Genomic DNA, 52,842 nt, shown 5'->3' on the forward strand with positions numbered 1-52,842 from the left:
GTTTCGGCGTCCATGAACACCAGCATGCCGTCGCTCTCATAGAGGAACTGCTGGTCTTTCTGCTCCAGACGCACCTTCTCGACCTTATCGGCGGAGCGGAACCGCTCGTTCAGTTTGGAGCCGTTGCGCAGGTTGCGCATCTCGACCTGGGCAAAGGCGCCGCCCTTGCCGGGTTTGACGTGATCGACCTTCACCGCTGCCCAAAGGCCGCCATTATGTTCCAGGACGTTGCCGGGGCGGATTTCATTGCCGTTGATCTTGGGCATGGAAAAATGCCTTTCAGATGGTTGATGAATTCTTACCAGCCCCTATATCTGGCGGGCTTGGCGCTGGCAAGACAAGGATGTGGTGTGGAATCGGTGAAAAAGGTATGCGCAATTTGCATGAAAGCTATGCATCTGCGCCCTATCCGAATCGTCACAATTCCGCCATAAGCAGCGCTACGCCGAAAATTGCAATAGCAAGAACAACAAGGGATACGAGATGCGAGATTTCGTAGACGGCACCGCTTATAACAACGAGCAAGGCAACCGCGCCCGCAAACTGTTTGCTGCCGTGGTCCTGGCCGCATTGGATGATGCCATCGCCGACGACAAGAAATACGGCAATGGCCCGGAACAAATCGCCCGCTGGGCGCGCTCGCGCGATGGCCGCGAAGTGCTGTCCTGCGCCGGTATCGACCCCAACGAACGGGTGGTCGAAGGCCTGATGGACTTCGTCGGCCGCGGGGTACGGACCTCGGTCGCGCTGTCGCGCGAGGAAAGCGAGCGCCGCAATGCCGCACAGGCTGAAGCCGCCTAAAGGCTGCTGCCAGCATTGCTGAAAAGCGCGCCCTTCGGGGCGCGTTTTTCTTTTGCCTGCGCGAATTTCCCCAACGTCAACCGGTCGCCCCGGGGCAGCGTGCCGACGGTTCCGGCGCAGCCGTTATGGACGGCAGCGTCTAACCTGCTATGCAGGCCCGTGAAATGCGGGGCGCAGGCAGGGAGATGGCAGCGGGATGACACGGGCGCGTTCGATCATGATCCAGGGCACCGGCAGCAATGTCGGCAAGTCTTTGCTGGTGGCGGGGCTGGCGCGCGCCTATGTGCGGCGCGGGCTGAGGGTGGCGCCGTTCAAGCCGCAGAACATGTCCAACAACGCCGCCGTCACGCCCGAGGGCGGCGAGATCGGCCGTGCGCAGGCGCTGCAGGCGCGGGCCGCCATGCGTCCGCCGCATACCGACATGAACCCGGTGCTGTTGAAGCCCGAGACCGATACCGGCGCCCAGCTGATCGTGCAGGGCAAGCGCCGCGGCAGCCAAGGCGCGGGCTCGTTCCTGCGCGATAAATCGGGCCTCTTGGAGGCGGCGCTGGAGAGCTACCGGCGGCTGGCGGCGGACGCGGATCTGGTGCTGATCGAGGGCGCGGGCTCGCCGGCCGAGACCAACCTGCGCAAGAACGACATTGCCAACATGGGCTTTGCCTGCGCGGCTGAGGTGCCGGTGGTGATCGCCGGCGACATCCACCGCGGCGGGGTGATCGCGCAGATCGTCGGCACCCATGCGGTGCTTGAACGCCAGGACCTGGAGCGGGTCGTGGGCTTCCTGGTGAACCGGTTCCGCGGCGACCTCAGCCTGTTTGACGGCGGGCGGGACGATATTGCCGCGCGCACCGGCTGGCCCAGCTTGGGCGTGGTGCCGTGGTTCTGGGATGCTTGGAAACTGCCGGCCGAGGACATGATGGACATCGCCTCGCACAAGGGCGGTGCCTGCAAGGTGGTGGTGCCGCAACTGGAGCGGATGGCGAATTTTGACGACCTGGACCCGCTGGCAGCGGAGCCTGCGGTGACGGTGGAGATCGTGCCGCCGGGCCGCGCCCTGCCCGGCGATGCGGATCTGGTGATCCTGCCCGGCAGCAAGTCGACCATCGGCGATCTCGCCTATCTCCGCCGCCAAGGCTGGGACATCGACATCCTGGCGCACCACCGCCGCGGCGGCCATGTGCTGGGCTTGTGCGGCGGCTACCAGATGCTCGGGCAGACCATTGACGACCCCGAGGGCGTCGACGGGCGGCCCGGCAGGGTCGAGGGGCTGGGCCTGTTGGACGTGCACACGGTGATGGCAGGCGAAAAGCGGGTGACGCTGACCGAGGCAGTGACCCGCGACGGCAACCTGGCGGTAAGCGGTTATGAGATCCACATGGGCCGCACCACTGGCGCCGACTGCGCCCGCGCCTGGCTGAGCATCGGCGGGCGCCCCGAAGGCGCGGCCTCTGCCGACGGGCGCGTCAAAGGCTCCTACCTGCACGGGCTGTTTTCCTCGGACCCCTTCCGCGCCAGCGTGCTCGGGGCCTTGGGGCATGAGAGCCAGGCGGGCTATGAGGACTGCGTCGAGGAGACGCTGGACGCGCTGGCCGGTCATCTGGAGCGCTACATGGATCTGGACCAGCTGCTGGCGCTGGCGCAGCCCGTCACGCTCTGACCCCGCCGGTTGCGGCGGCGCTCCCGCCCCCGCAGGCCTGCCCTGGCTGGCGCCAGAACCGTCCGCGGCCTTGGGCGTGGCGCCGCGCATAGCGCGGCGCCACGCCCAACGGGCAAGCGGCTTTTTCCAAAAGCCGCGCGCCGGGCGGGAGCCCCTTATTGAAAGGCGGCAGTTCAAGGCTGTGGTGACGGTCTGCGTTGCAAGGCTGCGGCGGCCGGTCCGCCTCTCCCTGTTTCTCCGGGCTGGCCAAACAGAAAAGGCACGCCCTCGGCGTGCCTTGCTGGACCCTGTTTCAAACAGCGGTTTGCCGCCTGCGGTCAGGCCTTAGAGCAGGTCATGCGCGGCCAGGGCGCGGTGGATTTCGCGCCGGACCAGCTTGCGCACATTGCGGGTGATGCGCTCGCCCAGGGGGCCCTGAAGCTCTTCACGCACAATGCTGGCGACCAGATCGCGCAGGGCGTCTTCGTCGAGATAGCTGTCGCCGGACTCCGCCAGCGCATCCATGGCCGCGCCGGTGAAGGCGGCCTCGATGACCGGTTCCGCCGCGCTGTCAGCGTCCGCGGTTTCCGCTGGTTCGCCGGCGGCCTCCAGGATCTCCTCCGCAGGGCTGGAATCAGCACCGAAGTCCGCCTGAGCGCTGCTGCGGACAGGCGCCGGTTCGTCGCGCCATTCGATGGTATCGACCAAGGTGGCGGCAAAGGGGGCTTCGGTCTTGCTGTCAGGCTCCCACTGCTGCTGCGCCTGATCCCGCGCGCCAGAGCTGCGGGCCTCCAGTTCGGCGATCTTGCGGACCACCGAGGCGGCGCGGGCGCCGGCTGTGCCGCCCGCCAGATCCTCCGCCAGACCCCCAGCCGGGGTATCCTGCGGCGCGGTGCCGGATGCGGCCGAAAACAGCGTGGCATCGGGGTCGGCCCAGGGCGCCTGGGCCGCCGCGCCGCCGGGCTGCGCAGGCTCTGCAACGGACTCCGGTTCGCTTTTCTGCGCGGGGCGCAAGACAACAGGACCGGACTCGGAAACCGGGCCGGAAGTGGAGTCGAAACGGGTGTCGCGGTGGCGGAAGGAAACAGAGGAGTCCGCTGCGGTTCCGTCTGCCGCTTCTTCCGTGCGGCCAGCGTCCTGCGCAGGCTCAGCGTCCTGCGCGGGCGCCTCATCCGGCTGCGGTGTGCCGCCCGGGGTGTCCGGGCGATCCGCCGTTTCCGGGCTGCGGGTTTGCGGATCCTTCACCCGCAGCGCAGGCGTCAGCACCAGACGGGCCGCCGGTTCCGGCGCCGCGGGCTGGCCGCGGCTGTCTTCGCTCACCAGGCGGCGGATCGAGGACAATACATCTTCAATCTCAGCATGGGTAACTGGGTCGGACATTTTATAAACCACTCTTGCCTCTTGCTGGAAAGTGTAGCCGCCTTCCCGCCACCGCACAACAGATAGGATGAATTATCAGTTACGCCCCAAGGCCTTGAGCACCCGGTCCAGATCCTTGCCGCGCTTGCTGCGGTGGGCGGGCGCGTCCTTGACCAGATTGTAATAAAGCGTCGGGTCGTAAATCTCCACCGCGAGGCCCAGGTGCTCGGCGGTCAGCAGGCCCTGCGCCTGCAGCAGCTGATAGGCCGCAATCGCCTGGTTGGCGCGGGCGTTCACCTGCTCGGTCTGGGCGTCGAGGTATTCCTGCTCTGCCTGCAGCACGTCGAGCGTGGTGCGGGCGCCCAGGGTGGCTTCCTCGCGGATGCCGTCAAAGGCGACCTTGGAGGCACGCACCCGCTCCCCGGAGGAGACCAGGCTGGCGCGCGCGGTTTCGACGTTGAAGTAGGCTTCGCTCACCGCCTGCCGGACGGCGCGCTGGGTGTTGATCAGCACGCCGCGCTCTGCGTCGGCGTTGGCAATGGCCCGGCGGCGGACGGCGGCATTGCGGCCGCCGGCGTAAAGATCCTGAGACATGGTGATGCCGATGCTGGAAGAATTCGCGGCCCCCAGCCCGTCCTGCACGTCCTCGCTCACCCCGGCGTTTGCCCGCAGGCTCACGGTCGGCCCCAGGCCCGCAGTTGCAGACGCGACCTGATGCTCCCGCGCCTTGACCACGTGCTGCTGCGACAGCAGATCCGGCTGGTTCCGGAGCGCGACGTTATGCGCGCCGTCAAGCGACACCTGCTGGCGGGGCAAGGCCGGCTGGCCGGCAATGGCGCCCGGCGCCCGGCCCACAATCTGTTGGTAGGTCGCCCTGGCGGTCAGCAAAGTGCCCTCGGCATCCGTCAGGTTCGCCCGCGCCGCCGCGACGCGGCTTTCGGCCAGCGCCACATCCGTGCGGGTGACTTCGCCCACTTCAAAGCGGTCCTGGGCGGCCTTCAGCTCCTCCTGCAGCAGACGCAGGTTGTTGCGGCGCAGAGACACGTTTTCCTGCGACTGGAGGACGCCGACATAGGCCTGCACCGCCTGGAACAGCACCGTCTGCTCTACGCTCAGCAGGGCCTGCCGGGTGGCCAGCACGATTTCCTGAGCCGCCAGCCGGTCCAGGCGGGTGGCGCCGCCATCATACAGCAGCTGGGTCAGTTCCAGCTGGGTGGAGAGGGTGTTGCGGGTCTGATTGAAGTTGACCTCGTTATAGGAGTTGGCCGCGTTCACCGTCCACTGGACCAGCGGGCGCAGCCGGGACAGGGCAATCGCGACGTCTTCGTCCGCGGCCCGCAGCAGCGCCCGGTTCTGCTCCAGCAGACCGCTGGTCTTATAGGCGCCGATCATGGCGTCGGACAGGTTGTCCGCAGCCGCCTGAAGCGGCATCAGCGCCGTGGCGGCCACGCCGCCGGCAAACACAAAAGCCTTAAACACACTCGCCGGGAATTTCATTCGCATTGCCTGCCTTTGTTCTGCCGCGCCGCCAGCCGCGGTGAGTTGTCCGTGTCCAGGCGCCAGCGTCACCGGCGTCCGGCCTCTCCCCTGTGGCGGCGGCCCCGCCCCGTCAGCCGCCGTGCCCGACCGGTGCGGTCAGAGCGCAAATTCGTGCGCAGCAGCAAAGCCCGGCAGCACCGGCGCGGCGGCGTTGAAGTCGAACCGCCAGGAAATCCCGCCGCCGCTCTTGTAGCCGATCTTCACCTCGCCCAGCGCGCCGGTCATCATCAGCGCCGCAATCCGGCCGCCGTCCTTGAGCTGCGCCAGCAGCGGCGCCGGCAGCTCCTCTGCCCCGCCCTGCACCAGGATCACGTCATACGGCCCGTGTTCGGCCGCGCCCTCCGCCAGCGGGCCGGTGTGCACGATCGCATTGTCGGCGCCGGTCTCGGACAGCAGCGTCTGGGCGTCCTCCGCCAAATCCTCGTCTTCCTCGACGCCGATCACCATCTGCGCCACCCGCGCCGCAACGGCAGTGGAATAGCCCAGCCCGCAGGCCACATCGAGCACCAGTTCGTCCTTCTGGATGTCCAGCGCATCCAGCATCTTGGCCAGGGTGCGCGGCTCCAGCAGCACGCGGCTGCCGCCGAGGCTCACGTTCTGGTCGGCATAGGCCGCTTCGCGCTGCGCGGCGGGCACGAACTGCTCGCGCGGGACCGCCAGCATGGCTTCGATAATCGGGTATTTGGTGACATCCGACGGGCGGATCTGGGTGTCCACCATCATACGGCGGCGTTCGGCGAAATCAGGCATTTGCTAAACTCATGTGTTCAGTCTGTTGCATCAGGTTGTGGCACATCCCGGCAGGCACGGCAACGGGGCCTTTGGCGCGAAAGCCGCGACTGGTGCAGCGCTGCCGCGGCGCGCCGCCGCCGCCCCCGCCGCAAACGGCAGCAGCCAGCGGGACGGGCGGCCGCTGGCTGTGAGAAGCTTATGGTTTCCGGCAGATGCGGGCGCGCGGCCCGTGCGGCTGCGCCCTGCCCCGGCTAGGCAGCGCAGCTTTTGCAGAACGGCGAGGCCGGGCGCTGGTCCAGCCAGTCGTCGGCGATATCGTCGCCGCAGATCTGGCAGAAGCCGTATGACCCCTCGCGCAGGCGGGCCAGCGCCGCGTCGATGCGGCGCAGCTCGTCCAGGCTGGCCTTGGCCGGCACCCCGGCGGCCGGTGCCCGCTGCAGACGGGACGCGGCATAGGCCGCGGCCGCCTCCGCCGCGAGTCCGGTCTGCGACAGAATCCCCGCCAGCTCCATCCGGCGCACCTCAAGCGTTTGTTTTCTGGTGGAAAAGTTCACAGTCCATACCCTCCAGCTCAATTTTCGCGCAACGTGCCGCAAGGTCAAAGCCACAGCCTTGATCCAGATCAATATGCCCGCGATTTCGAAGGATTGCACTACCTTATAAGTTGCAAATTTTTGGTAAACCCCAGCGGCCCCCGCAGGGGCCGCGGGCGCGGGCTCAGCCCGCTTCCTCCGCGGCGCAGGTCTTGCACAGCGGCGCGGCGGGCAGCAGGTCCAGGCGCGCGTCCGAAATCATCTCGCCGCAGGACGCGCAGATGCCGTAGGTGCCCGCCTTGATCCGGGCCAGCGCCGCATCGATCCGGCGCAATTCGTCCAGTTCCGCCTTACCGAGGCTTTCCAGCACCTCATCGCCCTGCCGCTCGGAGGCGCGGTCCTCCCAGTCCTTGGGCATCGGCGCGTCCAGCGTGTGCTCAACCTCGCTCAGATGGCCGGTCAGCTCAGTGCGGCGCGCCTCCAGCGCCTGTTTGCGGGTGGAAAGATCCATAATGTCTGCCTCCTGTAATGTCCTGCGCAGAGTAGCCCGGCCCCGGAGCCCCGGCCTTGACCTGGCTCAAGCTCCTTGCCTGCCCCGCAAATCCGCCGGCCTGGAAATCCGCTGGCCTGCGCCGGGGCGGCTTGCTAGACATTTGCCGACGGGTTTGAGCAGAGATGAGGAGCCTTCGACGATGATCCGGATTTTCACATGTGCGCTGATGCTGCTGGGCCTGGCGGCCTGCGAGACCACCAAGGGCGCGGGGCGCGACATTTCCAAGGCCGGCCAGGCGATCAGCGGCGCCGCGCAGGACGTGCAGGACGCGCTGTAAACCGACCGGACTAGCAGCTTGGGAACGCCCGGTTTGCCGCCGGGCGTTTTCTGTTGCGGGTTATTCGATGCCCAGCAGCGTCTTGGCTTCGGCCAGGGTCTGAACCGAGGCGTCATGATCGCCGCTGTCATGCAGGGCCTGGCCCTCGTCGCGCAGTTCCTGAACCGTTGCCAGATCAGCCTCCGACAGTTCGGTTCCGGCCGCCAGTGCGGCGTCGATGGCGGCAATGTCGGCGGGGCATTGCCCGGCCAGCACTGGAGACGCCAAGAGCGCGATCGCGGCGGCCAAAGTCAGATGTTTCATGGTGTTATCCTCCCCAGATGAACGGAGGTGAGGATAACACGGAATGGGTGCGTTTACAGTCGGAGAGTTGCGGGGCGGCGGCGGATGGGCGGAGAGTGGCGCATGGGCGCGGTGGATGGTGGGCAAGATTGCCCACCCTACGGACAGCAGGTAGCCGCCTGTTGGAATGCAGCGTCTTGGCAGCTCGGATTTTGCAAAATTCGATCAGCACGCGGAGGGCAGCGCCCGGCCCGGCGGGGCGGGAAGCGAAGTGCCCGCTTCGTGCTGAAAGCACGCCTCCGGCATGACGGGGGGGCGGGGCGGGCGCTACTTTCTCTGAAAAAACAGTGGCATACTTCCACAACAAAATCGTCGACACTAACAGATTATGTTTAGTGCTTGGATAGGGACTGCAGCCCACATTCCGCTTGGTTTTTTAAGCGACTCCACCTATATCTTAAGTATGATCTGAAACCCGGCACAACCGGTTAGTAGGATCGTACCGGCGAGCGGGAGACCGCTCGCCCTTACTATTTCAGAGCATCACAATCCCCTGTGGGTTCACCGACGATGCGTTCTTATTCAGTACTGGATCAAGTCTATTGAAGTAATTTTTGGCAGACTTCTTCTTGATGTATGCATTTGGGTCCAGTTTCTGATGAAGAAAGTAGGCGCAGACATCACAGGACTGAATACCCAGGGAAGTTTGCGAGTCTCTTTCGCTTGGGTCTTCTATAACTCTATGAATTGGTATGTTACGATACCCGCCACCAAACCTATTTGGCACCGGATTATAGACGCTCTTCTTTCGAACAAGCTGAGTTAACTTTTTTCCTGACGTTGCGTCCGTATAAACCTTTCCGAAGGATCGCTTGTAGCCACCAGGAAAGTTTCCATGTGTTAGTGTGTTCTCGAACCGCTGGAACAAAGTACGCCAAGCAGAAGAAAACACATCGTATCCAGAGGGTTTCCCCTGCTTATCAACAACAATGTTCGTAACAGAAATTGTATTCATCTTGGCAAGCTCATCGAGGTAATTTCTTAAAATCGCCAATCGGTCATGTTTCGCGATGCCAAACTTGTTTTTCCTAATCATCTCTACTGCATGCAACTCACTGCGGAGAGGCAACCCATAAACACCGCGCATAGTTCTTCTAAAAGACACCAACCCATCAATGAACTGCCGCCACTCACTCTCGTGAACTACGATGGCACTCAGGCAAAAGTACCTAGTTTGCAAAACATTGTTGCCGGGATCACCACTTTCATCAACATACATAAGATACATGCCAGCCTCGAAAATTTTGACTCAGACTAGCGGAAATTCACTCACCCACAAGGTGTGAAATTTGTTGCGCCACTCCCGCAAAGAATTCGCAGCCAACCATCATGGCAACCTTGGAAAATTACCGCAGGGCCGCGCCCGCCCGTGAGGGCGGATCGGGCGCTGCCCGGCCTCTCGGCCGGGCGGGACAGTGGATAGGACGGCAACAAACAACGGGGCCGAAGCCCCGTGTTGCAACCGTTTGAAAAGGTCTCGTTTCCGCCGCAGAACACTCCTGTGCAGGCCCGCAATTGGCTGCGCCAACCGCTTTCGCCCGCCGTCCCTTAAAATGGACAGCTTCAGCTGTCCATTTTAAGGGCTGAAATAAACGCTTCCTGCGGGATGTCCACCTTGCCGAACTGGCGCATCTTCTTCTTGCCCGCTTTCTGCTTGTCCAAAAGCTTGCGCTTCCGGGTGGCGTCGCCGCCGTAGCATTTGGCGGTCACGTCCTTGCGCAGCGCCGAGAGGGTCTCGCGGGCGATCACCTTGCCGCCGATGGCGGCCTGGATCGGGATCTTGAACATGTGGCGCGGGATCAGCTCCTTGAGCTTCTCGCACATCGCCCGGCCGCGCATCTCGGCCCGGTCGCGGTGGACCATGGTGGAGAGCGCATCCACCGGCTCGTCATTCACCAGCACCGACATTTTCACCAGGTTGTCCTGACGGTAGCCGATCATCTGGTAGTCGAAGGAGGCATAGCCCTTGGTCACCGATTTCAGGCGGTCGTAGAAGTCGAAGACCACCTCGTTCAGCGGCAGGTCATAGACCACCATGGCGCGGGAGCCGGCGTAGGAGAGATCCATCTGGATGCCGCGGCGGTCCTGGCAGAGCTTCAGCACGTCGCCCAGGTATTCGTCCGGCACCAGGATGGTCGCCTTGATGCGCGGCTCCTGGATGTGGTCGACCTTGGAGGGGTCGGGCATGTCGGCGGGGTTGTGCAGCTCGATCATCTCGCCGGGCTCGTTGTCCTTGCCCTTCATGTAGACGTGGTAGATCACGGAGGGCGCGGTGGTGATCAGCTCGATATCGTATTCGCGCTCGATCCGGTCGCGGATGACCTCGAGGTGCAGAAGGCCGAGGAAGCCGCAGCGGAAGCCGAAGCCGAGGGCGGCGGAGGTTTCCATCTCGAAGGAGAAGGACGCGTCGTTCAGCGCCAGCTTGTCGATGGCGTCGCGCAGGTCCTCGAATTCGGCGGAGTCGACCGGGAACAGGCCGCAGAACACCACCGGCTGAGCGGGTTTGAAGCCCGGCAGCGCCTTTTCGGTGCCGTTGCGGTCGTTGGTGATGGTGTCGCCGACGCGGGTGTCGCGCACCTGCTTGATCGAGGCGGTGAGGAAGCCGATCTCGCCCGGCCCCAGCTCGTCCACCGCCTGCATGGCGGGGCGGAAGACGCCGATGCGGTCGACGTGGTGCAGGGTGTTGTTCGACATGAACTTGACCCGCATGCCTTTTTTGAGGACGCCGTCCATGATGCGGACCAGAACGATCACCCCGAGGTAGCTGTCGTACCAGCTGTCGACCAGCATCGCCTTGAGCGGCGCGTCGCGGGTGCCCTTGGGTGCCGGCAGGTGCTGGACGATCGCCTCCAGCGTTTCGCGGATGCCCTGGCCGGTCTTGGCCGACACCTGAATGGCGCCGGACGCGTCGATGCCGATCACATCCTCGATCTGCTCCGCCACCCGGTCGCAGTCCGATGCGGGAAGGTCGATCTTGTTCAGCACCGGCACGATCTCATGATCGGCGTCGATGGCCTGATAGACGTTGGCGAGCGTCTGCGCCTCCACCCCTTGCGTCGAGTCAACGACCAGCAGCGAGCCCTCGACCGCGCGCATGGAGCGGGAGACCTCATAGGCAAAGTCGACGTGGCCGGGGGTGTCGATCAGGTTCAGGACATAGGTCTCGCCGTTCTGCGCGGTGTAGTCGATGCGCACGGTGTTGGCCTTGATGGTGATCCCGCGCTCGCGCTCGATGTCCATGGCGTCGAGCAACTGTTCCTTCATGTCGCGGTCCTTCACCGTCCCGGTCTCCTGGATGAGCCGGTCAGCGAGGGTGGATTTGCCATGGTCGATATGGGCGACGATGGAGAAATTGCGGATGTGAGCGAGGTCAGTCATGCTGAGGCATATGATTTGGATTCGGGGTTTGGTCAAGCGTGGTTGACACGACTACCTGTTAAAGCGGCAGTAAATTTGAGGCGAAAATCATGAGCAGCAACGGGCAACAGCCGGGATCAGCCACTGGCAACTTGCCGACTGGTCACATTTTCGCTGTTCTTGGATTGATCATAGCCATCATTGCCCTGCCAATCGGCGTCGCTCAGAGTATCTGGCTGGCAGGATTAGCTGCGATTTTCCTGGGAACAGCGGTTTTTGCACTTCTCAAGATTCACAGCATAAACCATACAGTTCACATCAAGACAGCGCTGTCAGAACCCCGTTACCGCACGCTTTATGACACGGTTCTGACGGCGAACCTGCCGTATCTGCAGCGTTTTTTTCAGACCGCGGAGCCTGACCCCAAAGCCGGTTTTTTGCAATTGCTGCGCAGCACATTCACCTTCGGGCTGCTGTTACGGTCGTTGCTGTTCGCCGTGATCTATCCGGTTGCGCTGCTACTGCTGCACTGGGGGTTAAGCGGCGGCTCTGGACGGCTGGGCGAAATTGTACTGATCCCGGCCGCCGACCCAGCCTGGAAAGGCTATGCGACGATTGGCTTGATGGCCCTTTTCGTTTCAATTGTTTCTTTATCAAAATGGGCGTCAGCCAGCCCGGAACGGTTTGTAAGAAGTGTTCCGGGCTGGCTGACTCTCGTAGGCCTAGCGTTGTTATTGTCAATACTGTTATTACTTAACCTGCCGATAGCCGCAGCCGCATTCGCAGGCGCACTCGCAATCGCAATAGCACTCGCAGCCACACTCGCAACCGCACTCGCAGCCGCAATCGCAATCACATTCGCAACCGCAGCCGCACTCGCATACGCAACCGCATTCACACTCGCAACCGCAGCCGCAGCTGCATTCGCAACTGCATTCGCAACTGCATTCGCAGCCACAATCGCAATCGCATTCGCGCTCGCAACCTTAAAGCTCAAAAAGAACGACCGAGGGAAAGCTGCCGCGATCCTTGCAGTTGCGGCTCCGGCAGCAGCCATTTGCGCAAGCGTTTTCTGGCTCCCGTGGGAAACCTTGGGAGACAAAGCAGGTCGAACAACCAGCATATTCATGTTTCTCGGCGTGCTTCCGCTGATCAACGCGCTGTTTGACGCAATTAGCTATGGGGTAACGCTGGTATTAACACAGCGCGGGTTGCACGGCTGGCCGGTTTTATACGCCGTTTTGGACGCACTGCTTGCGCTGACGTTGTTTCTGGGGCTGGGTGCCACGTTGGTTTATGTCGTGGCAATAATTGAGAGCATAACCGGCATCGGCTGGGTTGACTTGAACGGGCTGCTGCGCAATGCCGGCAATGTCCAGCAGTACTGGTGGCTTTATGCGATGCTGTTTTCCACGGCGCTGCCGACCTTTTATCATTTGGGACTCGCGGCGGTCAGCCTGCAATGCTTTGTGCCGCTGCGCTGGCGGCGCGGGCTGGCCGCCGCAATTGATGCCGCCCATACCGGTTCAGTGCCGGGTGGAGTAGCCGCAGTGCTGGGGCTGGCTGCGCTGTGGTCTGCCACATGGGCAGCAGCAGTTCTGGCGCTTTTGGGTTTGGCATGGGTGTCTTTGAAATTTGGCGTCGGGCATCTGCTGCTTCTGTACCGGGACATCCTCGAACAATTGGCCATTCGGTTGGGTGGTATCTGAGCCCCCGCCCGGCGGCACCGCCGGGCAGCGCCAGATCCGCCCCGTCAAACCAAAGGTTTGCCTCCGGCAAAACGGGCGGGCGCTGCCCTCTGATTTGCTGCACGGTCTTTGGTCCCTGCCCTCCCCGCACCTCCCGAACCCCTCAAATTCTCCCGGCTCCCTGCACGCCCGGCCAAAATGCGCTATACTCCATGCCTACCGCGAGACGCGCGCCCCGCTGACGGGTGATGACCACAGCAAAGGAGGACGACCCGCATGGATGCAATCAAAGCCGCTGAGTATGCCCGCGCGCTCTACAGCGCGCATGGCGACAAGGCCGAGGCCGAAGCCGCGCAGAAAATGCGTGAATGCGAAGAAGCCGGCAAGGACGCCGAAGCCGCAGACTGGAAAGCCGTGCGCCAGGCCGTGCGCGCCATGCGCGGGCCGAACCAGACCTGAGCGCCAGACCGCTGGAGCGCTGCAAGCCGCAGCGCTCCGGCGGCTTTGAAACACCCCGTTCACCACGATTGAAACGCGCCCCGGCTTGCGCCATACTGCGGGCCATTCCCGCGGGCATCAGACCCGCTTGCCAAGAACCGGGGCATGAGCAGATGAAACCTTTCCTGACAGCCGCGCTTTGCGCAGGATTTCTCGCAGCACTGGCGCCCGCAGGCGTCTCGGCCGGCGCCATTGAGCGCGCCTGCCGCCAGTCGGACCGCACCGCCGCGACGCCGTCCTTGTGCAGCTGCATCCAGAATGTCGCCAACCGCAGCCTGACACGCTCGGAGCGCAAGACCGTCTCCAAGTGGTTTGCCGACCCGCACAAGGCCCAGGTCGTGCGCCAGTCCAGCAACCGCAATGACGAGCGGCTGTGGCAGCGCTACAAGGCCTTTGGCGACCACGCGGCGCGCAGCTGCAGCTGAGCCGCGCCGCCTGCCCAAAGAGTGCCAAGGCGTCCCCCGGGGGCGCCTTTTTGCCGTTTTGATACATTCGCGCTGCGGCATTTTCGCAGCGGGCCGGAGCCTCGGCCCCGCCCCTCTTGACCGCACTGCCCCAAACCGGAAAGAACGGCGCAAGGTATTGGAGCAGTTCATATGTTGATCAAAGGTGTTACCCTGCGCGGGCTGGAAGTGTTCGAGGCTTTGGCCAAGACCGGCTCGGTGGCGCAGGCGGCTGAGCTGACCGGCCTGAGCCAGCCCGCCGTCAGCCAGCAGATGCGCAACCTGGAAAAGGCGCTGGACAGCGAGCTGATCGACCATGGCCGCCGACCGATGGTGCTGACGGCGGCGGGGCGCAGCTTCCTGTCGCGGACCGAGGCGGTGCTGGGCGAGCTGCGGCTGGCGCAGAGCGAGCTGACGGTGATGGACCTGTCCCACCTGCAGGCGCTGTCGATCGGGCTGATCGACGACTTCGACAATGACCTCACGCCGCGGCTGGCCACCATCCTGGCCGACAGCCTGACCCAGTGCCGGTTCAAGATGATCACCGCCTCCAGCCATGACATCATCCGCGCGCTGGAGGCGCGCGAGCTGCATATCGCCGTCGCCGCCACTGCCGGGGGCTTGCACGAGGGGCTGGTGGAATACCCGCTGGTGCGCGATCCCTTCATCCTGGTGGCGCCGCGCGGTGCGGTCTCGGACGCGGCGCAGGCTGCGGAGCAGCTGCAAGGCCTGCCGTTCCTGCGCTATGCCCGCGAGCAGCTGATCTCGCAGCAGATCGAGGCGCTGCTGAGCCGCCAGAAGCTGGAGGTCGAGGACCGGTTCGAGGTCGGCTCGCATCTGGCGCTGATGGCGATGGTGGCACGGCGGATCGGCTGGGCGATCACCACGCCGCTGGGCTTTATGCGCGCGGGGCGCTTCCACGACCAGATCGACGCCTTCCCGCTGCCCTTTGGCGAGATGTCGCGGACGATCTCGCTGTTCACTGCCGCCGACTGGGCCGACCGGGTGCCGCGCGATGTGGCCGAAACCGTGCGCCGCCTGGTGCAAAGCAAGATGATCGACCCGGCGGTGCAGCAGCTGCCGTTCCTGGCAGGCGGCTTCCGGGTGATTGCGGAGTAATCAGAGCGCCGCCTTGAGCCCCTTTGCGGCCTGTTCGATCAGGTCCAGGCAGCCGTCGAAATCACGTGTGAAATAGGGATCCGGCACATGGTCTGCGCCGGTTTCGGGCGCGTAATCGGTGAACAGGCGCACCGGGGTCTCGCTGCCTGCCGGGCGCAGGGCCTCGATGTTCTCCAGATTGCTGGCATCCATCGCGACGATCAGATCGAAGCTGCCGAAATCAGCGCGCCGGAACTGCCGCGCGCGCAGGTCCGAGAGATCCAGCCCCCGCGCCCGCGCCGCCGCCTGCATCGGGCCGTAGGGCGGCTCTCCCACGTGGTAGGACGCCGTGCCGGCGCTGTCGGTCTCAGCTTCCGGGCAGAGCGCGCGGAACACGCCCTCCGCCGCCGGGGAGCGGCAGATGTTTCCTAGGCAGACAAACAGAATACGGGTAGGCATTGGCAAACGGCTCCTTTGGACGGGAGCAGTGATAGGGGGTTTCAGGGCAATGGAAAAGAGCGCGAAGACAGTGATACTGACCGGCGCCGGGATTTCCGCCGAAAGCGGGCTGGGCACGTTCCGCGACGAGGGCGGCCTCTGGGCGCAGCACCGGATCGAGGATGTCGCAACGCCCGAAGGCTTCGCGCGCAACCCGGATCTGGTGCATGGCTTCTATAACGCCCGCCGGGCGCAGGCGGCAAAGGCGCAGCCCAACCCGGCGCATCAGGCGCTGGCGCAGCTTCAGGCGGACCATCCGGGCGAGGTGGTGATCGTCACCCAGAATGTCGACGCCCTGCATGAGGCGGGCGGGGCCGCGCAGGTGCTGCATATGCACGGCACGCTGGCAGGCGCGCTCTGCGCGGTTTGCGGCCACCGCTGGCCTGCGCCGCTGGAGATGCAGACCGGCCAGCCCTGCCCCGCCTGCGCGGCGCCTGCGGGGCGGCCCGATGTGGTCTGGTTCGGCGAGATGCCGTATTTCATGGAGGAGATCTATGCCCATCTGGCGGAGGCGGATCTGTTTGCCGCCATCGGCACCTCCGGCGAAGTCTACCCCGCCGCAGCCTTTGTCGATGAGGCGCATCTGGCGGGCGCGCTTACGGTGGAGCTGAACCTGGAACCCTCCGCCGCCGCCTCCCGCTTTGGCGAGCGCCGCTTTGGCCCGGCCAGCGAAACCGTGCCCGCCTGGGTGGCGGAGCTGCTCCGCTAGCCCCAAACACCAAAAAAGCCCGCCGCAAGGGCGGGCTTTGGGCGCGAAGGAGGGCTGCGGCGCAGCCTGACGCCGCGCCCGCCCTGCCCTGCGGGCCCTAGTTGGTGCGGGTGGAGTGATCCATGCTTCCATGGCCCCCGTCCTGGCGCTCCAGATCGACCGGCACCTCGATCTCGACCTCGCCGGCCTTCTCGAACACCAGCGTGACCTTCACCACATCGCCGTGGTTCAGCGGCTGCTTCAGGCCCATGAACATGATGTGGTCGCCGCCGCGCTGCAGCATATGGGTGGCGCCTGCGGGCACGGCAAAGCCTTCCTCCACATGCATCATCTTCATGACGCCGTCGCCGCCTTCCTTGTGGGTGTGCAGCTGCACCTTGGCCGCCACGTCGGAGCGCACGCCGATCAGCTGATCATCGGCTTCGCCCTTGTTGATGATCTCCATGAAGGCGGCACCGGCCTTGGCAGCCGGCGAGGACACCCGCGCGTACTGGCCGTGCACCATGATCATGGCATCGCCCGCAAAGGCAGAGGTGGCAAAGGCAGCAGCAGCCGCGGCTGCAAAGACAACAGACTTCAGGGACATATCCTGTCTCCTCCTGGTAGGTATTCGGTATTGAAATTGGTGGTGTGCTTGGCCGGTCAGGCGATGGCCGGCGGCGCGCGGGCGGTGGCACGCAGGATCTGCTGCACCGCGGGCAGCGCAGCTGTCCGCACGGCAGCTACTTTGCTGGAAACCGCAACCGGCAGCACCAGCCCCGCAGGCTGCATCACCGCGTCCAGAACATGCATCACGCAGTCCGGGCAATGGTGCGGCGGCTTAACCGGCTGGCCCTCGCTGTCGACATAGATGGTGACCGGGCCGGTGCCGGTGCAGATCACCATCTGGCCTGCGGCATCGCGCTCCCCCTGCCGGGCGGCGGCGCTGTGGGCGGTCAGGGTGACCGTCAGGGCCAGGAACAGGCCAAGGGATATGCGCAAGGCACGGATCATCACCGCAAGATATGCCCCCGCGGCGCGGCCCCTGCAAGGCGCAACCCTGCGGCAGATTGCGCAAACGCAAACACCGCGCAAGGGGGCCCCTGCGCGGTGTGCGTAATCCGATCCGGTGAAGGGATCAGGCCAGGAAATTAAGCCTGAGCGGCTTGTGCTTTGGCGATCTCTTTCTTCACTTTCAGCGCGTTTGCCGACAGCTCTTCGTCCTTGGCTTTGGCCAGGAACGCGTCCAGGCCGCCGCGGTGGTCGACCGAGCGCAGGGCAGCTGCGGAGATGCGCAGCTTGACGCCGCGGCCCAGAACTTCGGACTGCAGGGTCACGTCGTTCAGGTTGGGCAGAAAGCGGCGCTTGGTTTTGTTGTTGGCGTGGCTGACATTGTTGCCAGTCATCGGGCCTTTTCCGGTCAGTTCGCAACGGCGCGACATATCTTCATCCTTCGTTTCTGGAGGCGCTGGCAGTCCGGCGCCAAATCACAAGGGGCGCGGCCATTGGCTGCGCCCGAAAACTGGTCCGCTGCTCTTACGCTCAACCGGCAACAGCGTCAAGTGATTCAACTCAGCTTTCTTGCCGGGCTTACTGCACCCGTTTCCGGCCGGCTGCAAGCCCCTGCAGCCGCCCTTTTTGCCCCCGTCAGGCGGCGTCAGGCGGCGCCCAGCGCCTGCAGCATGATCTGCGCCGCCTCGCCCGGGCTTTTGCCGCCGCTCGCAACTGTGCCTGCCAGCTCTGCCATCTGCGCCTTGGCGTCCGGTGTTTCCAGCCGCGCCAAAAGCGCCTGGCGCACCTCCTGATCGAACCAGTAGCAAGCCTGATCGGCGCGGCGGCGCTCCCAGTGGCCGTTCTCCCGGCGCCAGGCGGCCAGCGCCTGCATCTCCTCCCAAGCCCTGTCCAGCCCGTGTTCTTCCACCGCGGACACCATCAGCGCCTTGGGGAAGCCCTCCGGGTCCTGCGGGCGCTTGCGCAAGAGGCGCAGGGCGCCTGCGTAATCGGCGCAGGTGCGGGTCGCGACGGGTTTCAGCGGCCCGTCGGCCTTGTTCACCAGGATGAGGTCGGCCATTTCCATGATGCCGCGCTTCACGCCCTGCAGCTCATCGCCGCCCGCGGGCGCCAGCAAGAGCAGGAACAGATCCGACATCTCCGCCACCACGGTTTCCGACTGGCCGACGCCGACGGTTTCGATCAGCACCACGTCGAACCCAGCAGCTTCGCACAGCGCCACCGCCTCGCGGGAGCGGCGGGCGACGCCGCCCAGGGGGCTCTGACTGGGGGGCGGGCGGATGAAGGCGTTCTTGTCCCGGCTGGGCCGTTCCATCCGGGTCTTGTCGCCCAGAATGGACCCGCCGGAGCGCGCCGAACTGGGATCGACCGCCAGCACCGCCACCCGCAGGCCAAGCCCGGTCAGCATCATGCCGAAGCTTTCGATGAAGGTGGATTTGCCAACGCCGGGCGTGCCGGACAGGCCGATGCGCAGCGACTGGCGCTTGTGTTTTGCCAGCTCCGACAACAGCTCGCCCGCCTTGGCGCGGTGATCCTTGCGGCCGCTTTCCACCAGGGTGATGGCACGGGCCAGCGCCCGGCGGTCGCCATCGAGGATTTTCTGCGTCAGCTGTTCGGTATCCATGCGTGCCTTCCTGTCGTGATGGCCGGACCTTGGCGCAAGCGGCGCCGCAAAGTCCAGCCCCTGCCGTCTGGCGCGCACCCTACATCAGACGCCGCCGCAGGGAAGGCGGCAAATCCGCCGCGGCTGGTGCGGTTTGCGCAGTGGGAGGAAGCGCAATGGGGCGCATTGGTTGCGATGTCTGTACCGCCCGGCTGAAAGCCGGGCTGGAAGGCCCGCCCCCATGGGGCGGCGCATTCGCGCCACCCCGCGGGCCTCTGCAGCCCTATGCCTTAAATCAACAGCCTTCTGTTCAGGACACACCGCTAGACCTCCCGCCCCCCTTTGGCGATAAGGCGGACATGACCAGATTGCCGATCGAAGACGCCCTCACCGAATTGCTGGACGCCCTGCGCGCCCGCGGCCGTGCGGTGCTGCAGGCGCCGCCCGGCGCGGGCAAGACCACGCGGGTGCCGCTGGCGATGCTGGAGGCCGGGCTGACGCCGGGCCGCATCGTGATGCTGGAACCGCGCCGCCTCGCCGCCCGCGCCGCTGCCGAGCGGATGGCGGAGACGCTGGGGGAGAAACCGGGGCAGACCGTCGGCTACAGGGTGCGGGGCGATGCGAAGGTTTCGAAATCGACCCGCATCGAGGTGGTGACCGAGGGCATCCTGACCCGGATGCTGCAATCGGACCCGGACCTGCCCGGCGTCGGCGCGGTGATCTTTGATGAATTCCACGAACGCTCGCTGAACGCCGATCTGGGGCTGGCCCTGTGCCTGGAGGTGGCGGGCGCGCTGCGCGAGGACCTGATGCTGCTGGCGATGTCGGCGACGCTGGACGCCGAGCCGGTGGCGGCGCTGATGGACGCGCCGATGGTGACGTCTGAGGGGCGCAGCTATCCGGTGGAGACCCGCTGGCTGGAGCGCCCCCTGCCCGCCCAGGCCCGCCGCGTGGACGCCTTGGCGGATCTGGTTGTGCAGGCCGAAAGGGACACGAAGGCTGCCGGCGGCGGTATCCTGGTGTTCCTGCCCGGCGAGGGTGAGATCCGCCGCGCCGCCGGCGCGCTGGAGAAGCGCCTGCCCGGTCACTGCCATATCCGGCCCCTGTTCGGCGCCCTGCCCTTTGCCGAGCAGCGCGCGGCGATCCAGCCCGAGGCACAGGGCCGCAAGGTGGTGCTGGCGACCTCCATCGCCGAGACCTCGCTGACCATTCAGGACATAAGGGTGGTGGTGGATATGGGCCAGGCGCGGCGCGCGCGGTTCGATCCCGGCTCCGGCATGTCGCGGCTGGTGACGGAGAAAGTGACCCGCGCCGAGGCGACCCAGCGCCAGGGCCGCGCGGGGCGGGTGGCGGAGGGCATCTGCTACCGGCTGTGGACCAAGGGCGAGGAAGGCGCGCTGATGGCCTTCCCGCCCGCCGAGATCGAAAGCGCCGATCTCACTGCGCTGGCACTGGAGCTGGCGCTGTGGGGCGCCACGCCTCAGGATCTGTCCTTCCTGACCCAGCCGCCCGCAGGCGCTCTGGCAGAGGCGCAGGCGCTTTTGCACATGCTGGGGGCGCTGAACGCGCAGGGGCGGATCACCGAACACGGCAAGGCGCTGGCCGCCCTGCCCCTGCATCCGCGGCTTGGCCATATGCTGCTGCAGGCGGGTCCTGCGGCGGCGCCTTTGGCAGCGCTTTTGGGCGAGCGCGATCCGCTGCGCGGCGCGCCTGCGGATCTGTCGCTGCGGCTGAAGGCGTTGAGGGACCCCAAGGGGTTTGCGCGCAGCCACCCCTATCAGCTGAACCGCCCGGTGGCGGAGCGCATCAAGAGCGAGGCGCGGCGGCTGGAGAAACAGGCTGGCCGCCGGGATGCGGGCCTGTCCGCCGCCATGATGGCGGCACTGGCCTATCCCGACCGTGCGGGCCAGCGCCGCAAGGGCGGCACCCCGCGCTTTGTGCTGTCGGGCGGCAAGGGCGCCATCCTCGACGGCGGCGACACGCTGGCAGGCGCGCCGTTCATCGTGGCGCTCGATACCGACGGCAATCCGCGCGAGGCGAAGATCCGGATGGCGGCGCAGATTTCGCTGGCGGAAATCCGCGAACTGTTTGCCGATCAGATCGTCTGGACGGATGTCTGTGCCTGGTCCAAGCGCGACCGCCGGGTGGTGGCGCGCCAGCAGGAACGGTTCGGTGCCGTGGTGCTGGACGACCGCATCTGGAAGGATGTGCCGCCGGACGCCGTGGCACGGGCGATGCTGGACGGGGTGCGCGACCTCGGCCTGCGGCTGACCGGTGCTGCGGCGCGGCTGGCCGCACGGGTGGAGCTGGTGCGGGCGGAAGGCTTTGACCTGCCCGATTTCTCGCAGCCCGGCCTGACGGACACGCTGGAGGACTGGCTGCTGCCAATGCTCGGCGGGGTGAAATCGGCGGAGGACTGGAAACGTTTCGACCTGCTGCCCGCGCTCAAGGCCGCGCTCAGCTGGGAGCAGACGCAAGTGCTGGACCGCGAGGCGCCGGGCAGTTTCATCACCCCGCTGGGGCGCAAGATCCCGATCAGCTATGACGGCGAGATCCCCGAAATCTCCGTCCGCCTGCAGGAGATGTTCGGCGTCACCCGCCACCCGTCCGCAGGCGGCGTGCCGCTGAAGGTGTCGCTCCTGTCGCCCGCCCAGCGCCCGATCCAGATCACCCGCGACCTGCCCGGCTTCTGGGCAGGTTCTTATGCCGATGTGAGGAAGGACATGCGGGCCCAGTACCCCAAGCACCCCTGGCCGGAGGATCCGACGCAGGAAGACCCGACGCTGCGCGCGAAACGGCGCAAATGAGCGCCCGCAGCGCGCCGCAGGCGCGGTGCCCGGCCCAACCGCTGGCAGCGCATCCCTGATGCGCGGACCAGCGGGCGGGAGCGCCGCCGCAGCGCTGGAGCCTGTCTGGTAAGTGCTTTTTTCACCCTTGCCGGCTATACTGCGCGGGATGCCGCAAGCGGGCCGTAAAACCGCAGCCGTAAAACCGCGCGGGACGGCCCCGTTCAGGCGGCAGCCTTGATATTCCGGGCAAGTCCGCATACTTTCCCACAACTTCACACAAGAACACGGGGCCAACCCAACACCAAAGGCTGAGCAGCGATGACCCGCACCCTGACGCGCGCCTGGGAGGAAATCCTCAGGCCGATGCTGAAACGACCGAACCGCCTGCAAGTTGCCGCCCTGTGCTACCGCACCGGCGCGCACGGCAAGGAAGTGCTGATGATCACCAGCCGCGGCACCGGCCGCTGGATCATCCCCAAGGGCTGGCCGGTCGAGGGCAAGGACGGGCCGGCCTCGGCGCTGCAGGAAGCCTGGGAAGAGGCCGGCGTGCGCTCCGCCCGCATTTCCAAACAGCCAGTAGGCGAGTTCAATTACCTCAAGCGCCGCGGCCACGGCGCCGATGAGCCGGTGACCACGCTGATATTTGCCGCGGAAGTCGAGGCGCTTGCGGATGATTACCCCGAGTCCCACCAGCGCACGCGCCGGTGGATGCGCCCGGAGGAGGCCGCGGAACTGGTTCAGGAGCCGCAGCTGCAGGAGCTGCTGCGCCAATTGTAAAAGTTATGTGACATTTTCATGTCAAACGCTTGAACCGCTCCCGCAGCGGCGTTAGGCGCGTCCGCAGACCTCAGAATCAGGAATACGACTATGAGCGATGCACCCCAGCGCACGCAATGGACCACGCTGGACAAGGACCTGAACCGGATCTCCCAGCTCGAACTCGCCACCGCCTATGTCTCCCGCCCGCTGGTGGCGCCGGGCATTGCGCTGGCCTTCATCGTGCTGGCAGGCCTCGGCGCCGGCGTCTTCTTCGGCGGCTCCGCCATGAGCATGGTGGTGATCGCCGCCGCGGCCTTTGGCGCTTACATGGCGATCAACATCGGCGCCAATGACGTGGCCAACAACATGGGTCCGGCGGTGGGCGCCAACGCGCTGACCATGGGCGGCGCCATCGTGATTGCCGCCGTTGCCGAAAGCGCCGGCGCGCTGCTGGCGGGCGGCGATGTGGTCTCGACCATCTCCAAGGGCATCATCGACCCCACCGCGGTGTCCAGCAGCAATGTCTTCATCTGGGCGATGATGGCGGCGCTGATCTCCTCGGCGCTGTGGGTGAACCTGGCCACCTGGGTCGGCGCGCCCGTGTCCACCACCCACTCGGTCGTGGGCGGCGTGCTGGGCGCAGGCGTGGCCGCCGCAGGCACCGCCGCGGTGAACTGGCCCACCATGGGCAAGATCGCTGCCAGCTGGGTGATTTCGCCGGTGCTGGGCGGGGTGATTGCTGCCCTGTTCCTGGCCTTCATCAAGGCCAAGATCATCTATCAGGACGACAAGATCGCCGCTGCCCGCCGCTGGGTGCCGGTGCTGGTCGCGATCATGGCAGGCGCCTTTGCCTCTTATCTGGCCCTCAAAGGGCTGAAGAAGATCGTCAAGATCGACCTGGAAACCGCGCTGCTGATCGGCGCCGGCATTGGCGCCCTGTCCTATGTGATCACCGCGCCGCTGATCAAGCGCCAGTCTGAAGGCATGGAGAACCGCAACAAGTCGCTGAAGGCGCTGTTCGGCCTGCCGCTGGTGATTTCCGCCGCGCTCCTGTCCTTCGCCCATGGCGCCAACGACGTGGCCAATGCGGTCGGCCCGCTGGCCGCCATCGTGCACGCGACCGAGTTCGGCGACTTTGCCACCAAGGTGACGATCCCGACCTGGGTGATGGTGATCGGCGCCTTCGGCATCTCCTTCGGCCTGTTCCTGTTCGGCCCCAAGCTGATCCGCATGGTCGGCAGCCAGATCACCAAGCTGAACCCGATGCGCGCTTACTGCGTGTCGCTGTCCGCCGCCATCACCGTGATTGTGGCCAGCTGGCTGGGCCTGCCGGTCTCCTCCACCCATATCGCGGTGGGCGCGGTGTTCGGCGTCGGCTTCTTCCGCGAATGGCACATGGAGCGCCGCCTGAAGAAGACCGCCGCAGGCCGCCCGGCAGAAAAGCGCATCGCGCCGGAGGAACGCCGCCGCCGCAAGCTGGTGCGCCGCAGCCACTTCATGACCATCGTGGCCGCCTGGGTGATCACTGTTCCGGCCGCCGCCCTTCTGTCAGCGGTGATCTACCTGCTGCTCAACACCTTCGTCGGCTGAGCCGCACCGCAGGAGCCGCAAAAACCCCCGCGCCTTTTGGCTGCGGGGGTTTTTCTTTGGCTTGCGCTGCTGCCTAGAACCGCTCCACCCAGGGCCGCAGCACCAGTTCGTCGCTCCAGGCGGAGCGGTGCTGATGGATCAGGTTCATATACTCTCCGGCGATGGCATCCGGGTCCAGCATGCTGTCGGGGTTGTCTGCGCCCTCTGTCCGTTCGGGGCGCGACGCATTGCGGATGCCGCCATCGATATTGATCCAGGCGACATGGATGCCCTTGGGGTGCAGCTCCCGCGCCATCGACTGCGCCAGGCCGCGCTGTGCGAATTTGCCCATGGCAAAGGGCGCCGACTGGGCAAAGCCCTTCACCCCGGCGGAGGCGCCGGTGAACAGGATGGTGCCGCGCCGCCCGTCTTCTGGCTGCTGCGTGAGCATCCGTTTCGCCGCCGCCTGGCCCAGCACAAAGGCGCCAAAGGCGGTGACCTCCACCGCCTCGCGCACCTGTTCCGGGTCCAGCTCCGCAACCGGGCCGCGGACACGGGCCGACGGGTTATAGCAGGCCACCCGCAACGCCCCCTGGAGGCCCGCAACCAGTTGCCGGACCTTTTCCGCATCGGTGCCATCCAGCGCATGCAACTGCGCTCCGGTCTCTGCCGCCAGCCTTTGCAGCTTGTCCGTGCTGCGCGCCGCCAGATGCAGCGCATAGCCCTCCCGGGACAGCGCCCGGGCAAGGGAGGCGGACAGGCCCGCCCCTGCGCCCACGATCAGTGCAAGCGGTTTTGATGATGTGTCTGCCATCGCGGAACCTCCCCCTATCCGGCAGCAGGATGGTGGCGGCAATGCGCCCCCTGCACAAGGGGTTCGGGGGCTTACGCGCATCCGCTGCAGTCCGGTCACCGCGCCGGGCCTGCGGCCCGGCGCCACGCCCAACTGGCACGTCCCCTTCCAGGGAAGGGGGCGCGGCAGGCGGGAGAGCCCCGCCCTGCCGCGCCCTTAGGCCTCAAGCTTGGCTATACATGGCACCGGCCTCAGCTGCCGGCGCACCAGCGCATGATGGCCTTCTGCGCGTGCAGCCGGTTTTCGGCCTCGTCGAAGATCACCGAGTTCGGCCCGTCCATCACCTGGCTGGTCGCCTCCTCCTCGCGGTGGGCCGGCAGGCAATGCATGAACAGCGCATCCGGCTTGGCGTGGGACATCAGCTCCGCATTGACCTGATAGGGGCGCAGCATGTTGTGGCGGCGCTCCTTGGAGGACTGGCTGTCATGCATCGACACCCAGGTGTCGGTGACCACCAGATCCGCGCCTTCGACCGCCTTGGCCGCGTCGCGCTCGATCACCACCTTGGAGCCCGCCTTGCGCGCCAGGCCGACAAATTCCTCCTCCGGGTCCAGCTGCGCCGGGCCTGCGAAGGTGAGGTCGAAGCCGAACTGGCCGGCCGCATGCAGGAAGGACGCGCAGACGTTGTTGCCGTCGCCGCACCAGACCACCTTCTTGCCCTGGATCGGGCCGCGGTGCTCTTCGTAGGTGAGCACGTCGGCCATGATCTGGCAGGGGTGGGTGCGGTCGGTCAGGCCGTTGATCACCGGCACGTCCGAGTATTCCGCCATCTCGGTCAGCACGGTCTCGTCAAAGGTCCGGATCATGATCATGTCGACATAGCGGCTGAGGACGCGCGCGGTGTCGGCAATGGTTTCGCCATGGCCCAGCTGCATGTCCTTGCCCGACAGCACCATGGTCTGGCCGCCCATCTGGCGCACGCCCACGTCAAAGGACACACGGGTCCGGGTCGAGGGTTTCTCAAAAATCAGCGCCACCATCTTGTCTTTCAGCGGCAGCTCATCATCCAGCGCCGCCTTGGGGCGTCCCAGGCGCGCCTGCTTGGTGGCCTTGGCCTGATCGATGATCGCGCGCAGGTCTGCGGGGCCGGTTTTGTGGATGTCGAGGAAATGCTTCATAGTCCTATCGCTTCTGGCTGGCGAAGGCCGGGGGCTGCCTGCCCCCGGACCCCCGGGAGTATTTTTGAAAAGGTGAAAATCAGGCGGCGGCGACCTGGGCGGCGGTTTTGTCCAGGCGGCGGACGGCCTCGGCGATGTCCTCATCGGTCAGGGTCAGCGGCGGCAGCAGGCGGATCACGTTGTCCGCTGCCGGCACGGTGATCAGCTCGTTGCCATAGCCCGCCTGGACCACATCGGCGTTCACCGCCTTGCATTTGAGGCCCAGCATCAGGCCGGCGCCGCGCACCTCCTCGAACACCTCGGGATGATCGGCCACCAGACCTTCGAGCTTTTGCCGCATGAGGCCCGCCTTGCGGTTCACCTCGGCCAGGAAGGCCTCATCGGCGATGTGATCCATCACCGCGCAGCCCACCGCGCAGCCCAGCGGGTTGCCGCCGTAGGTGGAGCCGTGGGTGCCCGCGGTCATGCCGCTGGCCGCGTCCTCGGTCGCCAGCACCGCGCCCAGCGGGAAGCCGCCGCCGATGCCCTTGGCCACCATCATGATGTCGGGGGTAATGCCCGCCCATTCATGGGCGAACAGCTTGCCGGTGCGCCCCACCCCGCATTGCACCTCGTCGAGGATCAGCAACAGGCCGTTGTCGTCGCAGATCTGACGCAGCGCCTTCAGCTCTGCATCCGGCACCGGGCGGATGCCGCCCTCGCCCTGCACCGGCTCGATCAGGATCGCGGCGGTCTTTTCCGAGATCGCGTTGGTGACGCCATCGAGGTCGCCAAAGGTCAGATGCACGAAACCGGGCAGCAGCGGGCCGAAGCCCTTGACCATCTTCTCGGAGCCCGCGGCGGCGATCCCGGCAGAGGACCGGCCATGGAAGGAGCCGTCAAAGGTGAGGATCTCCACCCGCTCCGGCTGGCCCTTGTCATAGAAATACTTGCGCGCCATCTTCACCGCCAGCTCGCAGGCCTCGGTGCCGGAGTTGGTGAAGAACACGGTGTCGGCAAAGGTATGCTCCACCAGCTTGTCCGCCAGCGCCTGCTGCTGCGGGATCTGGTAGAGGTTGGAGACATGCCACAGGTTCTGCGCCTGCGCGGTCAGCGCTTCCACCAGCGCCGGATGGGCATGGCCCAGCGCGTTCACGGCGATGCCGGAGCCCAGATCCAGAAAGCGGCGCCCGTCCGCCGTGGTCAGCCAGGCGCCTTCGCCTTTGACGAACTCAAGCGGGGCACGGTTGTAGGTCGGCAGAACGGACGGGATCATCGGGATCATCCTTTTTCTAAGGTAGAAGCCAAAGCTGTGACGTAAGCCTGGCCTTGGGTCAACGGTGGATCGCTGGATTTCGAGGGGGGATGCGCCGCAGAGAAGGCGCAACAGATCAGGGGCCGGTCACGCCAGGCGGCGTCGGCGTCGCGAAACGGTGATATCTGCGCGTTTGATCATGGATGGGTTCCATAATGGAGGTTTCGCCGAAAGAAAACCCCATTTGTGTCATTCGATCCGCCAATCCGCCGCAGCGCACCGCCCGTCCCATTCACCTTTGGCGAAATACTCCGGGGTGAATTGGCCGTAAGGCCAAGAGGGGCAGAGCCCCTTATCTTCTCAACTCTGCGGAGCAGCCTGCCTGCCGCGCCTCAAGCCTGCGGCAGCGGCCGAACCCTTTTCCCTTGCATCCCGCGGCGGCTTGCCGCACCGCTTGCACATGCGCCGCGACACCGCTGAAAACCCGCCCCTGGCCGCTGCCCTGATCCTGGCGGCAACGACCTTCATTGCCGGCACCACGCTGATGGCCAAGGCATTGGGGACGGATCTGCTGGGCGAACCGCTGCACCCGCTGCAGATCAGCCACGGCCGCTTCCTGTTTGCCTTCATGGCCATCTCAACGGCGGTGCTGGTCCTGCGGCCGCGCTTCAGCCGCCCGCATTGGGGCTATCACATCGGGCGCACGTCCTTTGGCTGGGCGGGGGTGACGCTGATGTTTGCCTCCGTGGCCTATATCCCGCTGGCCGATGCCACCGCGATCACCTTCCTCAACCCGGTCTTCGGCATGCTGCTGGCCATTCCGCTGCTGGGGGAACGGGTCGGCCCCTGGCGCTGGGGCGCGGCGCTGATCGCCTTGACCGGCGCGATGATCCTGCTGCGGCCCACGCCTGCCAGCTTCCAGCCCGCGGCGCTGCTGGCCCTGGGCGCGGCGGCGGTGATGGGGCTGGAGCTGATCTTCATCAAGAAGCTGGCGGGCCGCGAGGCGCCCTTGCAGATCTTGTGGGTCAACAACCTCTTGGGGCTGGTGATCGCCAGCTGCGCGGTGCTGCCGGTCTGGCAGATGCCAAGCCCGGCGCAATGGGCGGCGCTGGCGGCCCTGGGGCTGTTGATGGCCTGCGCACAGGCCTGTTTCATCAACGGGATGGCGCGGGCGGATGCCTCCTTCGTTGCACCGTTCAGCTATGCCACACTGGTGTTTGCTGCCCTTTATGACTTCCTTGGCTTTGGCGCGGTGCCGGATGCCATTTCCGTCCTCGGCGCCTGCATCATCCTGGCCGGGGCCGCCGTGCTGGCCTGGCGCGAGGGCCGAGTGCGGCCGCCAGCAGGCCGCGCCGCAGCCGCCGGGAAGGAACCGCACCGGACCGCGGCCAGCGAGAAAGATATTCCTGCCACTGGCCCATGAGCGGCACCTGCGTCGAAAACAGGCATTCTCCGCCTGCCGGGCGCGCCACCCTGCCCCTTAGCAGGACAGGAGCACGCAGATGCATGAGAGACGGATCCCAGAATGGCTGCGCCATGCGCCGGTGCCCTCGGTGCGGGACTTCGGCATTCTGGCGGGGTTTGAGGCGGTGGTGCGCGGCACGCTGATCTCTGTGTTTCCGCTGATCATCTACCGGGCGCTGGGGGATGCGGGCCTGGTCTCCGCCTCCTATTTCGCGGTGGGCGTGCTGTCGCTGATTGCCGGGCTGATGGTGCCCGCGCTGGTCCGGCTGGTGCCGCGCCGCTGGGCCTACACCCTGGGGGCGCTGATGTTCGTCTTGTCGGCGGGCTTTGCCATCGAAGGCAGCCCCGCGTCGGTGCTGGCCGCGCTGGCGCTCAACACCATGGCGGCGGTCACCACATTCGTCTGCTTCAACGCCTATGTGCTGGACTACATTGCCCCGGTCGAGCTGGGCAGATGCGAGACCTCGCGGATGTTCTATTCGGCCCTGGGCTGGACCGCCGGGCCGATGACCGGCGTGCTGCTGCTGGAGGTCTGGGCGCCCGCCCCGTTCCTGATCTCCGCCGCAGCGGCCCTCGTGATGCTGGCGGCCTTCTGGTGGATGCGGATGGGCAACGGCAAGCAGATCGCCCGCGCCCGCGGCCCCGCCTCCAGCCCGCTGAAATACCTGCCGCGCTTCCTGGAGCAGCCGCGGCTGGTGACCGGCTGGCTGTTTGCGGTGATCCGCTCCTCCGGCTGGTGGATTTACGTGGTCTACCTGCCGATCTTTGCCATCGAGAAGGGGCTGGGGCAGGAACTGGGCGGCATTCTGCTGTCAATCACCAACGGCTGCCTGTTTGCCGCGCCGCTGCTGCAGCGCTGGGTGCAGCGGCATTCGATCCGGATGGCAGTGCGCACAGGGTTCCTGACCGTCACGCTCTGTTTCGGCGCGGCAGCGGCGCTGCAGGGCTGGCCTGCGGTGTCGGTGGCTCTGCTGATGGCCGGGTCTGCGGCGCTGATCCTCCTGGACATCTGCGGCGGGCTGCCGTTCCTGATGGCGGTGAAACCGTCCGAGCGGACCGAGATGTCGGCGGTCTATTCCAGCTACCGCGACATCTCCGGCATCGTGACGCCGGGGGCCGCCTGGCTGGTGCTGATGGTGTCGCCGCTGGCCGGGATCTTTGCCGCGGGGGCCGGCGCCATGGCCTTTGCCGCCCTGCTGGCGGGCAAGCTGCATCCGCGGCTGGGGCGCAACAGGGCCGCGGCGCTCCCCGCCGATGACCCGCTGCCTGCGCAGTAGCGGCGCAGCGGTGTCAGGGTTTCAGCCGGTAGCCGGTGCGCAGCATCACCCAGGCCAGCAGGCAGACGGCAAAGGTTGCACCGCTGCACACCGCCAGCCCCGGCAGCGGCGGGCTGTCGGAAGTGCCGATCACCCCGAATCGCACCCCGTCGATCAGGTAAAACACCGGGTTCACATGCGAGATCGCCTTGAGCACCGGCGGCAGCGCCTCCACCGAATAAAAAGTGCCGGACAGGAACGCCAGGGGCGTCACGATGAAATTGGTGATCGCCGCCATCTGGTCGAACTTGTCGGCAAAGACCCCGGCGACAATGCCCAAGCCGCCCAGGAAGGCCGCGCCCAGCACGATGAACAACAGCGCCACCAGCGGGTGCGCGGGCACGATCTGCAAGACCGCCATCAGCCCCAGCCCGATGCCCAGCGCCACCAGCGTGCCCCGCGCCACCGCGCCCGCCAGATAGCCCAGCAGGATCTCCAGACCCGACAGCGGCGGCATCAGCGTGTCGACGATGTTGCCCTGCACCTTGGCAATCACGATCGAGGAGGAGGTATTGGCAAAGGCGTTCTGGATCACCGTCATCATCATGATGCCCGGCGCCAGAAAGGTCAGGAACGGCACCCCCATCACGTCGCCGCGCCGGGGGCCGATGGCGATGTTGAAGATCATCAGGAACAGCGCCGCGGTCACCAGCGGCGCCAGCAGGGTCTGGGTCCAGACCACCAGGAACCGTTTCACCTCGCGCCAGGCCAGCGCTTTCAGCCCCAGCCAGTTCACCTGCCCGAACCTGCGCGCGCCCAGTTCGACCTGATATCCCCGATCCGCCATGCTGTCCCCTTGCGTTTTTTGCTGCCTTGCCTGCATAACGGCTGCCGCTTGGGGCGCAAGATGCCTTGTAACTCCGCCCGCAGTGATTAAAATAGAGCCAACATACGGAATATGATGGCGGCCGCAGAACCCCTGGGGCCGCTATTAGCTTGGAAAGGCAACAGATGTCCTGGACAGACGAGCGCGTCGAACTGCTCAAGAAAATGTGGGGCGAAGGCCAGTCGGCCAGCCAGATCGCAAAAGAACTGGGCGGCGTCACCCGCAACGCCGTGATCGGCAAGGTTCACCGCCTCGGCCTGTCCAACCGCAACAGCGGCAGCGCCAAGGCCGCAGAGCCCAAGGAAAAGCCCGCAGCAGCACCCGCCGCCGCTGCCGCGCCCAAGCCTGCGGCCGCGCCCAAGCCCAAGCCGCAGCCCAAGACCGAACCGGCGCGCCCGGCCGCGGCCCAGCCGTCCGCGGACGCCAAGCCCGCAACGCCTGCGCGCCGCCAGATCATCCCGGCCGGCCAGCCGCTGCCGCCGCAGCCCTCGGCCAATGAAATCAGCCCCGAGGCGCTGGCCAAGGTGAACGAGGTCGAGAAGAAGGCCAAGAAGCTGGGCCTGATGGAGCTGACCGAGCGCACCTGCAAATGGCCGGTTGGGGATCCCGCGACCGAGGACTTCTGGTTCTGCGGCTTGCCCGCGCAGCAGGGCAAACCCTATTGCGAGGCGCATGTTGGCGTGGCGTTCCAGCCGATGTCCTCCCGCCGCGACCGCCGCCGCTGAGGCTGGCGGCAGTTTGAGATTAAAAAGCCCCGGCATTGCGTCCGGGGCTTTTGCTTTTGCGGGGCTATGTTTGTTAACGGGCGCCGCGTAGCAAAATGCTTCGTCCAGTTTGAGCAGGAAGCAGACTTTTCAATGCATCGGATGGAATTAGGCCCAGGCGGGACTTTGCTGCCGTCCGCTGCGGCGGATCAAATGACCGCTTTGCAGCTATAGCATGGAATTTTTGTAGATCAGTCGCTGACAGAGTTTATCTTTCTAGAGCTCGCTCGATTATAGGGTTCATCAGATCAGGCTTCGTCATTGCTGCCATGTGCCCACCGCGTTCTATCATTTCGAACCTCCAATGAGGTATGTTTTCTCTCATCAGCGATACGATTTCGTCGATGCTTCGGACCGTGTCTGCCGCAGAGACAACAGTTGTATTGCTTGGCAATTGAGCCTCCCAATCAGATAGTGGTGTCTTTTCATTCATTACCCCATCCCACTCGTGGAAATTAGGCTCCAGAGCCTTAGTGAATTTTGCTCGTCGCTCTTCCGGCATAGCGTCCCAGCTTCCCTGGCCTGTCCAATAATTCGCAAAAACCTCTGCGGCTATCGGCCAGGTGTTGTCCTTTCCGCTTTGCTTGATTGTGTTGCGCAGACTTGTTGCTTCTTGAAACGCCACGTCGCGACCATTCTGCTCCAGTAAGTAAAAGGGGTTGGGTTCGATCAAGACCAGGCGGTCAATATGGTCTTTGAATAGTGCTGCGGCTTTCATCGCTACGCTTCCGCCATACGAATGCCCTACTATGGAAACTTTCTCTCCGTCATCGGGAAGAAAGGGTTGTAGTAGCCTAGCTTGGTCCTCAAGCGTCTGCGTTTCACTCTTGGGCCAGCCATCGGTGGCTCCGTAACCAAACAAGTTGATGGCTATGAGGTGAAACTTGTCAGAAAGTGCGCTCATGAGGTTGCCCCATTGCCGCGCACCGGCAACGCTCGAATGAATTAGGATGACCTTTGGTCCTGATCCAGCTTCGATAAAGTCCGTTCCGCCCAGCCCAGCCACATCGAACCTCCCCAACTAATGCGACGAATAACTTAGCATATCGACTAAGCACTTGCGGCGCAAAAAATCTAAGAGCTGACATTAGTTATTTTGCAGCATTTAGGTAAGTTTGGGCTCTCTGCCGTCTTTCGCTGCACTTTGGCACAACGACTGCTTTTAATTGGGTTTGCAGGCAAAGCCCCCGCCTTGCCTGCATGCATATTCAGTTCGTCACCGGCCCTTCAGACGTGAACTTCGGGATCACGCTGTCGGAGGCCGCCTTGGGTTCGATCCCCGGCCAGTTGCCTTCGGCGAGGGTGATATTGCCGGGGATGTCCGCTTCCCAGAAGCCAACCACCACGTCGGTGATGTTCAGATACAGCTTGTCGTCAACGATGCGCCACAGGTTCGGGTTGGCGGGCACCTTGCCGCCCTTGGAGACGCCATAGGCGCAGTGGCCGTCGTACTGCGGCGCGTAATAGGCCGGGTTCGCCGCGAAGGTGTCGCGGTTCTCTGCCGAGGAGAACGCCCAGGTGGCGCCGTTGTACTCGGCGGTATAGGCCGCGTTGCCGCGCACCGGGGCGGTCTGCGGCGTGCCGGGCGGGTTCATCTCCAGGCTGCGGTAGGCCACCACGTCATAGCCCGACACCGCATAGCCGGTGCCGTCGACATATTGCTCGCCCGCAAAGGCCGGCAGGGCAAAGGACAGCGCTGCCGCAGCAGCAAATGCAAGACGCTTCATGAAATCATCCCTTTCCTTGGTGATCGCTTCGCCGGAGCCGCCAGCGCGCGGCTCCGGCTTCGCCATTGACATTACTGCCCCGGCGGCAAATGCGAAGGGGGGCTCACGGCTCTGTGTCCGCTGAGGACAGGCGCGTGAGCGGATTGTAAAATTTCCGCGCGCAGACCTTCCAGTCATTGGAATTTGCAAATAACCCCTTATCTCAGCCGGAGCCGGCCGCCCCAGCGTGCGCGGGTGACCCGGAACAGGAAACAATCAGGACAAGGCCCGACAGATGAGCGACACCCCCTATACCCCGCCGAAAGTCTGGAAATGGGAAAAAGGCAATGGCGGCCAGTTTGCCTCCACCAACCGCCCGGTTGCCGGCGCCACCCACGACAAGGACCTGCCGGCGGGCGAGCACCCCTTTCAGCTCTATTCGCTGGCGACGCCGAACGGGGTGAAGGTCACCGTGATGTTCGAGGAGCTGCTGGCCGCAGGCCATGCCGGCGCCGAATATGACGCCTGGCTGATCCAGATCGGGGACGGCGACCAGTTCGGCTCCGGCTTTGTGGAGATCAACCCGAACTCCAAGATCCCGGCGCTGCTGGACCGCAGCGGCGCAGAGCCGGTGCGGGTGTTTGAGAGCGGCTCGATCCTGGTGCATCTGGCGGAGAAATTCGGGGCGTTCCTGCCCAAGGACGGCGCGGCCCGCACCGAGACCCTGAACTGGCTGTTCTGGCAGATGGGCAGCGCGCCCTACCTGGGCGGCGGCTTTGGCCATTTCTATGCCTATGCGCCGGAGAAGTGGCAGTACCCGATCGACCGCTTCGCGATGGAAACCAAGCGCCAGCTTGACGTGCTGGACCGGCAGCTGGCGGAGCGCACCTATATCGCAGGCGAGGACTACACCATTGCCGACATCGCGATCTGGCCCTGGTACGGCCAGCTGGTTCTGGGCCGCCTGTATGATGCCGCCGAATTCCTGGACGCCGAAAGCTACAAACACGTGGTCCGCTGGGCCAAGGCAATCGACGCCCGCCCGGCAGTGCAGCGCGGCCGCATGGTGAACCGCTCCTTCGGCGAGCCGCACATGCAGCTGCACGAGCGCCACGACGCCAGCGATTTCGAGACCCGCACCCAGGACAAGCTGGAGCCGGCGGCGGAGTAACCGCACCCGCCCCCTAAGTTGACCCGAGCGCCCGCGGCAACGCGGGCGTTTTCGCTTCTCGCGGCCCTACATCCAGCCCAATTGGGTCAGGGCATGAACATCGTTCCAGACCTTGGTCATGCCGCGGATCTTCGGCCCGTCGAAATCCAGAACATAGACGTAATCCGAGGCCACTTTCCTGCCCGTCGGTGCGCCGTTGCCGGCATCCGCCGTATGGGTGCCGTGAAAGACCGCAAACAGGATCGCGCGCCCGGCGTCCTCATCCACGGCCAGCGATTTGAACTCCGCATGGGCGTCCGGCATCGGGGTCAGCAGCCCCTTGGCCCATTCCGTATAGTCCGCAAGCGTCGTGATCTCCGCCAGCGCATCCGCCTGGACAGAGAACGTGGCATCCTCCGCGCACCACTGCTTGCAGACGTCCCACCCCTTGCCCGCATCGCAGGCTTCGCAGAAATCATGTGCTGTCTGTTTGATGGACATCGTTCTCTCCCTCCCTGCCGGGTTGCCGGGCATGGCGCCTGGCCATGCCCCTGCAGCAGCAGATAAGGCGAAACCGGCGCGAGGCGAGGACGCGCTACTTCAGGCGCGGCGGCTTCTCGGGGTCGCTGCCCGGCGTCACCGGCCTGTATTCCTGCGGCGCTGGCGGCTGAGGCAGGTCGAACCGCAGCCCGACGCGGGCCAGGCTGGCGGCCGCCGGATCCTCCGCCGCGAAGAATGCCACATCCATCGCCCCGGCCTCGATGCCGGAAAAGGTCAGTGCCTCGCTGGCCGCCTTGGCGAGCGAGGACTGCGCGGCCTCCTTGGCGCCGACAAAGCCCAAGAGATGCCCCTGCCCGCCCCCGGCATAGCGCACACCCGCCAGATAGGCCGCCGCCGCTAGCCCGCCCGCGGTGGCGAGCTTGGCATCCAGCGCCGTCAGCAGCGCCTCGGGCAACCCCTTGGGCGCGGTGAACATCTCCACTGCGGCCTCAACCTCATCCGGCGCGTGGCCCAGCGTCTGATGCAGCCAGCCGACCGCCTCTGACGGGATCAGGATGGCAGAGGGCGCCACCTCCAGGTTCAGCCCCAGGCCGATGCCCTGCCCGGCCAGCATCTGCGCGATCACCCGGCCCGACAGCGCCGCGTAAGGCACAGGCTTGCCTGCAAACTGCGCCAGCCGCTCCTCGCGGTCGAACACCAGCACAAAGGCCCCGTCCGGCGTCTCGAACAGCTCCGGCGAGATCTGCTCCCCCTCAGCCTCCGCTGCCAGCATCAGGAACAGCTCTGCATCGGCCAGCCGTTCGTAAAACCGCAGGCGGGCGGCATCCTCGGCGGGCGCTGCCTCCATCGCGGCATGGGCCAGATCCAGCGGGGTTTCTTCTGTCATCGCATCAGCTCCTTCACCCGGGCCTGCAGCACCGGCAGCAGCTCGGCCTCGAACCAGGGGTTTTTCTTCAGCCATGCGGTATTACGCCAGGACGGATGCGGCAAGGGGAAGACCTGCGGCGCATGATCCCGCCAGCCGCGCACCAGCTCTGTCACCGGCGCCTTCACCCCCAGGTGATAGCGCTGCGCATGGGCGCCCACCAGCACCTTGAGCCGCACACCGGGCAGCTCTGCCATCACCAGATGATGCCAGGTTCTGCTGCAAACGGCAGGCGGCGGCAGGTCGGCTTTCTTGTCGTTATAGCCGGGGAAACAGAACCCCATCGGCACCACCGCCACCCGGTCCTTGTCGTAGAACTCCGCCTCCGTCAGCCCCAGCCAGGCGCGCAGCCGGTCGCCGGAAGGGTCGGTAAACGGCCTGCCGCTGCCGTGCACCCGCGCCCCCGGCGCCTGGCCCGCGATCAGGATCCGGGCCGCGGGGCGGAACCAGACAACCGGCCGGGGCGCGTGCGCGGTGGCGGTGGCGGCAAAGCGCTCCGCACAGATCCGGCAGTTGCGAATCTGCGTCTTAAGCTGCCCGCTGCCGCCCATTGTTTCACCTCCGGAAACAGTCATGCCCCGCCCCACTGGTCCGCTCCGCCCCTGCAAACCGCCCCAAACCCACGGCTGCGGGCCAGACTGTTAAAACTTCGTTGAATATCTATGACACAATTCGACATAATAAGGCCAAATTCGCCGCGTAGGCCATTAACACTCTTTTGATAAGAAAGAGACGCGGGCACGGCAGAAAGCCCGCGCAACTTGAGGCAGACAGAGCCCCCTTGCGGGGCCGCACGGGCAGCACCGGACCAAGCAATGCTTGAATTTGAAAACGTCAGCAAGTCCTTCTGGACGGGAACCCAGCGCAAGGTGATCCTTGACCGCGTGTCGTTCTGCGTCGAGCCGGGCAAATCGCTGGGCGTTCTGGCCCCGAACGGCACCGGCAAGACCACGCTGATCAACATGATGGCCGGCCTGGAAAAGCCGGATGAGGGCGAAATCCGCCGCAACTGCAAGATTTCCTTTCCCCTCGGCTTCATGGGCGGGGTGATCAGCCGCCTGTCGGCGATGGAAAACAGCCGTTATATCGCCAAGCTTTACGGGCTGGACCCGGATTACGTCGAGGCCTACTGCCGCTGGCTGTGCGGCCTGCGGGAGTATTTTGACCAGCCGATCGGCACCTATTCCGCCGGCATGCGGTCGCGGTTCAGCTTTTCGCTGATGCTGGCGCTGGATTTCGACATCTACCTGATCGACGAAGGCATGCCCAGCACCACCGACGTCGAGTTCAACCGCAAGGCCGGCGAGATCCTGCAGGAGCGGTTGCAGACCACCACCATCATCATCGTCTCGCATCAGGCCAAGACGCTGGAGAAGTTTGCCCGTTCGGCGGCTGTCCTGCTGCAGGGACAGCTGCATATGTTTGACACTTTGGAAGAAGCGAAACAGCTCTATGACTACGAAACCGAGAGCTAAGAAGTTCCGCATCCGCCGCAGCCCCGCTGCGGCCGAAGCCCGCGAAACCGGCACCGCGGCGGCGCCTCAGGGCGCGGCCGCTGCTGCCGTGCAGCCGCACGCCCGGCCGGTCCCGCAGAGCACCGCCGCTGCCGCCGATGCAGCAGCGGGGAACCGGACCGGCGGCGCGCCGCTGTCCGGCATGGTCAGCTCCGCCCGCGAAACCAGCATGGAAACCGATATCGAGGCGATCCGCCGCGAAGGCCTGACCGGCCGCCAGCTGCGGCTGGCCCGGCGGATGGCGCAAAAGCACAACCTGACCCCCACCTCGGATTTCGAGGCGGTGCGGATGCTGCGCGAACGCGGCATCGACCCGTTCGCCCGCGCCAACATGCTGGAGCTGGTGGTGCCCCAGAACAAGACCCAGCCCGCAGGCACGCCGCCGGCGCCGGGGTCTGTGCAGCTGCCGCAGACGGTGCCCGCCGGCAAGACCACCCTGCCCTCCACCGAGCTGAGCCCGGCAGAGCGGCGCGCCCGCGAAATCCAGGAGATCCAGCGCGATATCGCGCGCCGCCGCCGCCGCAAGCTGTCGCTGCTGGGAGCCCGGCTGGCGTTCTTCGTGCTGCTGCCGACCCTGGCCGCGGGCTTTTATTTCAATTCGGTGGCGACGCCGATGTATTCCTCCAAGTCCGAGTTCCTGGTGCTGAAGGCCGACAGTGCGGGCGGCGGCGTCGGCGGGCTGCTGTCCGGCACCCAGTTTGCCACCAGCCAGGACTCCATCGCGGTGCAAAGCTACCTGATGTCCAAGGAGGCGATGCTGCGGCTGGACCGCGAGGCGGGCTTCAAGGCGCATTTCACGCAAGAGTGGCTGGACCCGATCCAGCGGCTGGAAAGCGACCCCACCAACGAGGAGGCCTATGCCACCTACAGCCGCAACGTGAAGATCGGCTATGACCCGACCGAAGGCGTGGTGCGGATGGAAGTGTCGGCTGCCGCCCCCGACGCCGCGGCGGAGTTTTCGCGCAAGCTGATTTCCTATGCCCAGGAAAAGGTGAACAGCCTGTCGCAGCAAAAACGCGCAGACCAGATGTCGGAGGCCGAGGCCGCCCTGGACGAAGCCGAAGCCCAGCGCCGCGCCGCGCAGCAGCGGCTGGTGGTGCTGCAGCAGCAGGGCTCCGTGCTGGACCCTGAGGGTGTGGTCGCCGCGCTGCGCCAGCAGATCAGCACCTTTGAAATCCAGCTGGAGGAAAAGCGCCTGGAACTGGCCGCCCTGGAGGACAACGCCCGCCCCAACCGCGCCAAGGTCAGCGGCGCCGAGGCCGACATCCGGCGGCTGGAGACGGTGATCGCCAGCCTCAACAACCGGATGGTCGATGCCTCGGCCGGCGAAAACTCGCTTGCCAATCTGCGCATCCAGATCCAGATGGCGCAGGCCGACCTTGCCACCCGCGACCTGATGCTGCAATCGGCCTTGCAGCAAGTGGAAACCACCCGCCTGGAGGCCAACCGCCAGGTCCGCTACCTGACCACCGCGGTGGAGCCGGTGCCCAGCGATGAACCCTCCTATCCGCGCAAGTTCGAGAATACCGTTTTGGCATTCCTGATCTTTTCCGGTATTTACCTGATGTGTTCGCTCACCGCGTCCATCCTGCGGGAGCAGGTGTCATCGTAAAGCCATCGGAAGCTCATGAAAAACATCGATATCGCCGGTCTCACCGTCGGCAATGATCGTCCCCTGACCATCATTGCCGGCCCCTGCCAGCTGGAAACCGCGGACCACGCCCGGATGATTGCCGGCAGCCTTAAGGACGCCTGCGAAAAATCCGGCGCCCAGTTCGTGTTCAAGGCCTCTTACGACAAGGCCAACCGTACCTCGCTGTCGGGCAAGCGCGGGCTTGGCCTAGACGAGGGGCTGAAGGTGCTGGACACCATCCGCCGCGAATTCGATGTGCCGGTGCTGACCGATGTCCATACCGAGGCGCAATGCGCAGTGGCGGCGGAGGCCGTGGACATCCTGCAGATCCCGGCGTTCCTGTGCCGCCAGACCGATATGCTGCTGGCCGCAGGCAACACCGGAAAGGCGGTGAACATCAAGAAAGGCCAGTTCCTGGCGCCCTGGGACATGGCCAATGTGGTCGCCAAGGTGGAAAGCACCGGCAACCATAACATCCTGCTGACCGAGCGCGGCACCTCCTTTGGCTATAACACCCTGGTTGCTGATATGCGCTCGCTGCCGCAGATGGCGCAGGGCGGCTACCCGGTGGTGATGGATGCCACCCATTCGGTGCAGCAGCCCGGCGGCAAAGGCGGCTCCACCGGCGGCCAGCGCGAATTCGCGCCGCTGATGGCGCGCGCGGCTGTCTCGCTGGGTATTGCCGCGGTGTTCATCGAGACCCACCAGGACCCGGACAACGCGCCGTCCGACGGGCCGAACATGATCTATCTCGACCAGATGCCGCAGCTGATCGAAAGCTTGATGCGCTTTGACGCGCTGGCCAAGGCCGATCCCATTCGCATTTAACCAGCAAAGAGATTTTGAGACATGACCAAACCGCTGTCCGAGGTGACCCCGAACACCTGGAGCTTTCTGCGCGACGCGATGATCAAGCCCACGGGCTTCCGCGAATATGACGCGCGCTGGAAATACCCGGAGGAGATCAACCTCCCCGGCATGACCGCCCTGGGCCTGGGCCTCGGCACCCAGATGCGCAAGCGCGGGATCGAGCCGGTGATTGCGGTCGGCAACGACTACCGCGACTATTCCCTGGCGATCAAAAACGCGCTGATCCTGGGCCTGATGCAGGCCGGCATCCAAGTGAAGGACATCGGCCCGGCACTGTCGCCGATGGCCTATTTCGCCCAGTTCCACCTGGACGTGCCCGCGGTCGCCATGGTCACCGCCAGCCACAACCCCAACGGCTGGACCGGCGTCAAGATGGGCTTTGAACGCCCGCTGACCCACGGCCCCGACGAGATGGCAGAGCTGCGCGATATCGTGCTGAACGGCGAAGGCCAGGCCGCGCCGGGCGGCTCTTACGAGTTTGTGGAGGGCGTCAAGGAAGCCTATCTCGACGACCTCGCAGGCGACTTCAAGATGTCCCGCCCGCTGAAGGTGGTCTGCGCCACCGGCAACGGCACCGCCTCTGCCTTTGCGCCGGAGCTGTTCAAGCGCATCGGCGTCGAGGTGGTCGAGAGCCACAACGAGCTGGATTACACCTTCCCGCATTACAACCCCAACCCCGAAGCGATGGAAATGCTGCACGACATGTCGGCATCGGTGAAGGCTTCCGGCGCCGATCTGGCGCTTGGCTTTGACGGCGACGGCGACCGCTGCGGCGTGGTCGATGACGAGGGCGAGGAGATCTTTGCCGACAAGGTCGGCGTGATCATGGCCCGCGACCTCAGCAAGATCTACCCGAACGCCACCTTTGTCGCGGATGTGAAATCCACCGGCCTGTTCGCCTCCGACCCGGAGCTGAAAAAGAACGGCGTGACGGCGGATTACTGGAAGACCGGCCACAGCCACATGAAGCGGCGGGTGAAGGAAATCGGCGCCCTGGCGGGGTTTGAAAAATCCGGCCACTACTTCCTGGCCGAGCCGGTGGGCCGCGGCTATGACTGCGGCATGCGGGTGGCGGTTGAGGTCTGCAAGATGCTGGACCGCAACCCGGAGCAGTCGATGTCCGACCTCAGGAAGGCGCTGCCCAAGACCTGGGCCACCCCGACCATGTCGCCCTATTGCGCCGACACCGAGAAATACCAGGTGCTGGAGCGGCTGGTGCAAAAGCTGGTGGCCAAGCATGAGGCTGGCGAACAGCTGGCAGGCCGGGCGATCAAGGAAGTCGTCACCGTGAACGGCGCCCGGGTGATCCTCGACAACGGCTCCTGGGGGCTGGTCAGGGCATCCTCCAACACCCCGAACCTGGTGGTGGTCTGCGAAAGCTCTGACAGCGAGGCGGAGATGCGGGCAATCTTTGCGGATATCGACGCCGTGATCCGCACCGAACCGCTGGTGGGCGATTACGATCAGACCATCTGATCAGGCAGGAAAGAGGGATTTCGCCTGCTGACGCAGGCGGCTGTCTGACTGGTTTCGCCTGCTGACGCAGGCGACCGGCGCCCGCCTCCGGCGGGCGCTTTTTCTTTTGCTGAGAAGCGATCTAAGGACAGGCCTGCCCTTAGATGCGACATATCGAGTGTAAGACGCCTGCAGCCGCGTCAACGACAGGCCGGGCTGCGCCCGGGGGCCTGCGGCCCTCCTTGACCCGGCTGCAGGCTGGGGGGCTCAGTCGCCGCCGAGGAGCTTCAGAAGCTGGTCGCGGGCTTCCTGCTTGATCCGTTCCTTAAGCAGGTCGTTCAGGTCCTGTTCCGGCGTGATCCCGGTGTCCAGCTCCTCGCTCAGCTTCTGGCGCACCCGGTCCTTGGCCTCCTGCTCGATGCCGTCCAGTTTCGGCTGCAGCGCCTGGCTGAAATCCGGGCGGATGTCCGGATTGCCCCAGCTGCCGCGGATGCGCACCGGAATGGTCAGCACCTGATCGCGGCCCGCCCGCACCAGCTGCGGCGTGAACAGATAGTCGATGTCGCGCGCGCCCAGCCCGATCCGCCCCTTGCCTTGCGCCCTGAACCCCTTGAGCAGCACCAGCAGGTCCTCATTGCGCAAATTGCCGCCCTCGACCGTATAGCTGGCGGTCAGCTGGTCGAACACGGTGCTGCCGCCATTGCCACCGGAGCGCATCAGCTGCTCCAGGTCGAAGCCGGTAAAGAACCCCTTGCCCGCTTCCAGCCAGCCCTTGCCGCTCAGCGAGCGCATGATCGCGTCCACCGAATTGCCGGAGCCGAGGAACTCCACCCCGCCCAGCGCCTCGCCGTTGAGGCGGCGGTAGCCCGCGGTCTCGCCCAGCGCGCGCTCCAGCCGGATGCCGGTGAAGCTGAGGTTCCCGCCCACCGACAGCCCGTTGCGGTTGTTGGCCACCAGCTGCCCCTGCACCTCGCCGCCGAACATCGACGCCGGCAGGAATTTCACCACCGCCCGCTCGCGCTCAACCGTCAGGTTCAGCTGGCTCGGCCCCAGCTGGACGCTGCCGGTATCCAGACTGTCAAACGACAGATCCACCGTCCCGTCAGCCAGCCCCAACACCGAGGCGTCGATGCGCTGGCCGGGCCAGCCCTCCGCTGCCGCGCCGCGGCCGTCCGGCGGCTCCGTGCCCGTGACGCCGCCGAAATCCAGCGCCCCGCCTTGCAGCCGGGCGGTGATCCGCGGCCGCTTGGCGAAGTCCACATCCGCCGCGCCGCTCAGCCTGTTCATGCCCAGCTCCAGCGCCAGGTCGCGCATCGACAGCCGCCCGTCCGCGGTATAGGTCACATCGGCGCCGAACACCGCCTTTTGCGCCAGCGCCTGCGGCAGAACCGCCCCCAGCGCCGCGCCGGTCCGCACGGCATCCTCCGCGCCGAAGGTCAGCCGCCCGCTGGCCTCGCCATTGATATCGGCATGGCCGTCAAACCGCCCGGTGCCGCCGGGCGCCGTCACCGTTGCGCCGACCGAGGACACCTCGCCCGCCAGAAACGCCGCAAAGGTGCCGATCTCCGCATCGATCTCCACCGGCTCGCCCGCCGGGCGCAGGGTCACCTTCGCATTCACCGTGCCTGCGGGATCGGGCCACAGCAGGCTGAGGTCAACATTCTTCATCTCAACCGGCTGTTCCCCATGCGCGGCATAGCGCAGGGAGGCCCCGGTCAGCTCCACCGCCTCGATCCGCAGCGGCTGCCCGGTGCCCTCTCCAGTCCCGGTGCTGCCCGCCGCCGCGCCGCCGCCGCCGCCAAAGACCCAGTTGCCAATGCCCTCCGCGTTGGTGGCCAGGTTCAGATGCGGCAGGATGGCAGAGACCTCGGTGACCCGCACATTGCCCTGCATCAGATCCGCCGCCGCAACGCCGATGGTCACCCGCTCCGCCCGCAGCATCGGCTCCGGCCCGGCCCAGTCCGCATTGGACAGCGTCACCGCATCCGCCTTGACCCCCAGCGTGGGCCAGAAGGTAAAGCTCACCTTGCCGCCCAGCCCCAGCTGCCGCCCGGTCTGCACCTCCAGCTGATCGGCGGCCAGCCGCGCGATTTTCTCGCCCGGCAGCAAGAGCACCAGCCCCGCCAGCAGCACCACCGTCAGCACCAGCGCCGTCACGACCCGGATTATCAGCTTCATCGGCCCACTCCTCATCTCTCGTCCCCCTGTTGCCCGAGGGTCTTTTTGCAGCTTACCGCCTCTGTGCGGGGGTGCAATGCAGGAAGCCTCCTCCTGCATCACAGCTTCGCGCGTTCGAGGCGGGAGGTTACCGCAGCCGGAACCGCTGCCGCAGGCCCAGGCCGAGGAAGAACAGCAGCGGCAGGCTGGCGACGGTCTGGAGGCCGGACAAAACCTTCAGATGCTGCGGCAAGGCCTGCAAGAACTCGGCACCGAAATAGACCCGCCCGAAACTGAAGACTGGAAACAAGTTGGAGAAGCTCAGCGCCATGGCTGTCCAGTCATCGGAGCCGAGCAGTGGCTTGGCGGTTTCATCCACAAAGTGCTCCGCTATGACGAAGGTGCCAAGCAACCAAATCGCGAACAGCCACCAGAACGGGCGTGCGATAGAATAGCCGTACTCCGAGAACCAGCCAAACAGCAGATAGGGCAGCCGCTGCCAGATGGAGCCGATCTTGCCGGCAAAATGCATTTCGCGGCGAAAGAAGAAGTGCTCGTCTTCGGGGAGGCCTTGTTTGGCGAGGAGATGCCGGATGGTGGCGCAGCTTTGGCGCGCAAACTCCGGGAGCGGAACTTCGCCAACTGGCCAAAGGCGCGCGTCAGCAGAAAAAGTTGTTTAGTCGTGCAAAATTGTTCCCTGGAACACCGGATAAGTTACTTGAAACTTGGCCCCAGAGAAGTTTGCTGGCTTTTCAAAGGAACAGCCAGAAAAAAGAATTTCGCTCGACATTGCGGTCGCGCCTAGGGAGAAACTTGTGTCCGGAAAGTTAGCGAACCCTCGAAAGGAAACATATGAAAAGTCCGCGGAAAATCCAAACGAGCTTTCAAAGAAGTCGAAATCCCCGCTAATACGTGACCTCTGAAAGGAAACTTTCCTATTAAACCAAGATGCGAGACTCTCAATACTTCCTTCGATGTTAATGTGTGAAAAATAAGCTTCTCCAATACTGCACCCACTTAAGACCATTCCTCTGGACAGTCTTGAATAACTGGCATCGAGACTGCTCACTGCGTGAATGTCTTCGAAGCTTAGCCAGCCAACAAAATCACTATCAGAAAATAAAACATTATCTTTAAAGTAGGTCCCGAAGAAACTCGTTTTTCCGAGAAAGCTACAGCTTGAAAAATTTACCTCCCCGGCGAAGCGGCAGCTCTTGAACGTTGCATCCGCCAAGAAAACCGCTCCGCTTGAATCAAAACCTTCAAGAAAAATAGCGGCCACTGCTGTTAAATTTCCGGAAAACGCTGCGTGTTCAAACGTGCTTCCCTTCGAAAAGTGGGACCCAGTTAGCTCGATAGCACGTGGGAACACAAACTGAGAAACGTCAAAGTACTGCGAAAAGCTACATCTCTTGAGGTCTATCTTTTGGCTTTCAAAAATAGAAAAATCGGCCCTAGCGCCTGGGTTCCTCCTACAAAACTCCCTTTCGAAGCTCTGTTTTATTCTGTCCCAATCTTTGTTCCAGCTATCCCGTGGCGGCATTTGCAGACCTTTTTTCTGCAACCGATCACGCGTGCTCTCCGGAAGATCCTTTGATGCCCAAGCATTCCAAGCTTGGCGGTTCCGCTGACTCAGTTCGACGTCAATCTCCTCCCCCTCCTGCTCCCCATAAAGCGTCATCAGCACATACCAGGGGTTCTCATTGGCGGGTGTCAGCTTGCGCTGCGGGGCGGCTGGGGCCTCCGGTGCTTCATTCTCGTCACGCATCAATCGCTCTCGTCATGCAAATCACTTTTGCCGCAGGCTACGGGCTTTGGCGCTCCGGCTTCAACACCTAACGGAGGGCAGCCCTCGGCCTCGGGCGGGGGTGAAGCCCCCTCCCGTGGGGGAAGTCGGGGGCTGCCCGGCCTATCGTCCGGGCAAGGGGAAAATGCAGCCCCTGGTGCACAGGGGGGTGCACAGGCAGTGCACAGGGAGTGCACGCCTGGCACCCCCCGTTTTCCTTGCCTCCTGCCGCAATCCTGATATATGCGCGCGCATGACCAGTTCCCCGTCCAGCAACCCGCCCAGCCTCCGCCCTGACCTCGCCCCGGAACCGCAGTTCCGCGAGGCGCCCCGTGACGGCCAGCCGACCCTCGGCATGGTCTCGCTCGGCTGCCCCAAGGCGCTGGTCGACAGCGAGCGCATCCTGACCCGGCTGCGCGCCGAAGGCTACGGCATCTCGCCCGACTACGCGGGGGCTGATGCGGTGATCGTCAACACCTGCGGCTTCCTCGACAGCGCCAAGGCCGAAAGCCTGGAGGCGATCGGCGAGGCGCTGAAGGAAAACGGCAAGGTGATCGTCACCGGCTGCCTGGGCGCCGAGCCGGACTATATCCGCGAGCATCACCCACGCATTCACGCGGTGACCGGCCCGCACCAGTACGAGCAGGTGCTGGACGCGGTGCATTCCGCGGTGCCGCCCTCCCCGGACCCTTATGTGGACCTCTTGCCCGCAACCGGTGTCAGGCTCACCCCGCGGCATTTCAGCTATCTGAAGATCTCCGAGGGCTGCAATCACAAGTGCAAGTTCTGCATCATCCCGGACATGCGCGGCAAGCTGGCGTCGCGCCCGGTCCATGCGGTGCTGCGCGAGGCGGAGAAGCTGGTGGAGGCGGGTGTGCGCGAACTCTTGGTGATTTCGCAGGACACCTCCGCCTATGGCCTTGACCGCAAGTATTCCGCCCACCCCTGGAAGGGTGAGGAAGTGCGCAGCCATATCCTCGACCTCTCCCGCGAGCTGGGCAAGCTGGCGCCTGCGGAGGACCTTTGGGTGCGGCTGCACTATGTCTACCCCTACCCGCATGTACGCGAGCTGATCCCGCTGATGGCAGACCCGGACAATGCGCTGCTGCCTTATCTGGACATCCCCTTCCAGCACGCCCACCCGGACGTGCTGCGCCGCATGGCGCGGCCCGCAGCGGCGGCCAAGACGCTGGACGAGATCAAAGCCTGGCGCGCGACCTGCCCGGATATCACCCTGCGCTCCACCTTCATCGTCGGCTTCCCCGGCGAGACGGAGGCGGAGTTCCAGCACCTGCTCGACTGGATGGACGAGGCGCAGCTGGACCGAGTGGGTTGTTTTAAATACGAAAACGTTGACGGCGCGCGCTCGAACGACCTGCCGGACCACGTGCCGGAAGAGGTGAAGCAGGAGCGCTGGGAGCGGTTCATGGAGAAGGCGCAGGCGATCTCCGAGGCCAAGCTGGCGGCCAAGGTCGGCCAGACGATGCAAGTTATCGTGGACGACATCGACGAGGACGGCATCGCCACCTGCCGCACCAAGGCCGACGCGCCGGAGATCGACGGGAACCTGTTTATTGATGAGGGAACGGAGGGGTTGCAGGCGGGTGATCTGGTGACCGTTGAGGTGGATGAGGCGGGGGAGTATGACTTGTGGGGGCGTACGAAATAACTGAAGGATCTAATTTCGATTTTTTTCAGAAAGCGCGCCATTACAGGCAAGCGCTTAAGTACTTGCAGTCAGGTCTGCCCGATTGGCGCATGGAGTTGACTGATTTGGCCTTCGCCAGCGACTGCGCCCTTTCAGCCGTGATTTCAGTCTTTGAAAGAAGCGAAGGCATTTGTCTGCTTCATATCAACGAAGATTTACGACGGCGCGGCGCCGTTTCGGCAGCTATGTTTCAAAATATTGGCTTAATAGAAACGGCAATTCAAAACGCTCAATATGTGGGCGCTTCGGCGCTAGTACGACAGGAACTTGAAGGGCTTGATGTCTTGCGCGGTATCTTTGCCGGGAAGCAAATCGACAGCAAACCTCCGCGTGTTATTGCACTGCGAAACCTAGGACTGGGAAATATCTACGGGAAGTTATCTGGAATTGCTCATCTGACGTTTCACAAAGGGTTGGCCCACCTTACCGGTGGAAGTCCCTACTCATATGACTCTCAATACAACCGTCAGGTCTGCGAACTACTGGTCAATTGTCATGTGTTGTCGATGGTGGGATTAGCTCAATTCGTGGCATTCGACAGCCGAGGTCGTGATCAAGAAAAGCTAACTGACGTCGAAGAACGGCACATTGCACTCGCACTCTCGGTGCTTGGCGAGAATGGGTTTCTGAAGCTAGCTACCCCCAGCGCCTGACCCTGGGTGAGTGCGAAGCGCCCTCCCGTGGGGAGGGTCGGGCGCTGCCCGCGCTTTGCGCGGGCTTTGGGTTTTCCCTCCCCTCGCGCCAATTCCCTGCTACGCTCTCCCCGAACCGCAATCAGCCCGGGAGAGCCCCCAGCCATGACAGACACGCCTGATATCGCGCAAAAAGCCCCCTTCCCCGTCGAGGTGACAGAGGGCAAGACCTACTTCTGGTGCGCCTGCGGCAAGTCGCAGAAACAGCCGTTCTGCGATGGCTCGCACAAGGGCACGGCGTTCGAGCCGGTGAAATACAAGGCGGAAAAGGACGGCAAGGTGTTCTTTTGCGGCTGCAAGCACTCGGGCAGGAAGCCCCTGTGTGACGGTACCCATTCGAAACTGTAAAAGGCCCTGCCTTGGACTGGCGTGCGGCAGAAGAAAGCCCCGCAAGCCGGGCTTGCGGGGCGGGTCGGTTACGGGGTCAGGGCATCAGCCGCTTGAACAGGTCTGCGCTGGGGCAGAAGTCCGGCACCGCGGGGCCTTCCTCGCGGCGCGACGAAATCCACAGGGCGCAGGACTTGCTGCAGCCCGCGCCGCGGCAGGAGGTCACCATCCGCGCGTAGTCCAGCCCGTTCAGCCGCCCGGCCTTCATTTCCCGGTCCAGGTCGACGCCCGCCGCCTCTGCCACCGCGCGCAGCAGCCACATGTGGCGGAAGATATTGCCCAGGCCCTCGGCCTCCGCTGCCATGTCCTTCATCAGGCGCGGCCCTTCAGCTCAAGCAGCGCATCCGCATTGCGGCAGCCGGGCATCGGCGCCTCTGCGCGCTCATGGGCGGCCAGGAAGGCCTCGCACTGATCCGGCACCGCGCAGCCGCGGCAGCGGGTGATCATGGCGGCCCAATCCTCGTGGCTGATCTTGCCTGCGGCAAACGCACCGGTCAGGTCGGTGCCCGCGGTCTGGCCCATCCGGGCCATCAGACGCAGATGATAGAGGGGATCCCCCAATGGCTGCATATCTTGAACTCCTGTTGGATTCCGGACGGGCGCGTCAGGCCTGCTGCTCGTTCAAATACCCAAGCAGATCGCGGTTGCGGCAGAAATCCGGGGCGTCTGCCCCGGGGCGCACGCCTTCGGCCAGCCAATTGCGGCACGCCCCGACACCGCCGCAGCGGGTGCAGCGCAGCACCGCCTCGGCAATCTCGTCAAAGCGCAGGGTGCCGGACACCGCCTCTTCTTCCAGATCCAGACCGACGGTTGCGGCCATCCGGTCAAACAGCTCGGCGTGCTTTTTCAGGTCGGCATGGGTGGTCATCGCGCTCTCCCGGAATCATTTATTCCGGGTGCAGCTTAGCGGCGGCCTGCGGGCCCGAATTTGACACAGGTCAAACGGGATAGAATTTATAAGGATTTCACGCCAAGGTGGTCGAAGTACGCCCGCACCGCATCCTGCACCCGGCGGAACCGGTCGCCGCCCAGCTTCTTGCCGCCGTACCAGCGGGTGACGATGATGACGTGGTCCCTGAGGCCCTCGCGCTCCATCATCCGCAAGATCACCATGCCCGCGCCGGATTCGCCGTCATCGGCCTTCAGGCCGCCGGATGGCAGCACCGCCGCCCAGGTGTTGTGGGTCGCCTTGGCATAGGCGCGGTCCGTTTTCAGCGCCGCCAGCACCGCGTCGACCTCCTCGCGCGAGGCGGCCGGCGCGCCTGTCACCGCGTAGCGCGAGCCGCGGTCGGTCAGGACCACGCCGAGCCGCGTCAGCGCAGGCCCGGCCTGATCTCCGGTGGCCATGCTCAGTTCAGCCCGTAGCGGTCGATGGTCGCCTGCACCACCCGCACCCGGTCGGGGTTGGCCGGGTGGGAGCCCAGGAACCGGTCGCCCGGATCCGGCAGGCGGTTGAAGAAGCGCACGCCGATGCTGGGCCGGTAGCCGGACTTATGGGTGATGATGGTGCCCAGCTCATCCGCCTCCAGCTCGAAATCCTTGGAGTAGGTGCGCGCGCCGACAAAGCCGCCAAGATCCTGCGCCGTCGAAACGCTGGACGATCCGCCCCCTGCCAGTGCGGTGATCAGACCGGCGCCGGCGCTCACCAGTGCGGAGTTCTGCGCCTGCCGCGCCAAGTGGCCGCGGATGTGGTGGGCGGCCTCATGCGACATGACAAAGGCCAGCTCGTCATGATTGGCGATCTGCCCCAGCATCCGCTGGGTGAAGGTGATCACCGGGCGTCCCGAGCGGTCCAGGCTCTGATAGGCGTTCGGGGCCGCGTTCGGATTCGGGTCCACGCGGATCAGGAAGTCGCAGTTCAAACCCTGGGTGCGGTTGCGGCATTCGCGTTCGGCCACCGGCTCCACCCGGCGGGACACGGTGGCAAATGCGTTGCGCGCCTCGGCGGGCGCCATCCCCTGCACCCGCGGCGCCTGAACAACCGGCGCGGACTGCGAGGCGGGCTCAATCGCCACATTACAGGCGCTGACAGCAAGGGCAAACAGACACATAAAACGGCGCATGGCAGATCCTTTTGCAATTTGCCGCCAACATACCGCGCAAGCCCGGGGGATAGCAATTGCGGCAGCGGCGGAAGATTGCCGTTACATCTGTACGATACCTCGTGTTTGCAAGGTCTTGCCAGCAGGCGGGCCGCAGTGGCAGGCTGGTGCCATGTTTACCATCGAACATGAATTCGACTCGACGGTCATCACCCTGGTGGATGAGGGCGATGCCCCCCTCACCGAGGATGTGACCATCAATTCCTTTGAAGAATGCGTCACGGTCGAACAATACGACCCGCGCACCGACAGCGTGCAGAAAATCACCCTGTCGCATCTTCAGGTGCGCGACCTGGCCGCGGCGCTGGACCTGCCCGAAGGGGTCTACCGGCTGGTGGCCGGCGACGATTAGGCGTCAGGCCGGCCCCAGATAGACAAACAGCTTGTCGCGTGCGGTTGCGCCGCGGCGCAGCTCCAGGCGGGAGGCCGCCGTTGCCATCGCCGCCGCCAGCAGCCGGCGGATGGCTTCGTTGGCCTTGCCGTTCTCCGGCACCGCGGTGACAGAGATCTTCAGCCCCCCCTCCGCCGCCGCAATCGCATTGCGCGCCGCCTTGGGGGTGGCCCGCACCGCAATTTCCGCGCCCGGCACGCACAGATGGCTCAGATCCGGCAGGTCTTTCTTCTTCGGCTTTCCCATGCCGCTGTTAGGGGACACTTAATATTGCAGTAACCGGAAGATGGTCGCAGACCACGGAAGTGCCCGGTTGGACCATGTAAAAATGGGGTTTCAAGGTGGTTTGAGCCTGGGGCAAGGCACGGAGCGTTTGTCCTTCAATACTCGGCAAAATGGCCGATATGGCGCCTGAAGGTAATACTGGGACACTTCCCGTTGCAAACTCTCAAACACCTCTGAAAGGCCCGTAAAACAGGGTTTTAACGCGAATGCGGCGGCAGAAAGCGTGCAGAAACCGCGGTTCCGAACTTGGAACTGACTCCAAAAATTCGCCGACACTTCCCAGAATGGGATTACCCGTAGATAACATAGCCTTAAGCGACTTGAGCGGGCGAACTCGGCTTTCAGAACTTGGAATGGGTTTTGGCTGGAGGCTTTCAACCGTCACACGAGCCTAAAGTGGGCCAATGGGTGGCGCCTGCGGGCGTCTACATGCGCAAGGCAGCGATCCGTAACGGCTCCATCGGCAACGCTGAAATCGCGGGCAGCCTGCAGTCTGACAATTACGCCGAGGACGCCGACGGCATTCCTACGGAAGGCGTGAAAATCGACTTCCGCAACGACGTGGTGAAGCTGGCGGGGCCTGTTATCAGCCGGAATATCGAGGCGGCCGCGGGCAGCTTCTGGACCGGCGGGCCGATCACCGTGAACCCAAATTCCGGCCTGTACCAGGTGGAGACATGGGAATTGGTGGAAACCGGGCTGCAGGTGCCTGTGGATCAGGTCTGGATGGCATCCAACAAAACCTACCTGGCCTATGCGGCCTTCGACGGCAGCGCGACGGCGCCAGGCGGCATCAGCGGCAACAATGAGTACTGGGGCTGCAAGGCGGAGGTGTTGCCTTTTGCCCGCTGGAACGGGCCGCAGCAGCTGTATCTGCGGATCGAGCTATGGGCCAAGGGCATCAGCGCGTTGCACCGCTCAGGCAACACTACGCTGGGCGGAAAAATTCACTGGAAACTCTATGAGGTTACATAAATGGCTTGGCCAAAGACAGGAACGGTAAGCGTCACCAATGGCAGCGCGGTTGTTACCGGCACCGGCACCAGCTTTTTCGGCTCTGCCCAGGCAGGCTGGGGCTTTGTTGGCCCGGATGGGCGGGTCTATGAGGTGCTGACGGCGGACAGCCCGACCCAGATCACCTTGGCGAGCAACTATCAGGGCGCAACCGCGGCGGGACAGGTCTATTCGCTGTTTCCGACCATGTCGCTGGCGCATGATCTGGTTTCCGTTGTGCAGACGCTGATCAGTAACTACCAGACCATTGCCGATGGACCGGGTTCGGGCAAATTTGCCACCGATGTGGTGAAGCAGGGCGATGAGGACACTGGTCTCGCTTGGCCCGCCAGCAACACCGTGGTGCTGAAAGCAGGCGGCGCGGAGCAGTTGCGCATGACCGGCGGTGTGGCCTCCGGTGCGGCAGTACAGTCCAGCGTAACTGACGGCACTATTGGCAAGCTCCTGAAGTTTGGGGCCTTCGGTTTGGGGGTCGCTGACGGAATGGTGGCCCCGGATGTTGTTGATATGGACACGGCCCCAACTGGGTTCGGAAGGATCTCTGGAGCAACCGTAGGGTCAAAGCCGCCGGGCGTGACAAGCGGGACTGTATTCACCGGAGTAAACCAGGCAGGGCGAACCAGCCAGCTTGTATTCAGAGCGGCCAGTAATCGGGTGTACGTCCGCACAAAGCATGACAACGTGTGGCGGGTCTTGGTCCGAGATCTACTGTGCCGAGAACATACTTGGAGCGGTCTCTCAATCCGCCGGTTTGCCAACCGGCGCGGTGATTGAGCGCGGCAGCAATGCGAACGGCGAATATGTGCGGTTTGCCGATGGGACGCAGATTTGCTGGAAATACGATGCAGATAATTTCACCACTGCAGCGTCTGGCTCCCTGCATAAGGAAGAAATTCCCGCTTGGACGTTCCCAGCAGCTTTCGCCAGCCCGCCGGTTGTAAGTTTTATGCCGCATGGCACAGCATGTTGGGGCGGTGTCGCCTCACCGGGGGCCACAGTAAGCGGTGCGCGGATTCTCTGGAGCGTGATTTCTGTTTCCGCAACAACAATCAATCACTCAACCCACGCAATTGGCCGCTGGTTCTAAAGGAGGCGCACCATGAAAATCACCTGCATCTGCGGGGCCGGTCTGCCCGGTCATCCTGAAACTGCCGCCAGCGTCAGCGATGACGTTCTGACCGTCGATGGCGCGGCCTACGACCTCTCTGCTGTGCCGGA

The 52,842-nt window shown here is 64.6% G+C and carries 59 protein-coding genes (2 of these 59 only partly in view); 27 read left to right on the top strand and 32 right to left on the bottom strand.

The window, feature by feature from the left end; translation table 11 throughout:
- Nucleotides 1–266, bottom strand: partial view of an elongation factor P gene (efp, locus tag PHA8399_RS09580; protein ID WP_058285923.1) — the 5' portion only. Its footprint begins 298 nt before the window's first position; the window shows 266 of its 564 coding nt (coding positions 1–266); the start codon lies at nt 264–266; the stop codon falls past the left edge of the window.
- Nucleotides 267–483: 217 nt separating this feature from the next.
- Between efp and PHA8399_RS09585 the strand changes: the two genes are divergently transcribed.
- Nucleotides 484–801 (top strand): DUF6280 family protein, encoded by a 318-nt coding sequence (locus PHA8399_RS09585; protein ID WP_008556013.1) that lies wholly within the window; start codon nt 484–486, stop codon nt 799–801.
- Between the two features lie 196 nt (nt 802–997).
- Nucleotides 998–2,458: a cobyric acid synthase gene (locus PHA8399_RS09590; protein WP_058285924.1), complete on the top strand. Its 1,461-nt coding sequence runs from the start codon at nt 998–1,000 to the stop codon at nt 2,456–2,458.
- A gap of 324 nt (nt 2,459–2,782) precedes the next feature.
- On the opposite strand, the gene PHA8399_RS22710 is transcribed toward PHA8399_RS09590, so the two are convergent.
- The 5 genes from PHA8399_RS22710 to PHA8399_RS09615 form a co-directional block, all read right to left on the bottom strand.
- Nucleotides 2,783–3,817, bottom strand: a complete 1,035-nt coding sequence (locus tag PHA8399_RS22710) for a hypothetical protein (protein WP_208856283.1) — start codon at nt 3,815–3,817, stop codon at nt 2,783–2,785.
- A gap of 75 nt (nt 3,818–3,892) precedes the next feature.
- Complete coding sequence (locus PHA8399_RS09600; RefSeq protein ID WP_058285926.1) at nt 3,893–5,299, bottom strand: TolC family outer membrane protein; 1,407 nt, start codon at nt 5,297–5,299, stop codon at nt 3,893–3,895.
- A 132-nt stretch (nt 5,300–5,431) separates the two neighbouring features.
- Nucleotides 5,432–6,085 (bottom strand): protein-L-isoaspartate O-methyltransferase family protein, encoded by a 654-nt coding sequence (locus tag PHA8399_RS09605; RefSeq protein ID WP_058285927.1) that lies wholly within the window; start codon nt 6,083–6,085, stop codon nt 5,432–5,434.
- Nucleotides 6,086–6,318: 233 nt separating this feature from the next.
- Nucleotides 6,319–6,621, bottom strand: a complete 303-nt coding sequence (locus PHA8399_RS09610; RefSeq protein WP_058285928.1) for a TraR/DksA family transcriptional regulator — start codon at nt 6,619–6,621, stop codon at nt 6,319–6,321.
- 163 nt (nt 6,622–6,784) lie between these two features.
- Nucleotides 6,785–7,111, bottom strand: coding sequence for a TraR/DksA family transcriptional regulator (locus tag PHA8399_RS09615; protein WP_058285929.1), 327 nt, complete (start codon nt 7,109–7,111; stop codon nt 6,785–6,787).
- Nucleotides 7,112–7,292: 181 nt separating this feature from the next.
- On the opposite strand from PHA8399_RS09615, the gene PHA8399_RS21955 reads away from it, so the two are divergent.
- The gene (locus tag PHA8399_RS21955) at nt 7,293–7,430 is read left to right on the top strand and encodes an entericidin A/B family lipoprotein (protein ID WP_024089362.1); all 138 of its coding nucleotides are present in this window, start codon (nt 7,293–7,295) and stop codon (nt 7,428–7,430) included.
- A gap of 60 nt (nt 7,431–7,490) precedes the next feature.
- Here the strand turns inward: PHA8399_RS21955 and PHA8399_RS09620 are convergent, their stop codons facing one another.
- The 3 genes from PHA8399_RS09620 to lepA all read right to left on the bottom strand — a co-directional run bounded on the left by PHA8399_RS09620 (nt 7,491) and on the right by lepA (nt 11,150).
- On the bottom strand, nt 7,491–7,733 hold the full coding sequence (locus PHA8399_RS09620; protein ID WP_058285930.1) for a PA2433 domain-containing protein: 243 nt from the start codon (nt 7,731–7,733) through the stop codon (nt 7,491–7,493).
- 514 nt (nt 7,734–8,247) lie between these two features.
- Nucleotides 8,248–8,991 carry a DUF3800 domain-containing protein gene (locus tag PHA8399_RS21960; protein ID WP_158509258.1) on the bottom strand — a complete coding sequence of 248 codons (744 nt, stop codon included), beginning with the start codon at nt 8,989–8,991 and terminating at the stop codon, nt 8,248–8,250.
- Between the two features lie 344 nt (nt 8,992–9,335).
- A complete protein-coding gene (lepA, locus tag PHA8399_RS09625) occupies nt 9,336–11,150 on the bottom strand; it encodes a translation elongation factor 4 (protein ID WP_058285931.1) in 1,815 nt (604 codons plus the stop codon).
- Between the two features lie 89 nt (nt 11,151–11,239).
- Between lepA and PHA8399_RS22555 the strand changes: the two genes are divergently transcribed.
- From PHA8399_RS22555 to PHA8399_RS09645, 4 genes are all read left to right on the top strand, one after another.
- Nucleotides 11,240–12,838 (top strand): hypothetical protein, encoded by a 1,599-nt coding sequence (locus PHA8399_RS22555; protein ID WP_058285932.1) that lies wholly within the window; start codon nt 11,240–11,242, stop codon nt 12,836–12,838.
- Between the two features lie 255 nt (nt 12,839–13,093).
- Nucleotides 13,094–13,276, top strand: a complete 183-nt coding sequence (locus PHA8399_RS09635) for a hypothetical protein (RefSeq protein ID WP_008555705.1) — start codon at nt 13,094–13,096, stop codon at nt 13,274–13,276.
- A 152-nt stretch (nt 13,277–13,428) separates the two neighbouring features.
- Nucleotides 13,429–13,740 carry a hypothetical protein gene (locus PHA8399_RS09640; protein ID WP_058285933.1) on the top strand — a complete coding sequence of 104 codons (312 nt, stop codon included), beginning with the start codon at nt 13,429–13,431 and terminating at the stop codon, nt 13,738–13,740.
- 171 nt (nt 13,741–13,911) lie between these two features.
- Nucleotides 13,912–14,877 carry a LysR family transcriptional regulator gene (locus tag PHA8399_RS09645; RefSeq protein WP_058285934.1) on the top strand — a complete coding sequence of 322 codons (966 nt, stop codon included), beginning with the start codon at nt 13,912–13,914 and terminating at the stop codon, nt 14,875–14,877.
- Here the strand turns inward: PHA8399_RS09645 and PHA8399_RS09650 are convergent, their stop codons facing one another.
- Nucleotides 14,878–15,315, bottom strand: a complete 438-nt coding sequence (locus PHA8399_RS09650; protein WP_058285935.1) for a low molecular weight protein-tyrosine-phosphatase — start codon at nt 15,313–15,315, stop codon at nt 14,878–14,880. It abuts the gene before it with no gap.
- 49 nt (nt 15,316–15,364) lie between these two features.
- On the opposite strand from PHA8399_RS09650, the gene PHA8399_RS09655 reads away from it, so the two are divergent.
- Nucleotides 15,365–16,063, top strand: coding sequence for an NAD-dependent deacylase (locus PHA8399_RS09655; RefSeq protein WP_058285936.1), 699 nt, complete (start codon nt 15,365–15,367; stop codon nt 16,061–16,063).
- Nucleotides 16,064–16,160: 97 nt separating this feature from the next.
- Here PHA8399_RS09655 and PHA8399_RS09660 read toward each other — a convergent pair whose 3' ends face one another.
- The 4 genes from PHA8399_RS09660 to meaB all read right to left on the bottom strand — a co-directional run bounded on the left by PHA8399_RS09660 (nt 16,161) and on the right by meaB (nt 18,677).
- Complete coding sequence (locus tag PHA8399_RS09660; protein WP_058285937.1) at nt 16,161–16,649, bottom strand: copper chaperone PCu(A)C; 489 nt, start codon at nt 16,647–16,649, stop codon at nt 16,161–16,163.
- Nucleotides 16,650–16,705: 56 nt separating this feature from the next.
- Entirely contained in the window at nt 16,706–17,056 is a 351-nt protein-coding gene (locus PHA8399_RS09665) for a DUF2946 family protein (protein ID WP_244270187.1), read from the bottom strand.
- A gap of 137 nt (nt 17,057–17,193) precedes the next feature.
- Nucleotides 17,194–17,484: a 50S ribosomal protein L28 gene (gene rpmB / locus PHA8399_RS09670; RefSeq protein WP_019296104.1), complete on the bottom strand. Its 291-nt coding sequence runs from the start codon at nt 17,482–17,484 to the stop codon at nt 17,194–17,196.
- Nucleotides 17,485–17,699: 215 nt separating this feature from the next.
- Nucleotides 17,700–18,677, bottom strand: a complete 978-nt coding sequence (meaB, locus tag PHA8399_RS09675; RefSeq protein WP_058285939.1) for a methylmalonyl Co-A mutase-associated GTPase MeaB — start codon at nt 18,675–18,677, stop codon at nt 17,700–17,702.
- 338 nt (nt 18,678–19,015) lie between these two features.
- On the opposite strand from meaB, the gene hrpB reads away from it, so the two are divergent.
- From hrpB to PHA8399_RS09690, 3 genes are all read left to right on the top strand, one after another.
- Nucleotides 19,016–21,463, top strand: a complete 2,448-nt coding sequence (gene hrpB / locus PHA8399_RS09680; RefSeq protein WP_058285940.1) for an ATP-dependent helicase HrpB — start codon at nt 19,016–19,018, stop codon at nt 21,461–21,463.
- Nucleotides 21,464–21,763: 300 nt separating this feature from the next.
- Nucleotides 21,764–22,222 (top strand): NUDIX hydrolase, encoded by a 459-nt coding sequence (locus PHA8399_RS09685; RefSeq protein WP_058285941.1) that lies wholly within the window; start codon nt 21,764–21,766, stop codon nt 22,220–22,222.
- Between the two features lie 90 nt (nt 22,223–22,312).
- The gene (locus PHA8399_RS09690) at nt 22,313–23,794 is read left to right on the top strand and encodes an inorganic phosphate transporter (RefSeq protein ID WP_058285942.1); all 1,482 of its coding nucleotides are present in this window, start codon (nt 22,313–22,315) and stop codon (nt 23,792–23,794) included.
- 73 nt (nt 23,795–23,867) lie between these two features.
- Here PHA8399_RS09690 and PHA8399_RS09695 read toward each other — a convergent pair whose 3' ends face one another.
- The 3 genes from PHA8399_RS09695 to PHA8399_RS09705 form a co-directional block, all read right to left on the bottom strand.
- Nucleotides 23,868–24,587, bottom strand: coding sequence for an SDR family NAD(P)-dependent oxidoreductase (locus PHA8399_RS09695; protein WP_058285943.1), 720 nt, complete (start codon nt 24,585–24,587; stop codon nt 23,868–23,870).
- Nucleotides 24,588–24,817: 230 nt separating this feature from the next.
- A complete protein-coding gene (argF, locus tag PHA8399_RS09700; protein WP_058285944.1) occupies nt 24,818–25,744 on the bottom strand; it encodes an ornithine carbamoyltransferase in 927 nt (308 codons plus the stop codon).
- Nucleotides 25,745–25,823: 79 nt separating this feature from the next.
- Nucleotides 25,824–26,999, bottom strand: a complete 1,176-nt coding sequence (locus tag PHA8399_RS09705; protein WP_058286154.1) for an aspartate aminotransferase family protein — start codon at nt 26,997–26,999, stop codon at nt 25,824–25,826.
- 439 nt (nt 27,000–27,438) lie between these two features.
- Here PHA8399_RS09705 and PHA8399_RS09710 point away from each other — a divergent pair, with 439 nt between their 5' ends.
- A complete protein-coding gene (locus tag PHA8399_RS09710; RefSeq protein ID WP_058285945.1) occupies nt 27,439–28,401 on the top strand; it encodes a DMT family transporter in 963 nt (320 codons plus the stop codon).
- A gap of 79 nt (nt 28,402–28,480) precedes the next feature.
- Entirely contained in the window at nt 28,481–29,719 is a 1,239-nt protein-coding gene (locus PHA8399_RS09715) for an MFS transporter (RefSeq protein ID WP_058285946.1), read from the top strand.
- Nucleotides 29,720–29,732: 13 nt separating this feature from the next.
- Here PHA8399_RS09715 and PHA8399_RS09720 read toward each other — a convergent pair whose 3' ends face one another.
- Nucleotides 29,733–30,545 carry an ABC transporter permease gene (locus PHA8399_RS09720; RefSeq protein WP_058285947.1) on the bottom strand — a complete coding sequence of 271 codons (813 nt, stop codon included), beginning with the start codon at nt 30,543–30,545 and terminating at the stop codon, nt 29,733–29,735.
- Between the two features lie 164 nt (nt 30,546–30,709).
- On the opposite strand from PHA8399_RS09720, the gene PHA8399_RS09725 reads away from it, so the two are divergent.
- Nucleotides 30,710–31,309 (top strand): GcrA family cell cycle regulator, encoded by a 600-nt coding sequence (locus PHA8399_RS09725; RefSeq protein WP_058285948.1) that lies wholly within the window; start codon nt 30,710–30,712, stop codon nt 31,307–31,309.
- Between the two features lie 247 nt (nt 31,310–31,556).
- Here PHA8399_RS09725 and PHA8399_RS09730 read toward each other — a convergent pair whose 3' ends face one another.
- The gene (locus tag PHA8399_RS09730) at nt 31,557–32,354 is read right to left on the bottom strand and encodes an alpha/beta fold hydrolase (protein WP_158509259.1); all 798 of its coding nucleotides are present in this window, start codon (nt 32,352–32,354) and stop codon (nt 31,557–31,559) included.
- 202 nt (nt 32,355–32,556) lie between these two features.
- On the bottom strand, nt 32,557–33,075 hold the full coding sequence (locus PHA8399_RS09735; protein ID WP_058286155.1) for a YHS domain-containing (seleno)protein: 519 nt from the start codon (nt 33,073–33,075) through the stop codon (nt 32,557–32,559).
- Between the two features lie 274 nt (nt 33,076–33,349).
- Here PHA8399_RS09735 and yghU point away from each other — a divergent pair, with 274 nt between their 5' ends.
- Nucleotides 33,350–34,225, top strand: coding sequence for a glutathione-dependent disulfide-bond oxidoreductase (gene yghU / locus PHA8399_RS09740; protein ID WP_058285950.1), 876 nt, complete (start codon nt 33,350–33,352; stop codon nt 34,223–34,225).
- A gap of 66 nt (nt 34,226–34,291) precedes the next feature.
- On the opposite strand, the gene PHA8399_RS09745 is transcribed toward yghU, so the two are convergent.
- From PHA8399_RS09745 to PHA8399_RS09755, 3 genes are all read right to left on the bottom strand, one after another.
- The gene (locus PHA8399_RS09745; protein WP_058285951.1) at nt 34,292–34,705 is read right to left on the bottom strand and encodes an ester cyclase; all 414 of its coding nucleotides are present in this window, start codon (nt 34,703–34,705) and stop codon (nt 34,292–34,294) included.
- A gap of 94 nt (nt 34,706–34,799) precedes the next feature.
- The gene (locus PHA8399_RS09750; RefSeq protein WP_058285952.1) at nt 34,800–35,591 is read right to left on the bottom strand and encodes an SseB family protein; all 792 of its coding nucleotides are present in this window, start codon (nt 35,589–35,591) and stop codon (nt 34,800–34,802) included.
- Nucleotides 35,588–36,205, bottom strand: a complete 618-nt coding sequence (locus PHA8399_RS09755; protein WP_244270188.1) for a uracil-DNA glycosylase family protein — start codon at nt 36,203–36,205, stop codon at nt 35,588–35,590. The genes PHA8399_RS09750 and PHA8399_RS09755 overlap by 4 nt, the downstream gene beginning before the upstream one ends.
- Before the next feature lie 240 nt (nt 36,206–36,445).
- On the opposite strand from PHA8399_RS09755, the gene PHA8399_RS09760 reads away from it, so the two are divergent.
- Genes PHA8399_RS09760 through PHA8399_RS09775 form a run of 4 tightly spaced genes read left to right on the top strand, consistent with a single transcriptional unit; the run spans nt 36,446 to nt 41,123 of the window.
- A complete protein-coding gene (locus PHA8399_RS09760; RefSeq protein WP_058285954.1) occupies nt 36,446–37,105 on the top strand; it encodes an ABC transporter ATP-binding protein in 660 nt (219 codons plus the stop codon).
- Nucleotides 37,083–38,756: a KpsE/RkpR family capsule polysaccharide export protein gene (locus tag PHA8399_RS09765; RefSeq protein ID WP_058285955.1), complete on the top strand. Its 1,674-nt coding sequence runs from the start codon at nt 37,083–37,085 to the stop codon at nt 38,754–38,756. The genes PHA8399_RS09760 and PHA8399_RS09765 overlap by 23 nt, the downstream gene beginning before the upstream one ends.
- A gap of 15 nt (nt 38,757–38,771) precedes the next feature.
- A complete protein-coding gene (gene kdsA, locus PHA8399_RS09770; RefSeq protein ID WP_058285956.1) occupies nt 38,772–39,605 on the top strand; it encodes a 3-deoxy-8-phosphooctulonate synthase in 834 nt (277 codons plus the stop codon).
- A 21-nt stretch (nt 39,606–39,626) separates the two neighbouring features.
- Nucleotides 39,627–41,123 carry a phosphomannomutase/phosphoglucomutase gene (locus PHA8399_RS09775; protein ID WP_058285957.1) on the top strand — a complete coding sequence of 499 codons (1,497 nt, stop codon included), beginning with the start codon at nt 39,627–39,629 and terminating at the stop codon, nt 41,121–41,123.
- A 246-nt stretch (nt 41,124–41,369) separates the two neighbouring features.
- On the opposite strand, the gene PHA8399_RS09780 is transcribed toward PHA8399_RS09775, so the two are convergent.
- The 3 genes from PHA8399_RS09780 to PHA8399_RS09790 all read right to left on the bottom strand — a co-directional run bounded on the left by PHA8399_RS09780 (nt 41,370) and on the right by PHA8399_RS09790 (nt 45,027).
- Nucleotides 41,370–43,280 (bottom strand): AsmA family protein, encoded by a 1,911-nt coding sequence (locus PHA8399_RS09780; protein WP_058285958.1) that lies wholly within the window; start codon nt 43,278–43,280, stop codon nt 41,370–41,372.
- A 127-nt stretch (nt 43,281–43,407) separates the two neighbouring features.
- Nucleotides 43,408–43,791 carry a hypothetical protein gene (locus tag PHA8399_RS09785; RefSeq protein WP_058285959.1) on the bottom strand — a complete coding sequence of 128 codons (384 nt, stop codon included), beginning with the start codon at nt 43,789–43,791 and terminating at the stop codon, nt 43,408–43,410.
- Between the two features lie 144 nt (nt 43,792–43,935).
- Nucleotides 43,936–45,027: a pentapeptide repeat-containing protein gene (locus tag PHA8399_RS09790; RefSeq protein ID WP_058285960.1), complete on the bottom strand. Its 1,092-nt coding sequence runs from the start codon at nt 45,025–45,027 to the stop codon at nt 43,936–43,938.
- A gap of 271 nt (nt 45,028–45,298) precedes the next feature.
- Here PHA8399_RS09790 and rimO point away from each other — a divergent pair, with 271 nt between their 5' ends.
- The 3 genes from rimO (at nt 45,299) to PHA8399_RS09800 (ending at nt 47,793) form a co-directional block, all read left to right on the top strand.
- A complete protein-coding gene (gene rimO, locus PHA8399_RS09795; RefSeq protein ID WP_058285961.1) occupies nt 45,299–46,714 on the top strand; it encodes a 30S ribosomal protein S12 methylthiotransferase RimO in 1,416 nt (471 codons plus the stop codon).
- Nucleotides 46,715–46,803: 89 nt separating this feature from the next.
- The gene (locus tag PHA8399_RS22305) at nt 46,804–47,406 is read left to right on the top strand and encodes a hypothetical protein (protein ID WP_145977018.1); all 603 of its coding nucleotides are present in this window, start codon (nt 46,804–46,806) and stop codon (nt 47,404–47,406) included.
- A 144-nt stretch (nt 47,407–47,550) separates the two neighbouring features.
- Nucleotides 47,551–47,793, top strand: coding sequence for a CDGSH iron-sulfur domain-containing protein (locus PHA8399_RS09800; protein ID WP_058285962.1), 243 nt, complete (start codon nt 47,551–47,553; stop codon nt 47,791–47,793).
- Nucleotides 47,794–47,869: 76 nt separating this feature from the next.
- Here PHA8399_RS09800 and PHA8399_RS09805 read toward each other — a convergent pair whose 3' ends face one another.
- From PHA8399_RS09805 to PHA8399_RS09825, 5 genes are all read right to left on the bottom strand, one after another.
- Nucleotides 47,870–48,145, bottom strand: a complete 276-nt coding sequence (locus tag PHA8399_RS09805; RefSeq protein ID WP_058285963.1) for a DUF6455 family protein — start codon at nt 48,143–48,145, stop codon at nt 47,870–47,872.
- Nucleotides 48,145–48,402 (bottom strand): DUF6455 family protein, encoded by a 258-nt coding sequence (locus PHA8399_RS09810; RefSeq protein ID WP_058285964.1) that lies wholly within the window; start codon nt 48,400–48,402, stop codon nt 48,145–48,147. The genes PHA8399_RS09805 and PHA8399_RS09810 overlap by 1 nt, the downstream gene beginning before the upstream one ends.
- 34 nt (nt 48,403–48,436) lie before the next feature.
- Complete coding sequence (locus PHA8399_RS09815; RefSeq protein ID WP_058285965.1) at nt 48,437–48,700, bottom strand: DUF6455 family protein; 264 nt, start codon at nt 48,698–48,700, stop codon at nt 48,437–48,439.
- An 86-nt stretch (nt 48,701–48,786) separates the two neighbouring features.
- Complete coding sequence (locus tag PHA8399_RS09820; RefSeq protein WP_058285966.1) at nt 48,787–49,179, bottom strand: YigZ family protein; 393 nt, start codon at nt 49,177–49,179, stop codon at nt 48,787–48,789.
- A 2-nt stretch (nt 49,180–49,181) separates the two neighbouring features.
- Entirely contained in the window at nt 49,182–49,895 is a 714-nt protein-coding gene (locus PHA8399_RS09825) for a M48 family metalloprotease (protein WP_058285967.1), read from the bottom strand.
- A 151-nt stretch (nt 49,896–50,046) separates the two neighbouring features.
- Between PHA8399_RS09825 and PHA8399_RS09830 the strand changes: the two genes are divergently transcribed.
- Complete coding sequence (locus PHA8399_RS09830) at nt 50,047–50,286, top strand: DUF8831 family protein (protein ID WP_058285968.1); 240 nt, start codon at nt 50,047–50,049, stop codon at nt 50,284–50,286.
- 3 nt (nt 50,287–50,289) lie between these two features.
- Here the strand turns inward: PHA8399_RS09830 and PHA8399_RS09835 are convergent, their stop codons facing one another.
- On the bottom strand, nt 50,290–50,571 hold the full coding sequence (locus PHA8399_RS09835; protein WP_058285969.1) for a DUF167 domain-containing protein: 282 nt from the start codon (nt 50,569–50,571) through the stop codon (nt 50,290–50,292).
- A 435-nt stretch (nt 50,572–51,006) separates the two neighbouring features.
- Here PHA8399_RS09835 and PHA8399_RS09840 point away from each other — a divergent pair, with 435 nt between their 5' ends.
- The 4 genes in view from PHA8399_RS09840 to PHA8399_RS09850 are tightly spaced (at most 12 nt apart) and all read left to right on the top strand, a layout consistent with a single transcriptional unit that may run on beyond the window.
- Nucleotides 51,007–51,585, top strand: coding sequence for a phage tail tip fiber protein (locus tag PHA8399_RS09840; protein WP_058285970.1), 579 nt, complete (start codon nt 51,007–51,009; stop codon nt 51,583–51,585).
- The gene (locus PHA8399_RS09845) at nt 51,586–52,398 is read left to right on the top strand and encodes a hypothetical protein (protein WP_058285971.1); all 813 of its coding nucleotides are present in this window, start codon (nt 51,586–51,588) and stop codon (nt 52,396–52,398) included.
- The gene (locus PHA8399_RS22310; RefSeq protein WP_167592833.1) at nt 52,391–52,711 is read left to right on the top strand and encodes a hypothetical protein; all 321 of its coding nucleotides are present in this window, start codon (nt 52,391–52,393) and stop codon (nt 52,709–52,711) included. The genes PHA8399_RS09845 and PHA8399_RS22310 overlap by 8 nt, the downstream gene beginning before the upstream one ends.
- A 12-nt stretch (nt 52,712–52,723) precedes the next feature.
- Nucleotides 52,724–52,842, top strand: the beginning of a protein-coding gene (locus PHA8399_RS09850) for a hypothetical protein (protein WP_058285972.1). 205 nt of this gene lie beyond the right edge of the window; 119 of the gene's 324 nt are visible here — the first part of the coding sequence; the start codon lies at nt 52,724–52,726; its stop codon lies off the right edge, out of view.

This window comes from Leisingera aquaemixtae, from assembly GCF_001458395.1.
Classification (GTDB): Bacteria; Pseudomonadota; Alphaproteobacteria; order Rhodobacterales; family Rhodobacteraceae; genus Leisingera; species Leisingera aquaemixtae.

Excerpts from the sequence above, each read along its gene's own strand:
- PHA8399_RS09585 (WP_008556013.1), top strand. The coding sequence starts at position 484 with ATGCGAGATTTCGTAGACGGCACCGCTTATAACAACGAGCAAGGCAAC.
- PHA8399_RS09590 (WP_058285924.1), top strand. The coding sequence starts at position 998 with ATGACACGGGCGCGTTCGATCATGATCCAGGGCACCGGCAGCAATGTC.
- PHA8399_RS22710 (WP_208856283.1), bottom strand. The coding sequence starts at position 3,817 with ATGTCCGACCCAGTTACCCATGCTGAGATTGAAGATGTATTGTCCTCG.
- PHA8399_RS09600 (WP_058285926.1), bottom strand. The coding sequence starts at position 5,299 with ATGCGAATGAAATTCCCGGCGAGTGTGTTTAAGGCTTTTGTGTTTGCC.
- PHA8399_RS09605 (WP_058285927.1), bottom strand. The coding sequence starts at position 6,085 with ATGCCTGATTTCGCCGAACGCCGCCGTATGATGGTGGACACCCAGATC.
- PHA8399_RS09615 (WP_058285929.1), bottom strand. The coding sequence starts at position 7,111 with ATGGATCTTTCCACCCGCAAACAGGCGCTGGAGGCGCGCCGCACTGAG.
- PHA8399_RS21955 (WP_024089362.1), top strand. The coding sequence starts at position 7,293 with ATGATCCGGATTTTCACATGTGCGCTGATGCTGCTGGGCCTGGCGGCC.
- PHA8399_RS09620 (WP_058285930.1), bottom strand. The coding sequence starts at position 7,733 with ATGAAACATCTGACTTTGGCCGCCGCGATCGCGCTCTTGGCGTCTCCA.
- PHA8399_RS21960 (WP_158509258.1), bottom strand. The coding sequence starts at position 8,991 with ATGTATGTTGATGAAAGTGGTGATCCCGGCAACAATGTTTTGCAAACT.
- lepA (WP_058285931.1), bottom strand. The coding sequence starts at position 11,150 with ATGACTGACCTCGCTCACATCCGCAATTTCTCCATCGTCGCCCATATC.
- PHA8399_RS22555 (WP_058285932.1), top strand. The coding sequence starts at position 11,240 with ATGAGCAGCAACGGGCAACAGCCGGGATCAGCCACTGGCAACTTGCCG.
- PHA8399_RS09635 (WP_008555705.1), top strand. The coding sequence starts at position 13,094 with ATGGATGCAATCAAAGCCGCTGAGTATGCCCGCGCGCTCTACAGCGCG.
- PHA8399_RS09640 (WP_058285933.1), top strand. The coding sequence starts at position 13,429 with ATGAAACCTTTCCTGACAGCCGCGCTTTGCGCAGGATTTCTCGCAGCA.
- PHA8399_RS09645 (WP_058285934.1), top strand. The coding sequence starts at position 13,912 with ATGTTGATCAAAGGTGTTACCCTGCGCGGGCTGGAAGTGTTCGAGGCT.
- PHA8399_RS09650 (WP_058285935.1), bottom strand. The coding sequence starts at position 15,315 with ATGCCTACCCGTATTCTGTTTGTCTGCCTAGGAAACATCTGCCGCTCC.
- PHA8399_RS09655 (WP_058285936.1), top strand. The coding sequence starts at position 15,365 with ATGGAAAAGAGCGCGAAGACAGTGATACTGACCGGCGCCGGGATTTCC.
- PHA8399_RS09660 (WP_058285937.1), bottom strand. The coding sequence starts at position 16,649 with ATGTCCCTGAAGTCTGTTGTCTTTGCAGCCGCGGCTGCTGCTGCCTTT.
- PHA8399_RS09665 (WP_244270187.1), bottom strand. The coding sequence starts at position 17,056 with ATGATCCGTGCCTTGCGCATATCCCTTGGCCTGTTCCTGGCCCTGACG.
- rpmB (WP_019296104.1), bottom strand. The coding sequence starts at position 17,484 with ATGTCGCGCCGTTGCGAACTGACCGGAAAAGGCCCGATGACTGGCAAC.
- meaB (WP_058285939.1), bottom strand. The coding sequence starts at position 18,677 with ATGGATACCGAACAGCTGACGCAGAAAATCCTCGATGGCGACCGCCGG.
- hrpB (WP_058285940.1), top strand. The coding sequence starts at position 19,016 with ATGACCAGATTGCCGATCGAAGACGCCCTCACCGAATTGCTGGACGCC.
- PHA8399_RS09685 (WP_058285941.1), top strand. The coding sequence starts at position 21,764 with ATGACCCGCACCCTGACGCGCGCCTGGGAGGAAATCCTCAGGCCGATG.
- PHA8399_RS09690 (WP_058285942.1), top strand. The coding sequence starts at position 22,313 with ATGAGCGATGCACCCCAGCGCACGCAATGGACCACGCTGGACAAGGAC.
- PHA8399_RS09695 (WP_058285943.1), bottom strand. The coding sequence starts at position 24,587 with ATGGCAGACACATCATCAAAACCGCTTGCACTGATCGTGGGCGCAGGG.
- argF (WP_058285944.1), bottom strand. The coding sequence starts at position 25,744 with ATGAAGCATTTCCTCGACATCCACAAAACCGGCCCCGCAGACCTGCGC.
- PHA8399_RS09705 (WP_058286154.1), bottom strand. The coding sequence starts at position 26,999 with ATGATCCCGTCCGTTCTGCCGACCTACAACCGTGCCCCGCTTGAGTTC.
- PHA8399_RS09710 (WP_058285945.1), top strand. The coding sequence starts at position 27,439 with ATGCGCCGCGACACCGCTGAAAACCCGCCCCTGGCCGCTGCCCTGATC.
- PHA8399_RS09715 (WP_058285946.1), top strand. The coding sequence starts at position 28,481 with ATGCATGAGAGACGGATCCCAGAATGGCTGCGCCATGCGCCGGTGCCC.
- PHA8399_RS09720 (WP_058285947.1), bottom strand. The coding sequence starts at position 30,545 with ATGGCGGATCGGGGATATCAGGTCGAACTGGGCGCGCGCAGGTTCGGG.
- PHA8399_RS09725 (WP_058285948.1), top strand. The coding sequence starts at position 30,710 with ATGTCCTGGACAGACGAGCGCGTCGAACTGCTCAAGAAAATGTGGGGC.
- PHA8399_RS09735 (WP_058286155.1), bottom strand. The coding sequence starts at position 33,075 with ATGAAGCGTCTTGCATTTGCTGCTGCGGCAGCGCTGTCCTTTGCCCTG.
- yghU (WP_058285950.1), top strand. The coding sequence starts at position 33,350 with ATGAGCGACACCCCCTATACCCCGCCGAAAGTCTGGAAATGGGAAAAA.
- PHA8399_RS09745 (WP_058285951.1), bottom strand. The coding sequence starts at position 34,705 with ATGTCCATCAAACAGACAGCACATGATTTCTGCGAAGCCTGCGATGCG.
- PHA8399_RS09750 (WP_058285952.1), bottom strand. The coding sequence starts at position 35,591 with ATGACAGAAGAAACCCCGCTGGATCTGGCCCATGCCGCGATGGAGGCA.
- PHA8399_RS09755 (WP_244270188.1), bottom strand. The coding sequence starts at position 36,205 with ATGACTGTTTCCGGAGGTGAAACAATGGGCGGCAGCGGGCAGCTTAAG.
- PHA8399_RS09760 (WP_058285954.1), top strand. The coding sequence starts at position 36,446 with ATGCTTGAATTTGAAAACGTCAGCAAGTCCTTCTGGACGGGAACCCAG.
- PHA8399_RS09765 (WP_058285955.1), top strand. The coding sequence starts at position 37,083 with ATGACTACGAAACCGAGAGCTAAGAAGTTCCGCATCCGCCGCAGCCCC.
- kdsA (WP_058285956.1), top strand. The coding sequence starts at position 38,772 with ATGAAAAACATCGATATCGCCGGTCTCACCGTCGGCAATGATCGTCCC.
- PHA8399_RS09775 (WP_058285957.1), top strand. The coding sequence starts at position 39,627 with ATGACCAAACCGCTGTCCGAGGTGACCCCGAACACCTGGAGCTTTCTG.
- PHA8399_RS09780 (WP_058285958.1), bottom strand. The coding sequence starts at position 43,280 with ATGAAGCTGATAATCCGGGTCGTGACGGCGCTGGTGCTGACGGTGGTG.
- PHA8399_RS09785 (WP_058285959.1), bottom strand. The coding sequence starts at position 43,791 with ATGCATTTTGCCGGCAAGATCGGCTCCATCTGGCAGCGGCTGCCCTAT.
- PHA8399_RS09790 (WP_058285960.1), bottom strand. The coding sequence starts at position 45,027 with ATGCGTGACGAGAATGAAGCACCGGAGGCCCCAGCCGCCCCGCAGCGC.
- rimO (WP_058285961.1), top strand. The coding sequence starts at position 45,299 with ATGACCAGTTCCCCGTCCAGCAACCCGCCCAGCCTCCGCCCTGACCTC.
- PHA8399_RS22305 (WP_145977018.1), top strand. The coding sequence starts at position 46,804 with ATGGAGTTGACTGATTTGGCCTTCGCCAGCGACTGCGCCCTTTCAGCC.
- PHA8399_RS09800 (WP_058285962.1), top strand. The coding sequence starts at position 47,551 with ATGACAGACACGCCTGATATCGCGCAAAAAGCCCCCTTCCCCGTCGAG.
- PHA8399_RS09805 (WP_058285963.1), bottom strand. The coding sequence starts at position 48,145 with ATGAAGGACATGGCAGCGGAGGCCGAGGGCCTGGGCAATATCTTCCGC.
- PHA8399_RS09810 (WP_058285964.1), bottom strand. The coding sequence starts at position 48,402 with ATGCAGCCATTGGGGGATCCCCTCTATCATCTGCGTCTGATGGCCCGG.
- PHA8399_RS09815 (WP_058285965.1), bottom strand. The coding sequence starts at position 48,700 with ATGACCACCCATGCCGACCTGAAAAAGCACGCCGAGCTGTTTGACCGG.
- PHA8399_RS09820 (WP_058285966.1), bottom strand. The coding sequence starts at position 49,179 with ATGGCCACCGGAGATCAGGCCGGGCCTGCGCTGACGCGGCTCGGCGTG.
- PHA8399_RS09825 (WP_058285967.1), bottom strand. The coding sequence starts at position 49,895 with ATGCGCCGTTTTATGTGTCTGTTTGCCCTTGCTGTCAGCGCCTGTAAT.
- PHA8399_RS09830 (WP_058285968.1), top strand. The coding sequence starts at position 50,047 with ATGTTTACCATCGAACATGAATTCGACTCGACGGTCATCACCCTGGTG.
- PHA8399_RS09835 (WP_058285969.1), bottom strand. The coding sequence starts at position 50,571 with ATGGGAAAGCCGAAGAAGAAAGACCTGCCGGATCTGAGCCATCTGTGC.
- PHA8399_RS09845 (WP_058285971.1), top strand. The coding sequence starts at position 51,586 with ATGGCTTGGCCAAAGACAGGAACGGTAAGCGTCACCAATGGCAGCGCG.